Annotated in this window: 51 protein-coding genes and 4 tRNA genes (1 of these 55 running past the window's edge); 25 read left to right on the plus strand and 30 right to left on the minus strand. The window is 72.6% G+C overall.

From position 1 onward, the window contains the following. Positions 1-85: 85 nt before the first annotated feature. From ACIG47_RS02460 to purM, 4 genes are all read left to right on the plus strand, one after another. The gene (locus tag ACIG47_RS02460) at positions 86-4702 is read left to right on the plus strand and encodes an ExeM/NucH family extracellular endonuclease (RefSeq protein WP_397429461.1); all 4617 of its coding nucleotides are present in this window, start codon (positions 86-88) and stop codon (positions 4700-4702) included. 121 nt (positions 4703-4823) lie between these two features. After that, entirely contained in the window at positions 4824-5123 is a 300-nt protein-coding gene (locus ACIG47_RS02465) for a hypothetical protein (protein ID WP_397416544.1), read from the plus strand. 58 nt (positions 5124-5181) lie between these two features. Then, positions 5182-6729, plus strand: a complete 1548-nt coding sequence (gene purF, locus ACIG47_RS02470; protein WP_397416547.1) for an amidophosphoribosyltransferase — start codon at positions 5182-5184, stop codon at positions 6727-6729. A gap of 34 nt (positions 6730-6763) precedes the next feature. Then, positions 6764-7873, plus strand: a complete 1110-nt coding sequence (gene purM, locus ACIG47_RS02475) for a phosphoribosylformylglycinamidine cyclo-ligase (RefSeq protein ID WP_397429462.1) — start codon at positions 6764-6766, stop codon at positions 7871-7873. 60 nt (positions 7874-7933) lie between these two features. Here the strand turns inward: purM and ACIG47_RS02480 are convergent, their stop codons facing one another. After that, positions 7934-8146 carry a DUF3073 domain-containing protein gene (locus tag ACIG47_RS02480; protein WP_397416551.1) on the minus strand — a complete coding sequence of 71 codons (213 nt, stop codon included), beginning with the start codon at positions 8144-8146 and terminating at the stop codon, positions 7934-7936. Between the two features lie 585 nt (positions 8147-8731). Between ACIG47_RS02480 and ACIG47_RS02485 the strand changes: the two genes are divergently transcribed. Further along, complete coding sequence (locus tag ACIG47_RS02485) at positions 8732-8941, plus strand: BldC family transcriptional regulator (protein WP_108495333.1); 210 nt, start codon at positions 8732-8734, stop codon at positions 8939-8941. A 65-nt stretch (positions 8942-9006) separates the two neighbouring features. Here ACIG47_RS02485 and ACIG47_RS02490 read toward each other — a convergent pair whose 3' ends face one another. Further along, positions 9007-9333, minus strand: coding sequence for a DUF3618 domain-containing protein (locus ACIG47_RS02490; protein ID WP_397429463.1), 327 nt, complete (start codon positions 9331-9333; stop codon positions 9007-9009). Then, positions 9330-9770, minus strand: coding sequence for a phage holin family protein (locus tag ACIG47_RS02495; protein ID WP_397429464.1), 441 nt, complete (start codon positions 9768-9770; stop codon positions 9330-9332). Before ACIG47_RS02495 ends, ACIG47_RS02490 begins: the two co-directional genes overlap by 4 nt. Positions 9771-10042: 272 nt before the next feature. Between ACIG47_RS02495 and ACIG47_RS02500 the strand changes: the two genes are divergently transcribed. Then, on the plus strand, positions 10043-10399 hold the full coding sequence (locus ACIG47_RS02500; protein ID WP_397429465.1) for a hypothetical protein: 357 nt from the start codon (positions 10043-10045) through the stop codon (positions 10397-10399). A gap of 158 nt (positions 10400-10557) precedes the next feature. Here the strand turns inward: ACIG47_RS02500 and ACIG47_RS02505 are convergent. The 3 genes from ACIG47_RS02505 to ACIG47_RS02515 all read right to left on the minus strand — a co-directional run bounded on the left by ACIG47_RS02505 (position 10558) and on the right by ACIG47_RS02515 (position 10981). Beyond that, positions 10558-10630, minus strand: a tRNA-Phe gene (locus ACIG47_RS02505). A gap of 51 nt (positions 10631-10681) precedes the next feature. Continuing rightward, positions 10682-10755 (minus strand) — tRNA-Asp (locus ACIG47_RS02510). Between the two features lie 153 nt (positions 10756-10908). Next, a tRNA-Glu gene (locus ACIG47_RS02515) sits at positions 10909-10981 on the minus strand. Positions 10982-11093: 112 nt separating this feature from the next. Here ACIG47_RS02515 and ACIG47_RS02520 point away from each other — a divergent pair. Beyond that, entirely contained in the window at positions 11094-11438 is a 345-nt protein-coding gene (locus tag ACIG47_RS02520) for a metallopeptidase family protein (protein ID WP_397416594.1), read from the plus strand. A 73-nt stretch (positions 11439-11511) separates the two neighbouring features. Here ACIG47_RS02520 and ACIG47_RS02525 read toward each other — a convergent pair whose 3' ends face one another. Continuing rightward, positions 11512-12897: a D-alanyl-D-alanine carboxypeptidase family protein gene (locus ACIG47_RS02525; protein WP_397429466.1), complete on the minus strand. Its 1386-nt coding sequence runs from the start codon at positions 12895-12897 to the stop codon at positions 11512-11514. Between the two features lie 414 nt (positions 12898-13311). Here ACIG47_RS02525 and ACIG47_RS02530 point away from each other — a divergent pair, with 414 nt between their 5' ends. Next, a complete protein-coding gene (locus ACIG47_RS02530) occupies positions 13312-13923 on the plus strand; it encodes an antibiotic biosynthesis monooxygenase (RefSeq protein ID WP_397416563.1) in 612 nt (203 codons plus the stop codon). A 3-nt stretch (positions 13924-13926) separates the two neighbouring features. Here the strand turns inward: ACIG47_RS02530 and ACIG47_RS02535 are convergent, their stop codons facing one another. Further along, complete coding sequence (locus tag ACIG47_RS02535) at positions 13927-14784, minus strand: glycerophosphodiester phosphodiesterase (RefSeq protein WP_397429467.1); 858 nt, start codon at positions 14782-14784, stop codon at positions 13927-13929. A 189-nt stretch (positions 14785-14973) separates the two neighbouring features. Here ACIG47_RS02535 and ACIG47_RS02540 point away from each other — a divergent pair, with 189 nt between their 5' ends. Further along, the gene (locus ACIG47_RS02540; RefSeq protein WP_397429468.1) at positions 14974-15447 is read left to right on the plus strand and encodes a hypothetical protein; all 474 of its coding nucleotides are present in this window, start codon (positions 14974-14976) and stop codon (positions 15445-15447) included. Positions 15448-15471: 24 nt separating this feature from the next. Here ACIG47_RS02540 and ACIG47_RS02545 read toward each other — a convergent pair whose 3' ends face one another. Beyond that, positions 15472-16893 (minus strand): FAD-binding protein, encoded by a 1422-nt coding sequence (locus tag ACIG47_RS02545; protein ID WP_397429469.1) that lies wholly within the window; start codon positions 16891-16893, stop codon positions 15472-15474. A gap of 158 nt (positions 16894-17051) precedes the next feature. Next, positions 17052-17882, minus strand: coding sequence for an HAD family hydrolase (locus tag ACIG47_RS02550; protein WP_397429470.1), 831 nt, complete (start codon positions 17880-17882; stop codon positions 17052-17054). 160 nt (positions 17883-18042) lie between these two features. On the opposite strand from ACIG47_RS02550, the gene ACIG47_RS02555 reads away from it, so the two are divergent. Further along, complete coding sequence (locus ACIG47_RS02555) at positions 18043-18579, plus strand: MarR family winged helix-turn-helix transcriptional regulator (RefSeq protein ID WP_397429471.1); 537 nt, start codon at positions 18043-18045, stop codon at positions 18577-18579. A gap of 34 nt (positions 18580-18613) precedes the next feature. Here ACIG47_RS02555 and msrB read toward each other — a convergent pair whose 3' ends face one another. Further along, a complete protein-coding gene (gene msrB / locus ACIG47_RS02560) occupies positions 18614-19012 on the minus strand; it encodes a peptide-methionine (R)-S-oxide reductase MsrB (protein WP_397416577.1) in 399 nt (132 codons plus the stop codon). 115 nt (positions 19013-19127) lie between these two features. Then, positions 19128-20582 (minus strand): DEAD/DEAH box helicase, encoded by a 1455-nt coding sequence (locus ACIG47_RS02565; protein WP_397429472.1) that lies wholly within the window; start codon positions 20580-20582, stop codon positions 19128-19130. Positions 20583-20810: 228 nt separating this feature from the next. Between ACIG47_RS02565 and ACIG47_RS02570 the strand changes: the two genes are divergently transcribed. Beyond that, positions 20811-21578, plus strand: a complete 768-nt coding sequence (locus tag ACIG47_RS02570; protein ID WP_397429473.1) for a M50 family metallopeptidase — start codon at positions 20811-20813, stop codon at positions 21576-21578. 102 nt (positions 21579-21680) lie between these two features. Here ACIG47_RS02570 and ACIG47_RS02575 read toward each other — a convergent pair whose 3' ends face one another. Next, positions 21681-21965 (minus strand): iron-sulfur cluster biosynthesis family protein, encoded by a 285-nt coding sequence (locus ACIG47_RS02575; protein ID WP_397416583.1) that lies wholly within the window; start codon positions 21963-21965, stop codon positions 21681-21683. A 215-nt stretch (positions 21966-22180) separates the two neighbouring features. On the opposite strand from ACIG47_RS02575, the gene ACIG47_RS02580 reads away from it, so the two are divergent. Further along, positions 22181-22253: transfer RNA gene (locus tag ACIG47_RS02580), tRNA-Lys, on the plus strand. Between the two features lie 62 nt (positions 22254-22315). On the opposite strand, the gene ACIG47_RS02585 is transcribed toward ACIG47_RS02580, so the two are convergent. The 10 genes from ACIG47_RS02585 to acs all read right to left on the minus strand — a co-directional run bounded on the left by ACIG47_RS02585 (position 22316) and on the right by acs (position 35457). Further along, on the minus strand, positions 22316-23932 hold the full coding sequence (locus ACIG47_RS02585) for an MDR family MFS transporter (RefSeq protein WP_397429474.1): 1617 nt from the start codon (positions 23930-23932) through the stop codon (positions 22316-22318). Beyond that, the gene (locus ACIG47_RS02590) at positions 23929-24432 is read right to left on the minus strand and encodes a MarR family winged helix-turn-helix transcriptional regulator (RefSeq protein WP_397418044.1); all 504 of its coding nucleotides are present in this window, start codon (positions 24430-24432) and stop codon (positions 23929-23931) included. The genes ACIG47_RS02585 and ACIG47_RS02590 overlap by 4 nt, the downstream gene beginning before the upstream one ends. A 175-nt stretch (positions 24433-24607) precedes the next feature. Next, a complete protein-coding gene (locus tag ACIG47_RS02595; RefSeq protein WP_397418047.1) occupies positions 24608-26050 on the minus strand; it encodes a sugar porter family MFS transporter in 1443 nt (480 codons plus the stop codon). An 81-nt stretch (positions 26051-26131) separates the two neighbouring features. After that, complete coding sequence (locus ACIG47_RS02600; RefSeq protein ID WP_397418050.1) at positions 26132-27136, minus strand: anion permease; 1005 nt, start codon at positions 27134-27136, stop codon at positions 26132-26134. A 1-nt stretch (position 27137) separates the two neighbouring features. Continuing rightward, positions 27138-27755 (minus strand): DUF47 domain-containing protein, encoded by a 618-nt coding sequence (locus ACIG47_RS02605; RefSeq protein ID WP_397418053.1) that lies wholly within the window; start codon positions 27753-27755, stop codon positions 27138-27140. A gap of 317 nt (positions 27756-28072) precedes the next feature. Then, positions 28073-28672, minus strand: coding sequence for a hypothetical protein (locus ACIG47_RS02610; protein WP_397418056.1), 600 nt, complete (start codon positions 28670-28672; stop codon positions 28073-28075). Between the two features lie 93 nt (positions 28673-28765). Next, complete coding sequence (locus ACIG47_RS02615) at positions 28766-29719, minus strand: NUDIX domain-containing protein (RefSeq protein WP_397418185.1); 954 nt, start codon at positions 29717-29719, stop codon at positions 28766-28768. A gap of 65 nt (positions 29720-29784) precedes the next feature. Then, positions 29785-32265: an RNA degradosome polyphosphate kinase gene (locus tag ACIG47_RS02620; protein ID WP_397429475.1), complete on the minus strand. Its 2481-nt coding sequence runs from the start codon at positions 32263-32265 to the stop codon at positions 29785-29787. A gap of 114 nt (positions 32266-32379) precedes the next feature. Then, positions 32380-33330: a mycothiol synthase gene (gene mshD, locus ACIG47_RS02625; protein ID WP_397429476.1), complete on the minus strand. Its 951-nt coding sequence runs from the start codon at positions 33328-33330 to the stop codon at positions 32380-32382. A gap of 96 nt (positions 33331-33426) precedes the next feature. Next, complete coding sequence (acs, locus tag ACIG47_RS02630; RefSeq protein WP_397429477.1) at positions 33427-35457, minus strand: acetate--CoA ligase; 2031 nt, start codon at positions 35455-35457, stop codon at positions 33427-33429. Positions 35458-35637: 180 nt separating this feature from the next. Here acs and ACIG47_RS02635 point away from each other — a divergent pair, with 180 nt between their 5' ends. Continuing rightward, positions 35638-36729, plus strand: coding sequence for an NADH:flavin oxidoreductase/NADH oxidase (locus tag ACIG47_RS02635; protein ID WP_397429478.1), 1092 nt, complete (start codon positions 35638-35640; stop codon positions 36727-36729). Positions 36730-37183: 454 nt separating this feature from the next. Here ACIG47_RS02635 and ACIG47_RS02640 read toward each other — a convergent pair whose 3' ends face one another. Continuing rightward, a complete protein-coding gene (locus tag ACIG47_RS02640) occupies positions 37184-38020 on the minus strand; it encodes an HAD family hydrolase (protein WP_397418070.1) in 837 nt (278 codons plus the stop codon). A 287-nt stretch (positions 38021-38307) separates the two neighbouring features. On the opposite strand from ACIG47_RS02640, the gene ACIG47_RS02645 reads away from it, so the two are divergent. The 9 genes from ACIG47_RS02645 (at position 38308) to ACIG47_RS02685 (ending at position 44648) form a co-directional block, all read left to right on the plus strand. Then, positions 38308-39084 (plus strand): pilus assembly protein FlpE, encoded by a 777-nt coding sequence (locus ACIG47_RS02645; protein WP_397429479.1) that lies wholly within the window; start codon positions 38308-38310, stop codon positions 39082-39084. After that, positions 39081-40241 carry a TadA family conjugal transfer-associated ATPase gene (locus ACIG47_RS02650; RefSeq protein ID WP_397429480.1) on the plus strand — a complete coding sequence of 387 codons (1161 nt, stop codon included), beginning with the start codon at positions 39081-39083 and terminating at the stop codon, positions 40239-40241. Before ACIG47_RS02645 ends, ACIG47_RS02650 begins: the two co-directional genes overlap by 4 nt. After that, positions 40235-41383, plus strand: coding sequence for a type II secretion system F family protein (locus ACIG47_RS02655; protein WP_397429481.1), 1149 nt, complete (start codon positions 40235-40237; stop codon positions 41381-41383). Before ACIG47_RS02650 ends, ACIG47_RS02655 begins: the two co-directional genes overlap by 7 nt. A 156-nt stretch (positions 41384-41539) precedes the next feature. After that, the gene (locus ACIG47_RS02660; RefSeq protein ID WP_397429482.1) at positions 41540-41758 is read left to right on the plus strand and encodes a DUF4244 domain-containing protein; all 219 of its coding nucleotides are present in this window, start codon (positions 41540-41542) and stop codon (positions 41756-41758) included. A gap of 3 nt (positions 41759-41761) precedes the next feature. Next, on the plus strand, positions 41762-42106 hold the full coding sequence (locus ACIG47_RS02665) for a TadE family type IV pilus minor pilin (RefSeq protein ID WP_397418082.1): 345 nt from the start codon (positions 41762-41764) through the stop codon (positions 42104-42106). Further along, positions 42103-42504 carry an Rv3654c family TadE-like protein gene (locus tag ACIG47_RS02670; RefSeq protein ID WP_397429483.1) on the plus strand — a complete coding sequence of 134 codons (402 nt, stop codon included), beginning with the start codon at positions 42103-42105 and terminating at the stop codon, positions 42502-42504. The genes ACIG47_RS02665 and ACIG47_RS02670 overlap by 4 nt, the downstream gene beginning before the upstream one ends. A 54-nt stretch (positions 42505-42558) precedes the next feature. Next, positions 42559-43548, plus strand: a complete 990-nt coding sequence (locus tag ACIG47_RS02675) for an ABC transporter ATP-binding protein (RefSeq protein WP_397429484.1) — start codon at positions 42559-42561, stop codon at positions 43546-43548. Next, complete coding sequence (locus ACIG47_RS02680; protein ID WP_397429485.1) at positions 43545-44411, plus strand: ABC transporter permease; 867 nt, start codon at positions 43545-43547, stop codon at positions 44409-44411. The genes ACIG47_RS02675 and ACIG47_RS02680 overlap by 4 nt, the downstream gene beginning before the upstream one ends. Beyond that, positions 44412-44648, plus strand: coding sequence for a helix-turn-helix transcriptional regulator (locus tag ACIG47_RS02685; protein WP_397418092.1), 237 nt, complete (start codon positions 44412-44414; stop codon positions 44646-44648). Here ACIG47_RS02685 and ACIG47_RS02690 read toward each other — a convergent pair. After that, positions 44629-47274, minus strand: coding sequence for a DEAD/DEAH box helicase (locus ACIG47_RS02690; RefSeq protein ID WP_397429527.1), 2646 nt, complete (start codon positions 47272-47274; stop codon positions 44629-44631). The genes ACIG47_RS02685 and ACIG47_RS02690 overlap by 20 nt on opposite strands. A 240-nt stretch (positions 47275-47514) precedes the next feature. On the opposite strand from ACIG47_RS02690, the gene ACIG47_RS02695 reads away from it, so the two are divergent. Beyond that, complete coding sequence (locus ACIG47_RS02695) at positions 47515-49830, plus strand: hypothetical protein (protein WP_397429486.1); 2316 nt, start codon at positions 47515-47517, stop codon at positions 49828-49830. A gap of 86 nt (positions 49831-49916) precedes the next feature. On the opposite strand, the gene ACIG47_RS02700 is transcribed toward ACIG47_RS02695, so the two are convergent. Genes ACIG47_RS02700 through ACIG47_RS02720 form a run of 5 tightly spaced genes read right to left on the minus strand, consistent with a single transcriptional unit; the run spans position 49917 to position 54588 of the window. Continuing rightward, positions 49917-51479 (minus strand): UDP-N-acetylglucosamine 1-carboxyvinyltransferase, encoded by a 1563-nt coding sequence (locus tag ACIG47_RS02700; protein WP_397418098.1) that lies wholly within the window; start codon positions 51477-51479, stop codon positions 49917-49919. Between the two features lie 38 nt (positions 51480-51517). Continuing rightward, entirely contained in the window at positions 51518-52066 is a 549-nt protein-coding gene (locus ACIG47_RS02705) for a methylated-DNA--[protein]-cysteine S-methyltransferase (protein ID WP_397429487.1), read from the minus strand. Between the two features lie 53 nt (positions 52067-52119). Continuing rightward, positions 52120-52380: a DUF6457 domain-containing protein gene (locus ACIG47_RS02710; protein WP_397429488.1), complete on the minus strand. Its 261-nt coding sequence runs from the start codon at positions 52378-52380 to the stop codon at positions 52120-52122. Positions 52381-52408: 28 nt separating this feature from the next. Continuing rightward, positions 52409-53086 carry a molybdenum cofactor guanylyltransferase gene (locus ACIG47_RS02715; RefSeq protein WP_397429489.1) on the minus strand — a complete coding sequence of 226 codons (678 nt, stop codon included), beginning with the start codon at positions 53084-53086 and terminating at the stop codon, positions 52409-52411. After that, positions 53083-54588, minus strand: a complete 1506-nt coding sequence (locus tag ACIG47_RS02720; protein ID WP_397429490.1) for a molybdopterin molybdotransferase MoeA — start codon at positions 54586-54588, stop codon at positions 53083-53085. The genes ACIG47_RS02715 and ACIG47_RS02720 overlap by 4 nt, the downstream gene beginning before the upstream one ends. A gap of 263 nt (positions 54589-54851) precedes the next feature. Between ACIG47_RS02720 and ACIG47_RS02725 the strand changes: the two genes are divergently transcribed. Both ACIG47_RS02725 and ACIG47_RS02730 read left to right on the plus strand, forming a co-directional pair. Beyond that, a complete protein-coding gene (locus tag ACIG47_RS02725; RefSeq protein ID WP_397429491.1) occupies positions 54852-56210 on the plus strand; it encodes an MFS transporter in 1359 nt (452 codons plus the stop codon). 77 nt (positions 56211-56287) lie between these two features. After that, positions 56288-56314 carry the 5' end (the start) of a molybdopterin oxidoreductase family protein gene (locus tag ACIG47_RS02730; RefSeq protein WP_397429528.1) on the plus strand. 2352 nt of this gene lie beyond the right edge of the window, so 27 of the gene's 2379 nt are visible here — the first part of the coding sequence; its start codon is at positions 56288-56290; the stop codon falls past the right edge of the window.

The following is a 56314-nucleotide window of genomic DNA, read 5'->3' on the forward strand; positions in this document are numbered from 1 at the left end:
CGGCTGCGGCGACGCCGCCGCACAAGACGTCCTGCACCAGGGCACGCCATCCCGGCCTCGGCCGGCTATTGCAGAAGGAGTCAGCGTGAGACCCAGCACGCTCCGGTCCCCGCGACCGCACCCCCGGTCCAGCGGCAGGGCCGCGGTCGCAGCGGCGCTCGCAGCGGCGCTCGCCCTGCCGGCGTCGGCGGCCTTCGCCGCGCCCACCGGCGCCGAGGACGGCCCGGACTCCGGGCACGTCGTCATCAGCGAGGCATACCTTGTCGGCGGCAGCTCCGGCCAGCCGTACCGCAACAAGTTCGTGGAGCTCTACAACCCGACGGACGAGCCCGTCAGCGTCGACGGCTGGTCGGTCCAGTACAAGTCCGCGACCGGCGCCTCGTTCTCCGGCATCACCCCGCTGAGCGGCACCATCGCCGCCGGCGGCCACTACCTGGTACAGGGCGCCTCGAACGCTGCCAACGGCGACGCGCTCCCCACGCCGGACGCCGTCGGCGGCCTCAACCCGAGTGGCACGGCCGGCGTCATCGCGCTCGCGTCGCAGGCCACCGCGGTCGCGCCCGCCAAGGGCGCGGTGCCCGCGGAGGGTGCCGCGGGCGTCGTCGACCTGCTCGGTTACGGCACCGCCGACACGTTCGAGACCGCCCAGGCGCCTGCCGGCCAGGGCACCGGTGTGGTGGGCTCGCTGGAGCGCACGGGCGACGCGGGTGACAACTCGGCGGACTTCGTGTTCAGCACCGAGGTGACCCCCGCCAACAGCGAGGCCACCGAGCCCGAGCCGGAGCCGTCCGAGCCGACCGAGCCCGGCGAGGTGACCCCGATCGCCGAGATCCAGGGCACCGGAGCCGCCTCGCCGCTCGTGGGCCAGACGGTGACCACCCGTGGCGTCGTCACCGCCGTCTACGCGACCGGCGGGTTCAACGGCCTGTACCTGCAGACCGCGGGCACCGGCGGCGGCGAGGACCCGACGCCGGGTGCGTCGGACGCCGTCTTCGTGTTCTCCGCCGCGGCCGCCGCCGACCTCTCGGCGGGCGACCACGTGGAGGTCACCGGTACGGTCTCGGAGTTCAACGGCCTCACGGAGCTCACGCCGTCCGCGGGCAGCTGGACCGTGCTGGACGAGCCGGCGACGGTCGAGCCGACGGTCACCGCCTGGCCCGCCGACGAGGCCGGCCGCGAGGCGCTCGAGGGCATGCTGCTCGCGCCCGAGGGCGACTTCACGGTGACGGACAACTACGACACCAACTACTACGGCACGATCGGCCTCGCGTCGGGCGACAGCCCGCTGGTGCAGCCGACCACGGCGGGCCGGCCGGGTTCGGCGGAGTACGACGCGCAGGTCGCGGACAACGCGGCGCGCGGCGTGCTGCTCGACGACGGCTCGTCCCTCAACTACAACTCGACCGCCAACAAGTCGAAGCCCCTGCCCTACCTGACCGGCGGCGAGCCGCTGCGGGTGGGCGCCGGCGTCACGTTCACCACGCCGGTGATCCTCGACTACCGGTACGACGCGTGGGGCTTCCAGCCGCTGGCGCACCTGACGCCGGACGTCGCCTCGACCGTGCAGCCGGCCACGTTCGAGAACACGCGCGAGGACGCGCCCGCCGAGGTGGGCGGTGACCTGCAGGTCGCCACGTTCAACGTGCTGAACTACTTCACCACCACGGGCGACGAGCTTGCGGGCTGCACCTACTACACCGACCGGGACGGCGACCCCGTCACGGTCTCGGGCGGCTGCGACGCCCGCGGCGCGGCCGAGGAGGAGGACCTGCAGCGCCAGCAGACCAAGATCGTCGCGGCGATCTCGGCGCTGGACGCCGACGTGGTGGCCCTGCTGGAGATCGAGAACACGGCGGCGCTCGGTGGCGACCGCGATCAGGCGCTGTCGGACCTGGTGGACGCCCTGAACGCGGCCGAGGGCGCCGGCACGTGGGCCTACGCGGCCTCCCCGGCCGAGGTGCCCGAGGCCGAGGATGTCATCCGCAACGCCTTCATCTACCGCACCGCGACGGCGGAGCCGGTGGGCGACTCGACGATCCTGGTGGGCGACGAGGCGTTCGGCAACGCCCGCCAGCCGCTGGCCCAGACGTTCCAGCCCGCGGGTGGTGCCACCGACGCCGGGGACGACGTCGTCGTGATCGCCAACCACTTCAAGTCGAAGGGTTCGGCCGGCCCCTGGCCGGGCGACGCGGACCAGGGCGACGGCCAGGGCGCCTCGAACGAGTCCCGCACGCGCCAGGCGACCTCGCTCGCGGCGTTCGCGCAGGAGCAGGCCACCGCGGCCGGCACCGGCAAGGTGCTGCTGCTCGGCGACTTCAACGCCTACGAGCAGGAGGACCCGATCCAGGTCCTCACCGACGCCGGCTACACGGACCTCGGCCCGACCACCGGCGAGTACACGTACAACTTCGACGGCATGGTCGGCTCGCTCGACCACGTGCTGGCCTCCCCGGCCGCCGCCGAGGTCGTGACGGGCACCGACGTCTGGAACATCAACGCGTACGAGCCGGTCGCGAACGAGTACAGCCGGTACAACTACAACGCGACCATCCTCTACGACGAGACGCCGTTCCGGTCCTCCGACCACGACCCGGTCCTGGTGGGCCTGGACCTCGCGGGCACGACCACGGAGCCCGGGTCGGTCGACCTGGACCTCGTGGCCATCAACGACTTCCACGGCCGCATCGACGCGAACACCGTCGCCTTCGCGGGCACCGTGGAGCAGCTGCGGGCGCAGAACCCCGAGGGCACCGCGTTCGTCTCGGCGGGTGACAACATCGGCGCGTCGCTGTTCGCCTCCGCGCTGCAGCAGGACCAGCCCACGCTCGACGTGCTCAACGCGCTCGGCCTGAAGACCTCCGCGGTCGGCAACCACGAGTTCGACCAGGGCATGGCGGACCTCACCGGCCGCGTCACCGACGCCGCCGACTGGGACTACCTCGGGGCCAACGTCTACGACGAGGCCACGGGCGAACCCGCTCTTCCCGAGTACCAGGTGGTCCCGGTCAACGGGGTCGACGTCGGGTTCGTCGGCGTGGTCACGCAGGAGACCCCCACGCTCGTCACCCCGTCGGGCATCGAGGGCCTCGAGTTCGGCGACCCGGTGGAGGCGCTCAACCGCGTGACCGACGAGCTGCTGGACGGCGACACCGCCAACGGTGAGGCGGACGTGGTGGTCGCCCTCGCGCACGACGGCGCGAGCGCGGGCACCCCGGACGGTGCCACGCTGGAGGAGGAGATCGCCGCCGGCGGTCCGTTCGCCGACCTGGTGCAGCAGACCGACCCGCGCGTCGCGGCCATCTTCACCGGCCACACGCACAAGCAGTACGCGTGGGACGCCCCGGTCCCGGGTGCCGAGGGCGAGACCCGTCCGATCATCCAGACCGGCAACTACGGCGAGTTCCTGGGCCACGTCTCCCTCACGGTGGACACGGAGTCGTTCGACGTCACCGACTACACCGTCGAGAACGTCGCACGCACGACCACCCCCGCCGCCGAGCTGATCGCCACCTACCCGGCGGTCGCCGAGGTCGACTCGATCGTGGACGCGGCGCTGGCCGAGGCGGAGCAGATCGGCGCCCAGCCGATCGGCGAGGTCACCGCAGACGTCACCACGGCGTTCGCGGGCGGCTCGTACACCGACGGCGTCTACACCGGTGGCAACCGGGACGACCGCGCGTCGGAGTCCGCGCTCGGCAACCTCGTGGCCAACTCGCTGCGCGACTCGCTCGCGAGCGACGACCGCGGCGGCGCCGACATCGGCGTCGTCAACCCGGGTGGCCTGCGCAACGAGCTCTACTTCGGCGAGGACGGCGTGATCACCTACGCCGAGGCCAACGCCGTGCTGCCGTTCGTCAACAACCTGTGGACGATCACGCTGACCGGTGCACAGCTCGACACGCTGCTGGAGCAGCAGTGGCAGACGGACGTCAACGGGAACCGCCCGTCGCGCCCGTACCTCGCGCTCGGGCTGTCGGACAACGTCTCCTACACGACCACGACGGCGGACCCGAACGCCGCCCCCGGTGACAACGTCTCGTCGATCACCATCGACGGCGTGCCGGTCGACCCGGCGGCGGAGTACCGCATCGCGACGTTCTCGTTCCTGATCTCGGGCGGTGACAACTTCCGGGCCTTCACCGACGGCACGGACGGCCGCGACTCGGGCCTGGTCGACCGTGACGCCTGGATCGAGTACATCAAGGCCTCCTCGCCGATCACCCCGAGCTTCGCCCGCACCCGCGCGGTGACGCCCGCGCTGCCGGGCACGGTCGAGGCGGGTGCGGCGACCGACGTCAGCCTGTCGGGCCTGGACCTGACGTCGCTCGGCGCGCCGCGCAACACGACCACCGAGACCTTCCTGGTCCCGGAGGGCGGCGCGGCCGCGGACGGCGTCTCCCTGGGCACCGGCACGGTGACCGAGGGGGCGACGTCGGCGTCGGTCACGATCCCGGCCGGCACGGCCGCGGGGGAGTACCAGCTCCTGGTGCAGGCGGCTCCGTCGGGTACGACCGTGCGCCTGCCGGTGACCGTCGAGGCGGGGGCTCCCGAGGAGCCGGAGGCGCCTGCCTGGGTCCCGTGGAAGCTCTACTGGTGGGGTGACACCGTGTCCTACCGGGGCGAGGTGTACGAGGCGACCCGCCCGACCATCCTCCAGATCCCGGGTGTGGGCAAGCGCAGCCCCTGGAAGCTGATCAGCTGACCCACCCTTGCCGAGCCAGAACGTCGGCGAGGTGGAACCGGGCACGCCGCGGTTCCACCTCGCCGGCGTTCTGCCTCGCTGCGGTTCTCTCTCGGCAAGCGTGGGCGCGTAGTCTGGGGGCGTGAGTGAGTCCCAGGCATCCCAGGAGTCCGCCGACGACGTGGAGGTGCGCGCCGTCATCGACCCGGCCACCGTGCGCCGGGCGCCCCGGTACAAGGCCTTCTTCTGGACGGGCGCGCTGGTGGGGCTGGTCCTCGGGCTCGCGCTGTCGCTCTACCTCGTGAACTCGCCCTCGGGCGCGGCGATGATGAAGCCCGGCGTGTACGTCACGGTGCTGACGAGCTTCGTCACGATGACGACCACTCTCCTGGCCGGCCTGTTCGCCGTGATCGCGGACCGCCGGAGCCTGCGCGGCCGCTGACGCGGAGGTCACATCCGGGGCTGGTCGCCCGGTTCCGGTCGCATGGGATACTCGGAACATGCCTCTGCGCGGAGATGGCCGACTCAACCACGACCTCATGCCCGGCGAGAAGGGCCCCCAGGACGCATGTGGCGTCTTCGGGGTCTGGGCACCCGGCGAGGAGGTCGCCAAGCTCGCGTACTTCGGTCTGTACGCCCTCCAGCACCGCGGACAGGAGTCCGCGGGCATCGCCACCAGCAACGGTGAGCAGATCCTGGTCTACAAGGACATGGGGCTCGTGTCCCAGGTCTTCGACGAGACCGCTCTCAACGCACTGACCGGTCACATCGCCGTCGGGCACTGCCGGTACTCCACCACCGGTGGCGTCACCTGGGAGAACGCCCAGCCCACGCTGGGGCCGACGGCGTCCGGCACCGTGGCCCTGGGCCACAACGGCAACCTCACCAACTCCGCCGAGCTGGTGAACCTGGTGGCGGAGCGGTACGGCGCGCAGCGCCGTGGCGAGCTCGCCCGGGGCAACACCACGGACACGGCCCTGATCACCGCTCTGCTGGCCGGTGACGCCGACCGCACGCTGGAGGCGACGGCACTCGAGGTGCTGCCCCGCCTGCGCGGTGCGTTCTCCCTCGTGTTCATGGACGAGAACACCCTCTACGCCGCCCGTGACCCGCAGGGCGTCCGCCCGCTGGTGCTCGGTCGCCTCGACCGTGGCTGGGTGGTCGCGAGCGAGACGCCGGCCCTGGACATCGTGGGCGCCTCCTACGTGCGCGACGTCGAGCCCGGCGAGCTCATCTGCATCGACGCCGACGGCATGCGCTCGGCGCGCTTCGCCGAGGCCGAGCGGGCCGCGTGCGTCTTCGAGTACGTCTACCTGGCGCGGCCGGACAACACCCTCAACGGGCGGTCGGTCCACGCGGCGCGCGTCGAGATGGGGCGTCAGCTCGCACGCGAGCACCCCGTCGAGGCCGACCTCGTGATCCCGACGCCGGAGTCGGGCACGCCGGCAGCCGTCGGTTACGCGGCGGAGTCGGGTATCCCGTTCGGTCAGGGCCTCACGAAGAACGCGTACGTGGGCCGCACGTTCATCCAGCCGTCCGACACGCTGCGCCAGCTCGGCATCCGCCTGAAGCTCAACCCGCTGCGCGAGGTCATCAAGGGCAAGCGCCTGGTGGTCGTGGACGACTCGATCGTGCGCGGCAACACCCAGCGCGCGCTGATCCGCATGCTGCGGGAGGCGGGCGCCGCCGAGGTCCACGTGCGCATCTCGTCCCCACCGGTCAAGTGGCCCTGCTTCTACGGCATCGACTTCGCCTCCCGGGCCGAGCTGATCGCCAACGGGCTCGCCGTCGAGGAGATCGGGCAGTCCCTCGGCGCCGACAGCCTCGGCTACATCAGCACGGAGGGCATGATCGCGGCGACCGAGCAGCCCAGCTCGCAGCTCTGCGCCGCGTGCTTCACCGGCAAGTACCCGATCGAGCTGCCCCCGGACGACCAGCTCGGCAAGCACCTGCTGGAGCAGGCCGAGCTGCCGCTCGGCCCGCCCGAGGACGGGCTCCGGCAGCTCGCCGTGAGCACCGGTGGCGCGACCGCGCTCGACCACCCGTGACCACGACCACCACCCGAACGACGCAGGAGCACCAGTGACTTCCGAAGGCCTGACGTACGCCGCCGCCGGCGTGGACACCGAGGCGGGCGACAAGGCCGTCGAGCTCATGAAGGACGCCGTGCGCCGCACGCAGGGTCCGGCCGTGCTCGGCGGCGTGGGCGGCTTCGCCGGCCTCTACGACCTGTCGTCCTTCAAGGACTACCGCGCACCGCTGCTGGCGACGTCCACGGACGGTGTGGGCACCAAGGTGGCGATCGCGCAGGCGCTCGACAAGCACGACACGATCGGGTTCGACCTGGTGGGCATGGTGGTCGACGACATCGTCGTGATGGGCGCCAAGCCGCTGTTCATGACGGACTACATCGCCACCGGCAAGGTGGTACCGGAGCGGATCGCCGACATCGTGCGCGGCATCGCGCAGGCGTGCGAGGTGGCCGGTACCGCGCTCGTGGGCGGCGAGACGGCCGAGCACCCCGGCCTCCTGGCGCCGGACGAGTACGACGTCGCCGGAGCCGCCACGGGCATCGTCGAGGCCGACAGCGTGCTCGGCCCGGACCGCGTGCGTCCCGGTGACGTGCTGATCGCGATGGGGTCGAGCGGCCTGCACTCCAACGGGTACTCGCTGGTGCGAGCCGTGATCAAGCACGCGGGCTGGTCCCTGGACCGGCACGTGGACGAGCTCGGGCGCACCCTCGGCGAGGAGCTGCTGGAGCCCACCCGGGTCTACGCCTCCGACTGCCTGGCCCTGGCCGCGGACGACGCGGCGCAGGTGCACGCCTACACGCACGTCACGGGCGGCGGCCTCGCGGCCAACCTCGCGCGCGTGCTCCCCGCGGGGCTCGTGGCGACGGTGGACCGCGCGTCCTGGGACGTGCCGGCCGTGTTCCGCATGGTCCGCGAGCTCGGCGGAGTGCCGAACCGCGACCTGGAGAACACGCTCAACCTGGGCGTGGGCATGGTCGCGGTCGTGGACGCAGACGGCGTCGACGCGGCACTCGCCCGGCTCGCCGCGCTAGGTGTTCCCGCGTGGACGCTCGGAAGCGTGGAGACGCTCGACACCGCCGCCGAGCACGAGGACCTGGTCGCAGGGACCAAGGGCGTGTCCGGCGGTGCGGTCAGGCTGGTGAACGACTACCGCGGCTGAGGCGGTGGCGCTGCTCGGTCGATGACCGGGCGCGGGGCCGGCGCGAAGGCGCCGGCACCCTCAGCGCGTGTTGCCGTCTTGCTCTGCCCAGTCGGAATACCTGTTGTCGTACTCCTCGTCCTCCGGGGAGTCCCACCGCGACTCTGTCGCCACATCCGTGTGGGAGTCCCCGCTGAGCTCCTGCTCGAGGGCGTGATAATTGGTCTCCGGGCTGTAGTACTTCAGCGCGCGAGCAACCTTGGTCTGCTTTGCCTTCTGACGGCCGCGGCCCATGGCTCCGACCCCCTCAACGTAGGAGCGGGGCGGCACCGTGCATGGACGTGCGGCCCCGTAGCGTTTCGTCTGTCCAGGTTCCAACGTTACATGCTGGTACGGCGTTTCTTCCAGTCCGTGGACGTGATTCGTCCCATCCCCCGGTGTGACATTCGGATCGTCCAGGGCGCCCCGGTGCCCGCCTCGCGCTCGATGGTGTTGGTCATGTCTTTGTCGTTGACATGCTGTTCGATGACTGAACGCACCGGCTAGTTCCGGGCCGGTCATGTCTCTGCTCGGGCATCTCTTGTGCGCCGTGGGACATGCTGCCGTTCGCGCTTTGCCGACTGCGGGAGAGTGGCCGGATGTGTGCAGAAGATGCCCGTGACGCGAGGGCTCGGTGACGGCGGATCGCGTGGTCGGCGTGTCGCACGTGTCCCAGACTCGCCCGAAACGGGCGCGCGTGGCGCGCAGTGGGGAAAGTGAGGAAATAAACCCCGTCCCCAAGTCGCCTAAATCCCGTTTGCTGCTAACAATGGTGCAAGAGCGGGTGTCGTCAACCGCCTGGTACGGCCAGGCCGGCACCGTTCCGGAGGAGGTGCGGGGATGTCCATCCACGGAGAATCCGAGGTCCTGCTCACGCCTGCCGAGGTAGCGAGCTTGTTCCGTGTTGACCCCAAGACAGTAACGCGTTGGGCAAAAGCGGGAAAGCTCTCGTCGATCCGGACACTTGGCGGTCACCGCCGCTACAAGGAGTCCGAGGTTCGGGCGCTGCTCGGTGCGGCAGCGGACAGCTCGGGCGACTCCGACAACTAAGTCGGACGTCGTTGACGGATTGGTCGGCAGGTAGGACGAAGGCGCGCCGGGTGCTGCCCCCCAGCTCAGCCCCGCGCGCGCCTGAGCACGACTGTCACAGCGACCGCTGTACCGAGGGCCACCAGACCGATGGTGGCCCCGATCAGGATCTTGGCGTTGCGGGCCCGGCGCGGATCGTGCGCCGGGCCGTTCTTGTCGCCGAAGGAGCCGGACAGCATGGCTCCGGCGTCGTTCGCGGCCTGCTTGGCGTCGTGCGCGATGCGTGACGCCTGGTAACCAGGGTTCAGCCGGGTGGTCAGCTCGTCCACGGCCGCGGCGAGGTCCGCGCGGGTGCGGAGCACCTCGTCCTTGAGCTCGCTGCTGCTGGGCGGTGTGCTGTTCGAAGCGCTCATCGGCCCATCCCCTCCTTGATCGCCGTGATGTCGTCCTGCACGCGCTGGATGCTCTCGGGCTTGGTGGTGCCCTTCTTCAGGAGCTGGACGCCCACGAGGGCGAGCACGATCGTCACGAGCACCATGAAGCCGCCGATGGCGAGGGCGGACAGCCAGAGCGGCCAGACCGTCCCCAGGCCGTACACGGCCGCCAGGAGCAGCACTCCGACGGCGTAGGCCAGGATCAGGAGCCCGACGACGAGCAGCCCGATACCGATGCCGGACTTCATCGCCTTCTCGGTCAGCTCTGCCTTGGCGAGCGCGATCTCCGCGCGGACAAGGCGGGTCGCCTGCTCGGAGATCTGCTCCACGAGCTTTCCCAGGGAGGCCGGCCGCTCAGCTCCTGGCGTGCTGCCTGCGGCTCCCGTGTGGCTGTCGACCTTCGCGTCCTCGATCATCTGCCCTCCCGTGCCCCGGCATCGGTGTGCGCCGTTGAAGACAACTCAACAGGTCAAGTGCGGACGGGGCAATTCCTGGCGCGGCGCGCCTTCCCGGAAAAGCATGAAGGTAAACGCGCGCCAATCCCCCAAGTGCTGGAAGGAATTATCTCAGAACTGCCTGAGAACAGTGTTGACGTGGGGTCCGCACGGCAACTCCTCGCGGAGGGTCGCGTTTCAGGAGCGGTGCCCCGGACCCGTGCGCCGATACGGCTCCGGAGTAGGTTACGGCCATGTCGATCGATCAGGTCCAGGACTATTGCGACTGGTGCATGGGGCCGTTGTCGGCGGAGTCCCGGGCGCGGTCACGCTGGCTCGGTCTGTCGACCGAACATGCGTGGGCGTGCTCCACCTGCCTCCGGACGGGTGACTACCGAGTCCCTCCGGACGGTTGGGATGGTCCGGTAGGGGAGTGGCTGGCCGCCGACCAGTACGTACTTGGTCCGGACGATGTCGAAGCGGTCGTCAACGCGCTCCGCGAGATCCTCGACGGCCCGAACGCTGTACCCGACGCCGACTTCCAGCTGCGGATCGGGGTCTCACGCGCGGACGCCCGACAAACTCTCCGGCGCTTCTCGGGCTCGCCGTGAGCCATGGGGACGGCCGCTGCCGGGGCCCGCGTCGGGTGTGGGCGGCGACGGGCCGGACGGAGCCGTCCGCTCATCGAATCGCTCACCGGTCAGAGCGATCCGCGACAGGGAGAAAATGAAGAACCCCCGGATCCACGTGGTTCCGGGGGTTCTTGCTGTGGCTCCGACCGGCGTCGATCCGGTGACCTTTCGATTTTCAGTCGAACGCTCTACCAACTGAGCTACAGAGCCCTAGCGCGAACGCCCGGATAGTCGAGACCGACGATCCGGGCGCCTCTCGCGCGACCCTGACGGGACTTGAACCCGCGACCTCCGCCGTGACAGGGCGGCGCGCTAACCAACTGCGCTACAGGGCCTTGGTACTGCTGGACGCTTCCCGCATCCGGGGGGCTCGTTTCGAACCGTGAGGATCCTAACCCACCGCGGGGCCGAATCTGAAATCAGAATCCGACTCCGCCGTGATGACCTGCCTCACAGCGGTCGAGACGTGGCTCTGGCGAGCCCCTTCGTACCCCCAACGGGATTCGAACCCGTGCTACCGCCGTGAAAGGGCGGGGTCCTAGGCCGCTAGACGATGGGGGCTGGAACGCGGCAAGTCTACAGGCGCTCGGCGGTCTCGCCGCACCTCGTGGCAGGGTGCGTCCCGTCGTGTCCGCCGGGTGGCGCCGTCGGGGATGATGGGGGCGTGGTGGAGATGACGCGCGAGGACTTCGAGGCCGCTGTCAGCGACGGTCTGGACCTGGTCCCGGCCGACCTCGCGGCGCAGATGGACAACGTGGTGGTGCTGGTCGAGGACGACGCCCCCGCGGACGATCCCGAGCTGCTGGGCCTCTACGAGGGCGTACCGCTCACGGAGCGTGACCACATGTGGGCGGCGGGCGCGCTGCCCGACCGCATCACCATCTTCCGGAACCCGACCCTCGCGATCTGCGACACGCGCGAGGACGTCGTCGAGGAGGTGGCCGTGACCGTGGTCCACGAGATCGCGCACCACTTCGGGATCGACGACGCGCGCCTGCACGAGCTCGGCTGGGGCTGACCGCCCGGACGTGCACAGGAGCGCCTGCCCGGCCGGACGGCCGAGCAGGCGCTCCTGTGGTGCCCGCGCCGGGTCAGTACGTGGTGCCGTACTCCCAGTGCCAGGCCTCCGGCTTGCTGCCGCCCGCCTGGGCCCAGGCCGGGTGCTCCCACCCGTACCTGCCGGCGTTGGCGACCATCCAGGCGTGCTCGGCGCTGCCGAACGACTCGATGCCGCCCGACAGGTCGACGGCCTGGCCGAAGCCGTGGTTGGACGTACCCGGCACGGCGGCCAGGGCGCCCCGGCTCGCCGCGACCGCCACCTGTTCCGCGTAGGAACGGTAGCCGTCGGTGATGGCCAGGTTGCGGCCGAACGCCGCGCGGAACGCGCCGTTCAGGTCCTCGAGAGCCGCGGCGGCGTCGCACCGGAGCTGTTCGCCCGGGGCCCAGCTCAGCCCGCAGAGGACGTCCGCCGGGATCTGACCGTTGCCGTAGCTCTTCGCGGCCTCGGCCATCGCCTTCGCCTTCGCGGCGGCCTCGGCCGCCGCACGTTCCGCGGCCCGGGCCGCCTTGGCGGCACGGCGCTCCTCGGCCGCCTTCTTCGCGGCGGCGATCTCCTCGGGCGTGGGGCCCGCCTTGACCGACACGACGGCGTCGGCGTCGGTACGGGCGATGAGCCGCTGCAGCGACGTGGTCACCTTCTCGATCCGCGCGGCCGACGGGGCCGCCGCGGCCTGGGCCGCGGGAGCCTCGGCCTCCGCGGCATCCGCCTCGGCGGGAGCGGTCGTCTCGCCGAGCGAGGTGCCGACCGGCTCGCCGACGGCGTCGGCGAGCGGGGTGTCGAGGATCGGGAGGCCCGTGACGTCCTGGTCGGCCAGGGGCGCGGCACCGGTGGTCGTGCCGGCCAGGTTGGTGGGCTCGGTGGCGTCCGCCCCGGCGTCGGCTTCCGCCGTGCCGGACCTGGCCTCGTCCGCCGCGTCGTCAGGACGCTCCGCGGAGGCGTCCGCCGCCCGCTCGGCGAGCGACGTGCGCTCGGTGCTGCGTGAGGCGGCGACCGGGCGTGCCGTGGAGGCGGCGGGAGTCTCGCGGGCCTGGTCCACCATGGCCCGCAGGTCCTGGGCGGCGGTCCGGACCTGCTTGCGCTCCTTCGCCGAGAGGTCACCCTCGCGGGTCACGTAGGCGGCGTCCGTCAGGACGGCGTCCGCCTTGCTGGCGGCGGAGCGGACCTCGGGGTCGGCGGCTGCCGCGCTGGGCTGCACGGTCGGCTCCGCAGCGGGTGCGGCGGCGGGGGAGCCGCCGTCGTTCCCGGTGAAGCTGACCGCCGCGGTGGTGGTCAGAGCCACCGAGGTGAGCGCGGCGGCGATCGCGAAGGAGGAACGGCGGACGACGGGGTGCGCGGGGTGCGCCGCCACCGTCGTGTGCGCCCTGTGCGCGCCCGGGCGTCGTGTGCGACGGGGGACGAGCCGGTGATCGCGCGTCAAGGGCGCACCTGACGCTCGGGGACAGGGACAGGACGCGCCTGGGGCGCGACGGGGTTCTGCGTCTGGGGCACGCGGATTCCGTTCTCGCGGCCGGGCGCGGGCGGCACCGTGAGGGGCAGGGGGGTCCCTCGGACGGACGGCGTCGCGCGCACCGGCTGCTGTCAGGCCACGTCGCGCGTCCGGCGCGGTCATGGCGGTTGCCGCACGAAACCAGGCGCATGAGGCCCAGGGGGGGTGGTTCCGTGCGGCAACGATTCAATATTGAACGACCGTCCAAGAGTTATGTAACCCCCGAACCAGAGGCATGCCTCACAAAAACTGCGGGCAGATGGTGGTGCAGACGTGAAGGGCCGACAACCCGGGGTGTGCGCGCTCACATTGATGGGTTCCGAGCCATGCGTGACACTTCAGGGCATGGCCCATCACGAACAGGCCGCGAACGGATCCGTGCCCACCCCTGCCGGACAACCCGTGACCGTGTCCATCCATCGCGTCGTCCATCCCGATCACGTTCCCGAGGTCACCAGCTGGGTGCAGTCGGGCGTCAACCTCGCCAACCGCTGGGACGGGTTCCTCGGCTCGGGCTGGATCCGCGCCGCCGAGGGCTCTCGCGACTGGCACATGCTCTACCGCTTCGCCGATGCCGACCGGCTCGCCGCCTGGGAGCGGTCCGCCGAACGCCGGGACTGGCTGGCGCAGGGCACAGGGCTCGTCGAGGAGCTGCGCTACCAGCAGCGCACGGGCATCGAGGGCTGGTTCGACGACCCCAGCCGGACCGACGAGCCGGCCGACGTGGCCGCCGTCGTGGTACCGCCCCGGTGGAAGCAGGCGACGAGCATCTGGCTCGGGTTCTTCCCGGTGAACCTCTTGTTCACCGCGCTGTTCACCTACCTGGTACCCGGCTGGGACGGCGTGCCGCTGGTGCTCAGGGTGCTGATCTCGACCCTGGTCCTGACGCCGATCATGGCGTACTGGGTGCTGCCGTGGGTCACCCGCCGTCTGCACGGCTGGTTGCACGCCACGTAGCGGTCAGGCGCGCCCCAGCGCCGGGTGCCGGGCCGGTGCGGCTGCGACCCGGCGGCGGCGCAGCGGGATGCCGCCGCGCCCCGCCACCGGGGCGGCCGGCGCCTGCTTCCCGCGGCCTGCGAGCCAGCCGGCGAGACGCTCGGGGCGGTCCGTGATCACGGCGTCGACGCCCGCGCCGCCGTCGGCGGCGACGAGCGTCGTCCAGGCTGCCGGGTCGTTCGCCGTCCAGGCCATCACGCGCAGGCCGGCCGCGTGCAGGCGGGACACGAGTCGCGGGCTGCCCGCGACCGTCGCGACCGACGGGTTGCAGGTCACCACCCGCAGTCGTTCGCACAGGCGCAGCAGGCCGGGCGGGTCGAACGAGACGAGCAGGCCGCCGGGCAGGTGCGGGGCCACGTCGCGCACCGTCGCGACCGTGCCCGGCCAGAAGCTCTGCACGAGCACCCGCTCGTCGAACCCCCTGGCGGCCACGGTGGCTGCGACCTGCTCGACCTGCCCGGCGGCCCACGAGCCCTTGAGCTCCAGCAGCAGGTCCGTCTCCGGGTGCCGGGCCAGCACGCCCAGCACGTCGTCGAGCGTGGGCACGCGCTGCCCGGCGAACGCCGGCGCGAACCAGGCACCGGCGTCGAGCGCGAGCACCTCGGCCGAGGTCAGGGCAGCGACCTTGCCGGTGCCGTCCGTGGTCGCGTCGACGGTCTCGTCGTGGATCACCGCGCCGACACCGTCCGCGGTGGGTTGCAGGTCGATCTCGACGGCATCCACGCCGGCGCGGCACGCGGCCTCGATGGCGGCGAGCGTGTTCTGCGGCGCCACCGCGGAGTAGCCGCGGTGGGCGATGACGGCGGGGCGGGCGACGGTCATGCTGACCTCCGGTCTGCGGTTCTGTCTCCACGCTAGGCCCGCCGCAGGACGCCGTCACAGGCCCGCCGGGTGAGTTCCGGGAGTGTTCCAGGACCGTTCACCGGCCGGTCCCGGGACCGTCGTGTCGGTCACCCGGGCGATACCCACCGGATGCGCGGATTCCCAGCGCCGGGTGGTTTCATGTGCGGCATGGTCCGACCTGCCCGCGCCCTCGGGATCGCCGCCGTCACCGCGACGCTCCTCCTGCTCACCGCCTGCTCCGCCGACGACGGGGCGGACGCCGGAGCGAGCCCGTCGCCGTCGGGCGGCGCGAGCGCCACGGCGCCCGAGCCGACGGACCGCGACGCGCCCCTGGACGCGAACCAGGCGTGCGCCGCCATGTACGTGCACGGCGACCCGACGCTGGAGTCGCGCATCGGTACCGCCCTCGTCGGGGCGAGCGACGGCCTCGACGGCACGTCGGCGGACCAGATGCACGCCCTCGCGGTCGAGCTCGGGCGGCTCGGCACCCGTGTGCCCGACGAGTTCCAGGGGCCCGTCGAGAAGATCCGGGTCCCGTTCCTGCAGCTCCAGGAAGGGCTGGACCTCGGCACGGAACAGGAGATCGAGCTCGACGTGGCCTCGACGGTCGAGGGCCTCAAGGAGTACGAGGCTCTCTGCTGAGCCCTCTGCGCAGCCGCCTGTCGGTCAGCCGAAGATGCCCTGACCGGGCGTCAGCACACGCCGCGGGTCGTAGCGGTCCTTGGCCTGGCGTACGAGAGGCCAGCGGTCACCGTAGTGGGCGCGCCAGTCGGCGGTGCTCAGGTGCAGGGCGTTCACCGGGTACTGCGTGCCGCCCGCGGCGCGGACGCGGGCGTACAGCGCGTCGTTGGCCGCGATGAGCCGCTCGGCCTCGGCGTCGTCGGGCGGGCTGACCGCGCGCAGCAGCGCCAGGAGGAAGAACACGGGACCCTCGGGGACCATCACCTGGGGCCGGGTGATCAGGGTGCGGTCGGTCGGGTACAGCAGCGCGACGCCGCCGGCGTCCGCCGGGGTGAGGGTGGTCAGGAGCTCGGTGACGATCTCGTCCGTGGCGGAGTCGGGCACGAGCAGGTTCAGCCACGGGCCGGGCAGCCGGAGCGCCTCGATCTGCTCCACGGTCTCGTAGATGCGGTTCAGCCACTCGAAGTAGGGCACGTCCACGACGTCGATGCCCGACGGCGTGAGGCCCGCCAGCAGCGCGTCGTCGTCGGGCGGCTCGGTCGTGAACCAGGCGCCGGCCTCCAGGACGAAGGCGAAGTCGTCGTCGTCCGTGGGGACGAACTGACCCTCCAGGTAGTCGAAACGGCCGTCGGCCAGGACGGTGCGCTGCGCCGCCGTCAGGTCCGTGACCTGCGGGTACGTCAGCGTGTAGACCCGCGCCGAGGTGGGGGCGAGCCGGAGCCCGACGGTCGCGCGGACGATGACGGCGAACTGCCCCAGCCCGCCCAGCACAGCCTCGAAGAGGTCACGTTCCGCGTCGGCCGAGCAGGTGACGAGGCGTCCGTCGCCCGTGACGACGTCGAGCTCCAGGGTGTTGTCGACCAGCAGCCCGAAGTGCTGCGAGGCGCCCCCGATGCCGCCGACGCTGAGCGTGCCGCCCACGGACAGGCCGAGGTAGTCGGTGCTGACGGGCGGCGCGACGCCCTCGGCCAGAGCGGTGCGCACGAGGTCGAGCCACTGCACGCCGGCGTCGACCACCGCGTGGTCGGGAGTGATCTCGTGGATGGTGGCGAGCGTGCGGGAGTCGATCACGACGCCGCCGTCGGCCTGTGCCTGGCCGTACGTCGAGTGGCCCTGGCCGCGGACCGCGACCGTGAGCCCGTGCTCGTTCGCGAAGCGGACGACGGTCACGACGTCGTCCACGGAGCCCGGTCGCAGCACGGCGCGGGGCAGCCGGTGGGCGAGGTGGCCGTAGTCGGTGGCCGCCTCGGTGAGCGACGCCTCGTCCGTGACGAGCTCACCGTCGAGGTGGGGGACCTGGATGGCCCCGGTGTTCTCGGGGAGCGTGGTGAGCCAGCGGGAGGTGGCCGGGTCGAAAGCGACGACGGCGGCGCCTGCCAGGAAGGTTCGGCGGTCGAGCTGTGCCATGGGTACCCCTCAGCGTCGTGTCGGGCGACCACGGTACCGGTAGGGGTGCTGAGGATGGTGCTCTTTCCGTGGATGTGATGTTCCGGTGATCCGTCATATCGTGGGCCCTTTTCCGGCTTAACCGGACAAACGCCCCTGGGATCACCCGGTCTGGCGGGTCAGGAGGCCGCCCGGCCGAGCAGCGAGAGCAGCGCGGTGGCCGCGCCGTCCTGGTCGATCGTGCCCGTGACCCGGTCGGCGGCGGCGCGGACCCGGTCGGGGGCGTGACCCATGGCGACCGAGGTCGTCGCCCACGCCAGCATCTCCAGGTCGTTCTCGCCGTCGCCCAGCGCCGCGGTCGCGTCGTCCTGGACCCCGAGAGCGGCGCGGACCTTCTCCAGGGCGCTCGCCTTCGACAGGGCCGGCGGGGTCACGTCCACCCAGTCGGGCCGCGTCGCGATGGCGGTCAGGCCCAGCTCGCGCAGGGCGGGGACCAGCGTGTGGACCTCCGGTGCGTGCAGGGCCAGGCGCGGCGTCGACTCCGCCCACAGGTCGAGGAGCGCGGGGACCTGGTGCTGCTCACCGTTGAGCTCACCCTCGGGGAACGGGTGGTTCACGCGGTAGCCGATGCCGACGATCTCGGTGGCGATCAGGATGCCGGGCACCGCTGCCACGGCGTGGCGCACCACGGTCTCCGGCTCGATGGCGTGCAGGTCCGTGACCTCGTAGTCGGTGCCGACCAGGTGGGCGGTGACCGCGCCGTTCGATGCGACGATCCAGGCGTCCGGCAGCCCGAGCTGCACCGCGACGGGCAGCGCCCCGACCAGCGAGCGTCCGGTGGCCAGCACGAGATGCTGCCCGGCTGCCAGGACCTGGGCGACGGCGGAGCGTACGGCGGCCGAGACGGGGTGTCCTGTGCGCAGCAGCGTGCCGTCGATGTCGCACGCGATCAGCGTCGGGCCGGCGAGGTCGAGGTGCTGTGCGCTCGGCCGCGGCGTCGCTGACGTCATGGGACAGGAGGGTAGTGGCACGGAGCCGGTGGCGGGGAACGGGTGCTCGCCGTGGCGCACGGGAGTCTCGCCGGACCTTTCTCGCCCCGCCTCGTGCCCGGCGGGGGATTTTCCGCGCCCCGGGCTGGGATCCGGCCGCCGGAGGCGTCATCATGGGCGCATGCTCTCCAGTGCAGGCAGGTCCGGTACGGACACCGCCGACGACCAGGTCGAGGACGGCGGGCGCGTGCCCGCCGACGACGGGGCCGGCCTCGGGCCGTTCGAAGGCCTGGAGCGCGAGATCCGCCTGCTGATCCGCCGGGCGCAGTCGTCCGGCGCGTCGATCGCCCGGCGCGTGCATCCGGAGCTCGACGCCAGTGCCTACCCGCTCCTGGCGCACATCGCCGAACGGCCGGGCACCCGCGGCTCGGACCTCGCGTCGTTCTTCGGCGTGGGGCGGGCCACCGTGTCCCGGCAGCTCAGCCGTCTGGTCGAGCTGGGTCTCGTCGAACGCACCGTGGACCCGGAGGACAGCCGCGGCCAGCTCATCACGCTGACGCCCGACGGCGCGGCCCGGTTCGACCGGGCGCGCGCCAGCCGTGTCGCCATGCTGGAGGGTGCGCTGGCCACCTGGGAGCCGGAGGAGGTCGCGCAGCTGGCCAGGCTCCTCGGCCGCTACTCGACGGACATCGTGGCCTGGAAGCAGAACGGGCACTGAGCCGGCGCGTGCGCCGTCAGTGCCCGCTCCGCGGTCAGTGCTCCTCGAACGTGAGGCTGACGGAGTTCATGCAGTAGCGGTCGCCCGTCGGCGTCTGCGGCGCGTCGTCGAAGACGTGGCCGAGGTGGGAGCCGCAGGTCGCGCAGCGCACCTCGGTGCGCACCATGCCGTGGGAGCGGTCCTCGATCAGCTCGACCGAGTCGCCCGCGAGCGGGCTGTAGAACGACGGCCAGCCGCAGTGCGAGTCGAACTTGGTGTCGGAGCGGAACAGCTCGGCGTCGCAGGCACGACACCGGTAGATGCCGGTGCGCTTCTCGTCGAGCAGCTCGCCCGTCCACGCCCGCTCCGTACCCGCCTGGCGCAGCACCGCGTACTCCTGACGCGAGAGCTGCTCGCGCCACTCCTGGTCGGACTTCGAAATCTTGTAGGTCATCTCGACACCTCCGCACAGAGCAACTGCCCGCCGGCCGCGGGTGTTCCAGTTCTTACGAAAGCGTCAGACCCTCAGGTCACCAGGGTGACCTGAGGGTCTGACACGCCGAGCGGGATCAGTTCGCGGCGGAGGCGTTCGGGTTGCCGGCACCGCGGCCGCGGCCGCCCCGGCGCCGACGGCGGCGAGGCGCGCCGTCCGCCCGCGCGGCCTGATCGCCGCCGCTGCCCGACGCCGGACGCGCGACGCCGCGCTGCCCGCCGGGCTGACCGCCGCCCTGGGCACGTGCCTGGCCCTGACGGCCGCCGCCGCCCTGACCGGTGCCCGCGCCGCCCTGTCGTCCCGACCGGGACCGGCCGCCGCCCTGCTTGGGGGCGCCCTGCCGGCCCTGCTGCTGCGGGGCCGGCGGCACGTACTCCACGTACGGCGCGACCTCGCCCACCAGGCCGCTCACGGTCGCGTCGCCGGGGGCGACGTCCTGCGGGCGGGCCGTGATCTTCGCGCGGCGGGTCAGGTCCCGTACGTCGCCGCGCTCCTCGGGCAGCATGATGGTGACGACGTCGCCGCCGGAGCCGGCGCGCGCCGTCCGCCCGGAGCGGTGCAGGTACGCCTTGTGCTCGGCGGGCGGGTCCACGTGCACCACGAGCTCGACGTCGTCCACGTGGATGCCGCGGGCGGCGATGTCCGTCGCGACCAGCACCTTCACGGCGCCCGACGAGAACGCGGCGAGGTTGCGCTCGCGCGCGCCCTGGCCGAGGTTGCCGTGCAGGTCCACGGCGGGCACGCCCGCGACGGTGAGCTGCTTGGCGAGCTTCTTGGCCTGGTGCTTGGTCCGCGTGAACAGCACGCGCCGGCCCGTGCCCTGCGCGAGCTGGTGCACCACGTCCTTCTTCGCCTCCTTGTCGGCGACGGCGAGGATGTGGTGCGTCATCTGCGGCGGCGGGGCAGCGGCCTCGTCCACGGAGTGCGTGACGGGCTGGTGCAGGTAGCGCTTGACCAGCACGTCCACGCCGTTGTCGAGCGTGGCGGAGAACAGCAGGCGCTGCGTACGGGCGCCGGTCCGGTCGAGGATGCGCTTCACGCCCGGGAGGAAGCCGAGGTCGGCCATGTGGTCGGCCTCGTCCAGCACGGTGATCTCGACGTCGTCGAGCGTCAGGTGCCGCTGGCCGAGCAGGTCCTCCAGGCGGCCGGGGCAGGCGATGACGATGTCGACGCCGGCGTTCAGGGCGGTGACCTGGCGCGACTGCGCCACGCCGCCGAAGATCGTGGTGGTCTTCAGGCCGAGGGCCTGCGCCAGCGGCGCGACCGTCTCGTCGATCTGGTTGGCGAGCTCGCGCGTGGGCGCGAGGACGAGGGCGCGGGGGCGGCCCGCGACCCGGCGAGGCTGCCCCGCCGCGGCGGCGCGGGCGCTCGACGTCGCGAGGCGCGTCACGACCGGCAGCGCGAAGGCGAGGGTCTTGCCGGAGCCGGTGCGGCCGCGGCCGAGCACGTCCCGCCCGGCGAGGGAGTCCGGCAGCGATGCCGTCTGGATGGGGAAAGGCGTGGTGATGCCGCGGTCCGTCAGGACGCTCACGACGGGAGCGGGCAGACCGAGGTCGGCAAAGGTGGTCAAAGGAGCTGGGCCTCTCGGGCTCGGTGGCGGCGCGACTCGCGCCGGTGGTCCGCCGTGCTCACACCGGGCGGCGGGTTCTCACCCGGGCCGGGGCCACGACGGCAGGCGGCTGGAGCCGCCCACGGCCACCCACTATCTCACGCCCCTGTGACACCCGGCTGCGGCGAACGTCACGTTCGGTGTGGTTCTATGTGCCGCATGATTCCCGCAGCGACCAGCACGGCCGGACCGTTCGCCGCCATCGGCGACGTGCTCGGCACCATCTGGACCAACGCGGTCACCCCGGTGGAGCCGCCGTCGAACGCGACGGTGCTCGCCATGTGCGCGATCGCGCTGGTCGTCGTCCTGTTCCGGCCCCTGTGGCACGTGACGCGGCACGTCATCACCATCGCCCACGAGGCCTCCCACGGCCTCGGTGCGCTGCTCACCGGGCGCAAGCTCGAGGGCATCCGCCTGCACTCCGACACCTCGGGCCTCACCGTCTCGCGGGGCAAGCCCCGGGGGCCGGGCATGGTCATCACGGCGTTCGCCGGTTACGTGGGGCCGGGCATCATCGGGCTCGGGGCCGCGTGGCTGCTGCGGCAGGGGTACGCCGTCGGGCTCCTGTGGCTGCTGGTGGTGCTCCTCGCGCTGCTGCTCCTGCAGATCCGCAACTGGTTCGGCCTGTGGTCGATCCTGGTCAGCGGCACAGCCCTCGTGTTCGTGACGTGGTTCCTGGAGCCGCCGGTGCAGAGCGCCGTGGCGTACGCCGTGACCTGGTTCCTGCTCCTGGGCGCGGTGCGCCCGGTGTTCGAGCTGCAGGTGCAGCGTTCGCGCGGGCACGCCCGCACGTCGGACGCCGACATGCTCGCCCGCCTGACCGGGGTGCCCGGCCTGTTCTGGGTCACGATGTTCCTGCTCGTCACGCTGGGTGCCCTGGTGCTGGGCGGTTCCTGGATCCTGGGCGTGGCGCTCTGACCCGTCCGGCAGTACCGCACGCACGACGAGGCCCCGGGGCCGCCAGGTACGGCGGGCCCGGGGCCTCGTCGGTGTGCGTGGCGCCGCGCGGGCGCCGGTGTGTCACGCCGAGGGCGTGAGCACGAAGCCCGGGCCCTCGGCACGGGGGTCGGTGTCCAGGGTCAGCGCCTCGAGAGCGGGCGCCGCCTGGGCCTCGACGAACACGTTGGTGGAACCGGAAGCGTCGACGACCTGGTCGTCGGGCTGCGGTGCCGGAACCAGCGCGAGCTCGAAGTTGCCCGGCTGTCCGGACGCCTGCGCGATGCGCAGCCCGCCCTCGACCGGCACACCCGCCTGCTGGGCGAGATCCTGGACGGCCGTACGAGCGTTGTCAGTCACGGTGAGCACGATGAGCTCCTCACATTGGTTCTCCGCGGACCCGTCCACCGAACCAAGCCCACTCCGTCACCGCAAGCGTGAGACGCGTTTCACCCGATATCTCCCGCTGGGTGAGACAGCGCGTGACAGCGGCCGGAAGAAGCCGTACGGTGCCCCGCTCGGCGGACCTCGACGAGGCTGCCGGGCCTGACCGGTAGGCTTGCTGATCGCGCCGCAGTGTGCGCGGGCCTCTAGCTCAACTGGCAGAGCAGCGGACTTTTAATCCGCGGGTTCCGGGTTCGATCCCCGGGGGGCCCACCGGAAAGGCCGACGGCCGCGGGCGACCCGGAAGGTCGCCCGCGGCCGTCGCCGCGAACCCGTCAGACCTCGGCGGTCTCGAGGTCCTTGAGCTGGTCGATGCCCGACCGGTGCCCCAGCGGCACCTCCTTGATCAGGGCCACGCAGACCAGCGCCACCACGGCGAGCGGGACGGCGGTCAGGAAGATGTCCGCGATGCCGTTCGCGTAGGCCTTCTCGACCACCTCGACCAGCAGCGGCGGGAGCGTCGAGAGGTCGGGCAGCGTGTCGCCGCCGGACTGGAAGGCGGACGGGTCGATGCCCTGCTTCGCGAGCTGCGGCGCGATCTCCGTGATGCCGTCCTCCAGGCCCGTCTTCACGCGGTGCCCCAGGACCGCGCCGAGCGCCGAGACACCGATCGCGCCACCGAGCGACCGGAAGAACGTCACGGTCGACGTGCCGGAGCCGGAGTCCTTGATGTGCAGGGTGTTCTGCGTGGCCAGCACCATGTTCTGCATCAGCATGCCCACGCCCGCCCCCAGGACGAACAGGTAGATCGAGACCAGCACGAACGAGGTGTGGTAGTCCAGCGTCGACAGGAGCAGCAGACCGCCCGTCAGGAGCACGCCACCGGCGACCATGTACGGCTTGTACCGGCCGGTCTTCGAGATCAGCTGGCCGCTGACCGTGGACGACAGGAACAGGCCGACCACCATCGGGATGGTGTAGAGGCCGGACTCCGTGGGCGTCTTGCCGCGGGAGAGCTGCATGTACTGGCTCAGGAACACCGAGGAGCCGAACATCGCGACACCCACCGCGACCGAGCCGATGACGGCGAGCACGAGCGTGCGGTTCTTGAACAGGTACATCGGGATCAGCGGGTTGGTGACCCGCAGCTCGACGAGCACCGCGATCGTGAGGACCACCAGGGAACCGCCGACCATCGCGGCCGTCTGCCACGAGAGCCAGTCGAACTCCGTGCCCGCGAAGGTGATCCAGAGCAGCAGCGTCGCGATGCCCACCGAGATGAGCGTGGCTCCGATGACGTCGATCCGGGCCGAGCCCTTCGGCCGCCTGGGCAGCTTGAGCGTCATCTGCAGCACGATGATCGAGGCGACGGCGAACGGCAGGCCGACGAAGAAGTTCCAGCGCCAGCTGATCGCGTCAGTGAGGAAGCCGCCGAGGATCGGCCCGCCGACCATGCCGACACCCATGATGGAGCCCATGAGGCCCATGTAGCGGCCGCGCTGGCGGGGGCTGATGATGTCCGCGATCAGCACGGCGGACAGCGACTGGAGGCCGCCGGCGCCGATGCCCTGGAAGGCGCGGAAGGTGATGAGCTGGCCGGCGTCCTGCGCGAAGCCGGCGGCGGCCGCGGACAGCACCGAGATGATCAGGGCGATCTGGATGAGCGTCTTGCGGTTCGTGAGGTCGGCGAGCTTGCCCCAGATCGGGGTGGAGATCGTCGAGGTCAGCAGGGTGGCCGTGACCACCCAGGTGAACGCGGACTGCCCGCCGCCCAGGTCGGTGATGATCTTCGGCAGGGACGACGACACGACGGACATCGCCAGCACCGAGACGAACATGCCGAGGAGGATCCCCGACAGCGCGCGGAGGACCTCGTTGTGCGTCATGGCGGGCGGTTCGCCCTGGAGGTGTTCGGGCTGGTCCGCGAGGGTCTCTGTGCTGGGGCTTGTCATGCATACTCCTGCTGGTTCTGGGGCGAGCGCCGGTGTGCGGTGTCCGCACTGATGGTGTCGACGAGGCGGTTCAGCGTGCGGGTCGCCTCGTCGAGGTCTTCGGGCGACCAGGCGGCGAATGCCCGGTCGATGAGGATCGCGTACTGCTCACGGGCCTCGGCGGCGAGCTCGCGCCCGGCGTCGGTCAGCTCGATGGTGCGGACGCGGCGGTCGTCGGCGTCGACCGTGCGGACGACGAAGCCGCCGTCGGCCAGGGTGCTCACCTGGCGGCTCGCGACGGAGATGTCGACGCGCAGGTGCGCCGCGACGTCGGTCAGGGAGACCGGGCCGCACTTGGAGAGCAGGTGCAGCACGGCGATGCCCGCCCTGGGCCAGTCGAGCTCGTGGGCGATGCGTGCCGCGGCCTCCCGTTGGGCGCGCGCCAGACTCTGGAGTGCGGTGACCAGGGCGACGGCGGGAGCTTCGGTGCCGGACGGCGTCCGGCTGGACAGGGAAGTCATCGTGTCTCGCATTTGATTGCTTAAGGCAACGATATCTCGATGGTTGCCAGATGCAAGGGTTTTCCGGGAACCGATTCGACGACGGGCGTGTGACGTGCGCGACACCGGCCGGGTACGACGACGGCGCCGCCCCCTGGGCAGGGGACGGCGCCGGGTGCGACGGGGGCGTGCGCGGTCAGGTGGTGGAGCGGCTCTGCTCGCCCATGTCCTCCAGCTCCATGCCCGTGGTCTCGGGCACCTTGGTGAGCACGAAGAAGAAGCTCAGCGCCGCGAAGACCGCGTACATGAGGTACGGCACCGCCGCGCCGAAGGCCGACAGCAGCGGCGGGAACGTCATCGTGATGGCGAAGTTCGCGATCCACTGCATGGCCGCGGCCACGCCGAGCGCGGCCGCGCGGATGCGGTTCGGGAACATCTCGCCCAGCAGCACCCACACGAGCGGGCCCCACGAGGCACCGAAGAAGACGACGAACGCGTTGGCGCAGATCAGGGCGATCACACCCCACGGCCCGCTGAGCGAGATGTCGCTCCCGGACCCGGTGGCCTGCGTGAAGGCGATCGCCATGAGGCCGAGCGACACGGTCATGCCGGCCGAGCCGATGAGGAGCAGCGGGCGGCGGCCCACCTTGTCGATGAGCGCGATGGCGATGAACGTGACGGCCACGTTCGTGACCGACGTGATGGTCGAGACCAGGAACGCCTGGCTCTCGTCGAAGCCGACGGCCTGCCACAGCGTGGTCGAGTAGTAGAAGATCACGTTGATGCCCACGAACTGCTGGAACACCGACAGCAGGATGCCGACCCACACGATCGGCTTGAGGCCGAGCGTGCCGCCGCGCAGGGACGACTGGGCGGCGTTGGCCTCGTCGACGGCGATGCTGTGGTGGATCTGCGCGAGGCGGTCGTCGGCGTCCTCGTCCGGGCCCAGCACGCTCGCCAGGACAGCGCGCGCCTCGTCGTCGCGGCCCCTGGCCGCGAGGTACCGGGGCGACTCCGGGATGCGCAGCGCCAGGATGCCGTAGACGGCGGCGGGGACCACGGCCACCAGGAACATCCAGCGCCACGCCTCCCACCCGAGCCAGAGCACGTTGGCGGCGCCGTCGGCCGACTCCGCCAGGATCTGGTCCGAGAGCAGCGCCGCGAAGATGCCGACGGTGATCGCGAGCTGCTGGAGCGAGCCCAGCCGGCCGCGCATCGAGGCGGGCGCGATCTCCGCGATGTACGCGGGGGCGATGACGGACGCGATACCGATGCCCACGCCCGCCATGAAGCGCCAGACCGCCAGGTCCCACGCGGAGAACGCGATGGCGGAAAGGATCGACGACACGAAGAACAGGACGGCACCGAGCACCATGACGTGGGTGCGGCCCCAGCGGTCGGCCAGCCGGCCGCCCGCCCAGGCGCCCAGCGCACAGCCGAGCAGGGCGATGGCGACGACGAACCCGGTGATCGACGGATCGAGGTCGAACTGCCCCTCGATGGCGTTCACCGCGCCGTTGATGACGGAGCTGTCGAAGCCGAACAAGAAACCGCCCACCGCTGCGGCGAAGGCGAGGGCCGTGGCCTTGCGGTGGGCTGATCTGGCGCCGGCGTCCGGGGCCGATGGGGTGGTGCTCATGCGTTCGATGCTAAGTCGCACCTGGTCGTGGTCGCGCGCGGAGCGGTGTGGCGATCATCGCGGTGACGTGCGCGACACCGGTCAGGTGAGCAGCGGCCACAACGCCCAGGTCGCGAGCGCGGCCACCAGGGCGGCGGCCGGGATGGTGAGCACCCAGGCGACGGCGATGTTCTTCGCCACGCCCCAGCGCACCGCGGACAGCCGGCGGGTCGCGCCCACGCCCATGATCGCGGAGGTGATCGTGTGCGTGGTCGACACCGGGGCGTGCAGCGCGAACGCGTTGACGTACAGCACCAGGGCCGACACGGACTCGGCGACGAACCCGCGCGCCGGGTCGAGCTCGATGATCTTGCGGCCCAGCGTGCGCATGATGCGCCAGCCGCCGGAGTAGGTGCCGGCGGAGATCGCCGCGGCCGCGGACAGCTTGACCCAGAGGGGGATGCCCTCGTCGGCGTTCGCCCAGCCCACCGTCAGCAGCGCGAGGTAGATGACACCCATCGTCTTCTGCGCGTCCTGCAGGCCGTGGCCCAGCGCCATCGCGGCGGCGGACGCCGTCTGCGCGATCCGGAACCGGCGGTGCGCCTTGGCCGGTGCCGCGTTGCGGAAGATCCACAGCACGCCGACCATCACGGCGAAGGCGAGGCCGAAGCCCACCACCGGCGAGATGATCATCGGCAGCACCACCTTGTCCACGATCGCGGACCAGTAGACGCTCATGCCGCCCGCGAGCCCGGCGCCGACGAGCCCGCCGATCAGGGCGTGCGTGGACGACGAGGGCAGCCCGAACCACCACGTGATCAGGTTCCACACGATGGCGCCGAGCAGTGCGCACAGCACGACGGCGAGCTCGGCGTGCGTGCCGGCCCCCGCGAGGTTGACGATCGACGTGGCGATGGTCTCCGCGACCTCGGTGCCCAGCAGGGCTCCCGTGAAGTTCATGACCGCGGCCATCAGCAGCGCGACACGGGGCGTCAGCGCCCGGGTCGACACCGACGTCGCGATCGCGTTGGCGGCGTCGTGGAAGCCGTTCGTGAAGTCGAAGCTCAGGGCGAGCGCGACCACGAGGACGACGAGGGCGACCTCCAACTCAGGTCTCCTTGAGGGCGATGGTCTCGACCATGTTCGCGACCTTCTCGAAGCTGTCGGCGGCGTTCTCCAGGACCTCGACGATCTCCTTCAGCTTCATGAGCTGGACGGGGTCGCTCGCGAGATCGTCGAAGAGCTGCGCGATGAGCTTGCGGTGCAGCTTGTCCGCCTGGTTCTCGAGGCGGTTGACCTCGACCCAGTAGTCGGCGAGCTTGTCCATCGAGCGCAGGCGGGGCATGGCCTCCGCCGTCAGCTCGGCGCACCGCTGGAGCACCTGGACCTGCTCGGAGACGCGGTCGGGCAGGGCGTCGACCTTGTACAGGACGATGAGGTCGGCGGCCTCGTCCATCTCGTCCATGCAGTCGTCCAGCGCGGACGCCAGGCCGGAGATGTCCTCCCGGTCGAACGGCGTCACGAAGGTCTGGTTGAGGCGCCGCATGATCGAGTGGGTGGCGTCGTCGGCGAGGTGCTCGACGTCGTGCATCTCGTCGGCGAGCTTCTCCCGGCCCGCCTTGTCCGCCCCCAGCAGCTCTGCCAGGAGCGAGGCCCCCCGGACCAGGTGCTGGGCCGAGGCGGCAAGAAGGTCGAAGTACGTGGTGTCGCGCGGAGTAAGGCGCACGAGGGCTCCCGTTCTGAGGGCTCTGGAACAGGCTCAGCGTATGGCTGTTGCCGACTATCGCCAATTTGCAAGGTCGCGCTTTGGTCACTCGTGACACATGGCACAGGCTGCGGGCGGCAACCGGCCGCGGTCGAGGACCGCTGGTCCGGAGGGGAAGGAGAGCGACGCCGAACCGGGAGCGCCTCTCGGCGCGGGGCCGCTCGTAGCGGCTTGAGGTGGAGCCCGGGGCTACCGCAGCCCGGCGTCGCCTGCACCATCCTAGTCCCGTGCGCGGATCTGCCAAGGGGGTCGGACGTCACACCACCCGCGAGGGGGTCCTACTCGAGGGACCCCGTCCGCCACAGGTCACCGGCGTGCTCCAGCTCCTCCGCGGTGCGCAGCAGGGAGCTCGCGCTCCGGGTCATCCGGGTGGCGCCGGTGGGGTCGGCGACCTCGCGGGAGTCGGCGTCGAAGGCCGCGCCGGTGGACAGGATGCGGCAGAACGCACCGGCGCGTTCGAGCGCGACGGCGAGGTCGCCGGTGAACACACCGGACAGGACGGCGTCGGCGAGGATCTGCAGGTCGCGTGGTTCCGGCGGGCTCGGGACGCCCGCGACCGCCTCCTGGACCGGGGCGGCCTCCACACCGAGCCGATACCTGAGCATGACGGTCTGCAGGTCGCGGCGCACCCACTCGCGCAGCACGTACAGGCGCCAGAGCGACCCGGGCAGGGAGACGGGGGCGGCGTCGGCCCAGAGGCCCGCGACCGTGTCCAGGCCCTCGTTCTCGACCAGGTGGATGAGCCGCTCGACGACCTGCGGGTCCTCGGTGGTCCGGGCGCGGTCCACGAGGGCGCGCGCGGTGGCGTGCGCGACCTCGTCACGCAGCGCGGGATCCACCTCCCCGGGGAGCGCCTCGGCGTCCCGCGGGTCCAGCATGGCCGGCCTTCTCGGCGGTCGTTGGTCGCTGCTCATGGTGTCCGATAGTGCGCCGAAATGGAACGTGTGTCCACCACCACCGTCACACCACCGTCACCACACCGGGGGGCTCACCTTCTCGGTGGCCACCACCCGGGCCCCGTCCGGCGTGTCGGCGACGTGCGCCACGAGCACCTCGCCCGGTTCGAGGAACGGGTCGGCCGACGGCAGGTCGTCGGCGACGGTGCGGGACGCGTGCTGGCCGAGCACGTCGAGCACCGTCGGCAGCACGGGACGGTGGGTGCAGATCACGGACGACTCCGTGGTCTCCGCCAGCAGGTCGCGCACCGTCGCCGCGACGCGGGACGGCGATCGCTCGTGCTGCGCCTCGGTGAGGTACTCGCTGTAGCTCGGCCGCAGCCCGGAGGCCCGCACGTACGGGTCGATGGTCGTGGCGCACCGCTCCCAGCGGGAGCTGATCACCTGCTCGACGCCGTAGGCGGCGAGCACCGGGACCAGCGCCGCGGCCTGGGCGTGCCCGACCGGGGTGAGCGGCCGGTCCCGTTCCGAGCCGTGCCACGAGGTGCGCGGCACGGCGCGCCCGTGCCGCGCGATGACGAGGGCACGGGTGCTCAGCACCCCCTCGGCGTCGGCCTTCGTCAGAGCGTCCAGCGGGCCGCGGTCCGACGCCCGGGTGAGGCGCTGCGCCGCATCGGCCACGCTCAGCCACTCGCTGCGGTCCACCTCGGTGCGGTCGACCGGGGCGACCGGGGCGCGCGCGGTGAGGGCGGCGCCGTCGTGCCCCTTCCGGGCGCGGCGGGACGCCCAGTAGTGCACGCGCTTCACGCGCCCGTCCGGCGTGAGGTACTGGAGCCCGGGCAGCGGGCGGCCGAGCACGATCTCCCGGCCGGTCTCCTCGCCGACCTCCCGGAGGGCGGCGCCCTGGAACGACTCGCCGGTCTCCAGCTTGCCCTTGGGCCACGACCAGTCGTCATAGCGGGGGCGGTGCACGAGCTGCACCTGGAGCTCTCCGCCGCGCCGCCGCCACACCAGCCCGCCCGCCGTCATCACGACGGGCGTGTGCGACCTGGCCGTCGTCGTCGGTTCGGTGCCCACGCTGGACCGGAGCCCGGTCACCGGACGGGCTCGAGCCGGCGGCGCTGCCGCTGGATCAGGACCGCCTGCAGGTCGCGCAGGGCGTTGCCGTCCGGACCGGTCGACGGGCGCTCCCACTGGCCGTCCGGCCGCAGGTGCCACGACGCCGTGGTGTCGGCCATGGACTCGTCCAGGAGGCCGAGCAGCTCGCCGATGTGCCCCGGGTCCGTGATCCGGATGAGCGTCTCGACGCGGCGGTCGAGGTTGCGGTGCATGAGGTCCGCCGAGCCGATGAACACCTCGGGGCCGGACGCCGCACCCTCGCCGAGGGCCGGGCCCGCGGAGTTCGCGAACGCGAAGATGCGCGAGTGCTCCAGGAACCGGCCCAGGATCGACCGCACCCGGATGTTCTCGCTGAGCCCGGGCACGCCCACCTTCACGGCGCAGATGCCGCGCACCACGAGGTCCACCTGCACCCCGGCCTGGGAGGCGCGGTACAGGGCGTCGACCACCGTCTCGTCGACCACCGAGTTGATCTTCATCTTGACCCACGCCTCGTGGCCGGCGCGGGCGGCGGCGGCCTCGCGCTCGATGCGCTCCACCAGGCCCGACCGTACGGCGCGGGGGGCCACCAGCAGCCGGTGGAAGGTCGACTTGGGGGCGTACCCGGAGAGCTGGTTGAACAGCCGGGTCAGGTCCTGGCCCACGTCCGGGTCGCAGGTCAGCAGGCCGTGGTCCGTGTACAGGCGCGCCGTCTTGGGGTGGTAGTTGCCCGTGCCGACGTGGCAGTAGCGCAGCAGCGACCCGTCGGGCTCCTGGCGCACCACGAGCGACAGCTTGCAGTGGGTCTTGAGGCCCACGATGCCGTAGACCACGTGGACGCCCGCCTCCTCGAGCTTGCGCGCCCAGGAGATGTTGGCCTCCTCGTCGAACCGGGCCTTGATCTCCACGAGGGCCAGCACCTGCTTGCCTGCCTCGGCGGCGTCGATCAGCGCGTCCACGATCGGGGAGTCGCCCGACGTCCGGTACAGGGTCTGCTTGATCGCCAGCACGTCCGGGTCCGCGGCGGCCTGCTCCAGGAACGTCTGCACGCTGGTGGAGAAGCTGTCGTACGGGTGGTGCAGCAGGATGTCGCGGCGGCGGATGGCCGCGAACACGTCGGTCGGCTTGGCGCTCTCGACCTCGGCGAGATGGCGGTGCGTCGACGGGACGAACGGCGGGTAGTGCAGGGACGTCAGGTCGAGGTCCGCGATGAGGTTGAGGCCCGTGAGGTCGAGCAGGGCGGGCAGCTCGTAGACCTCCTCCTCCTTGACGCCCAGCTCGCGGACGATGAGGTCGCGGATGCGCGGGCTGATGTCCTTCGCGATCTCCAGGCGCACCGGCGGGCCGAACCGGCGCCGCAGCAGCTCCTTCTCCATGGCCTGGAGGAGGTTCTCGGCGTCGTCCTCCTCCACGTCCACGTCCTCGTTGCGGGTGACCCGGAACGTGTGGTTCTCGCGGACCTCCATCCCGGGGAACAGGTAGTCGAGGTGCTGGGAGATCACCTCTTCGAGCGGCACGAACGAGAGGGGGCCGCGCTGCGGGTCGGCCTTCTTGGTGCCGGGGCGGCGGGGCTTGCCCGACGCGTCCACCGCGATGAAGCGGGGCAGCAGCGGCGGCACCTTCACGCGGGCGAAGTGCTCCTTGCCCGTGGCCGGGTTCGCCACCACCACGGCGAGGTTCAGGCTGAGGCCGGAGATGTAGGGGAACGGGTGGGCCGGGTCCACCGCCAGCGGGGTGAGCACCGGGAAGATCTGCTTGCGGAAGAACTTGTGGAGGCGCTCCTGCTCCTTGGTGTCCAGCTCGCCCCAGTGCACGAGGGTGATGCCCTCACCCGCCAGCGCCGGCTGCACCTCGTCCTCGAACACCCGGGCGTGCCGCTCCATGAGCGCGTGCGCCTCCTCGGAGATGCGCGACAGGACGCGGCGCGGGCTGAGGCCCGACGCGCTGGTGACCGCGATGCCGGTCGCGATGCGGCGCTTCAGGCCCGCCACCCGCACCATGAAGAACTCGTCCAGGTTGGACGCGAAGATCGCCAGGAACCGGACGCGCTCCAGCAGGGGGATGCGCGGGTCCTCCGCGAGCTCCAGCACCCGCTGGTTGAACGCCAGCCAGCTCAGCTCCCGGTCGGCGAACCGGTCGACCGGCAGGGGCTCGCCGAGCTGCGGCTCCAGCAGGGAGGTGCCCTCCGGGCTCTCCGCGATGTGCTCCGCGATGTGCGCGGCCAGGCTCGGCTCGACCGAGCGCGGGTCCAGGATGTCCTCCACCGAGGCGCCGTCGGCCGGGCTGCGGCCCGGAACCGGGGCGGAGGAGCGCTGCGACCGGGCCGGGATCGCGGCGGCGACGCCACCGGCGGACTTCCCGTCCGAGGTCACGTCCGGCGCGGCAGAGCCCTTGGCGGACGTGACGTTGCCCGGCGCGTGGTCCGCGGGCGTGCCGTTCACGGGTTCGGCGGGTGTCGTGGGCGGGCTCTGCTTCATGAACCGACCGTTCTTGTCCCGGGTTCTGGTGGTGGCGTTCCCCGTGCTGTCCTTCATAGGGCACATGGTGTCACCGTTCGGTACACAGTGGGTGTCCCTCGTCCAGAGATCTCGTCACGCACGGGCATACTGCACGTGTACGGCGGCCCGGGCGAAGCCCGCCCGCTCGTACGTGGCGAGGGCCGGTGCGTTGTCGCCCTCCACGTAGAGCACGGCGCGCGTCGAGCCGGTCCGGGCGAGGTGCGCCAGCCCGACGGAGGTCATCAGCCGGCCGAGCCCCTCGCCCTGGTGGTCCGGGTCCACGCCCAGCACGTAGATCTCGCCGTCCCGCGCGCCGTCCGGCTCCTGCTTGGTCCACAGGAAGGCGGCCGGGTCGGCGGCCGGGTCGTCCAGGGGGACCAGCAGGAAGAACCCCTCCGGGTCGAACCACGGCTCCGCCTGGCGGGCGCGGAGATCGTCGAGGGTCATCCGACCCTGCTCCGGGTGGGTCGCGAAGGCGCGGGCGTTGACGCGGAGCCAGGGCTCGTCGTCCAGCCCCGGGCGGAACGTGCGCAGCTCGTAGCCGGCGGGTGCCTCGGGGAGGCCGGACGAGGCCGGGTCCGCGGGGTCGAGGGGGCGGGCGAGGAAGAGGAGCTCGCGCACCGGGCGCAGGCCGAGCGCCCGGGCGAACGCACGGGCCGGTTCGAGGTCGCCGTGCGCCCAGACCCGGAGCTGCTTGCCGTGCTGACCGGGCTCACCGGACCGGGAGGGGAGCGTGGCGTCGCGTTCCGCCGTCCGCAGGAGCACGCGGCCGCGGCCGTTCCGCCGGTGCTCCGGGTGCACCACGAGCTCGGCGCTCGCGGTCTGGCCCGACCGGTCGATCTGCACGTAGCCGATGGTGCTGCCGGCCGTGGTGTGCGCCACGACGTGGGTGATCCACTCCGCGTCGGTACCGAGGTTGAGCAGGGGCTGCTCGGACAGCGGGGCGACGCCGTCGTGCGCCTCCGCGGCGGCGGCCAGGTCCCGGACGGCCTGCTGGGCCTCCGCGTCGAGCGGGCCGATGTCGATGGGTGCGGCGATACGCATGCCCTCATCCTCCTGCATGAGCCGGGGTGGAACGGCAGCGGGGTGGGACGACGTCACCGCCGTCCCACCCCGTCGCCGTCCACCCGGCAGGTGCGGTCAGTCCTCCGTGGAGGCCGACGGCGCCGCCAGGCCCGCCGTGATGAGGTCCATCACGGACGAGTCGGCCAGCGTGGTCGCGTCGCCGACGGCGCGGTCCTCGGCGACGTCGCGCAGCAGGCGGCGCATGATCTTGCCGGACCGGGTCTTGGGCAGCTCCGGCACCACGAGGATCTTCTTCGGCTTGGCGATCGGGCCGATCTCCTTGCCGACGTGGTCGCGCAGCTCCTTCTGCACCTCGGCGGCGCCCTCGGGCGTGGCCGCCCGGCCGGCGTGGTCGCCGCGCAGGATCACGAACGCGACGACGGCCTGGCCGGTGGTGTCGTCGGCGGCGCCCACGACGGCGGCCTCCGCCACGATCTCGTGCGACACCAGGGCCGACTCGATCTCCGTGGTGGACAGACGGTGCCCGGACACGTTCATCACGTCGTCCACGCGGCCCAGCAGCCAGATGTCGCCGTCCTCGTCCTTCTTGGCGCCGTCACCCGCGAAGTAGAGGCCCTCGAACCGCGACCAGTACGTCTCCTTGTAGCGGTCCAGGTCGCCCCAGATGCCACGGAGCATCGACGGCCACGGCTCGGACAGCACGAGGTAGCCGCCCCCGCCGTCGGGCACCGGCTTGGCCTCGTCGTCGACGACGGTCGCCGCGATGCCCGGCAGCGCCACCTGCGCCGAACCCGGCTTGGCCGCGGTGACGCCGGGGAGCGGGCTGATCATGATCGCGCCCGTCTCGGTCTGCCACCACGTGTCCACGATCGGGGTGCGGTCGCCGCCGATGACGCGGCGGTACCACATCCACGCCTCCGGGTTGATGGGCTCGCCCACCGAGCCGAGCACGCGCAGGGAGGACAGGTCGAACCCGCCGGGGATGTCGTCGCCCCACTTCATGCACGTGCGGATCGCGGTCGGGGCCGTGTACAGGATCGAGACCTTGTACTTCTCGATGAGCTCCCACCAGCGGCCCCGGTGCGGGGTGTCGGGCGTGCCCTCGTACAGCACCTGCGTGGCGCCGTTCACGAGCGGGCCGTAGACCACGTAGGAGTGGCCGGTGACCCAGCCGACGTCGGCGGTGCACCAGTAGACGTCCGTCTCCGGCTTGAGGTCGAACACGTTCTTGTGCGTGTACGCGGCCTGCGTGAGGTAGCCGCCGGTGGTGTGCAGGATGCCCTTCGGCTTCCCGGTGGTGCCGCTGGTGTACAGGATGAACAGCGGGTGCTCCGCCTCGACCGGCACGGGCTCGTGCTGGTCGGACGCGGCCTCCAGCGCCTCGTGCCACCAGACGTCGCGGCCCTCCACCCAGGCCACGTCCTGCTCGGTGCGGCGCACGACGAGCACCTTGCGGACCGTGGTGGCCGCCTCGCCCTCCTTGGGCGCCAGCGCCTCGTCGACGGCGGGCTTCAGGGCCGACGGCGCACCGCGGCGGAACCCGCCGTCGGCGGTGATCACGAGCGTGGCCTCGGCGTCGGCGATCCGGCTGCGCAGGGCGTCGGACGAGAAGCCGCCGAAGACCACGGAGTGGGGCGCACCGATGCGGGCACAGGCCAGCATCGCGACCACGGACTCGACGAGCATCGGCAGGTAGATCACCACGCGGTCACCCGTCGCCACGCCCAGCTCGGTCAGGGCGTTCGCGGCGCGCGACACCTCCCGCTGCAGGTCGGCGTAGGTGACGGTGCGGGTGTCGCCCGGCTCGCCCTCGAAGTGGATGGCGACCCGGTCGCCGTGGCCGGCCGCCACGTGCCGGTCCACCGCGTTGTAGGCGGCGTTCAGCGTGCCGTCGGCGAACCAGCGCGCCACCGGCGCGCCGCTCCAGTCCAGCGTCTCGGTGAACGGCGTGGTCCACGTCACGAGCTCGTTCGCCTGCTCGGCCCAGAAGCCCAGGCGGTCGGCCGCGGCCTTCTCGTACAGATCGGCCTTCGCGTTGGCCTGGGCCGCGAACTCCTCGCTCGGCGGGAAGCTCCGGGTCTCGTGCAGCAGGTTCTCGAGGCTGGGGCTGGCTGCCGAGCCCGACGTCGGGTTGGTGTCTGTCACGGTGACCTCCGGTGCGCGTCTTCGCGTTCGTTCGGGCAGGTGCTTGGGGCTGCCTTGACGTTCTCTCTGGTCGGTGAGTGTAGTCCCGGACGGTGACACCCCTCACAACCCGGTGTCACGTCCTGAGACGTGCGGCGTGCGCCGCGGAATCACGTGGCGACCGGGTGCGTTGGGCCCGGCGTGAGCCTCTTGTTCGAACCCGTCGCCCTCCGCGGCCTGTCCGTGCCCAACCGCGCCTGGCTGGCGCCGATGTGCGAGTACTCGGCCGAGGACGGCCTCCCGAACGACTGGCACCTCGTGCACCTCGGCTCCCGGGCCGCCGGTGGCTTCGGGCTCGTCCTGACCGAGGCCACCGCCGTCGTACCCGAGGGGCGGATCTCGCCGCAGGACACCGGCATCTGGAACGACGAGCAGACCGCCGCGTGGCGGCGCATCGTCGACTTCGTGCACGCGCGCGGCGCCCGCATCGGCATCCAGCTCGCCCACGCGGGACGCAAGGCGTCGACCTTCCGTCCCTGGTCGCCGGTGCAGGGCAGCGTCCCCGTGCCCGACGGCGGCTGGCCCACCGTCGGTCCGTCGGCCTCGCCCTACCCGGGCTACGCCGTCCCCGCCGAGATGACGCCCACGCAGGTCGCGGACGTGCCCGAGCTGTTCGCCGCCGCGGCGCGCCGGGCCCGGGAGGCCGGGTTCGACGCCGTCGAGGTGCACGCCGCGCACGGCTACCTGCTGCACCAGTTCCTGTCGCCCCTCGCGAACACCCGGACGGACGAGTACGGCGGGTCGGTCGACGGGCGCTCGCGACTGGTCGAGGAGACGGTGACGGCGGTGCGGGCGGCCTGGCCGGACGAGCTGCCGGTGCTGGTCCGGGTGTCCGCGACCGACTGGCGGGACGACGGCCTCACGGTGGACGACGTCGCCGCCGTCGCCGGACGGCTCGGTCGGCTCGGTGCCGACCTGGTCGACGTGTCGACCGGCGGTGTCGCGCCGGCGTCGATCTCTGTCGGGCCGGGGTACCAGGTGCCCTACGCGCGTCGGGTGCGCGAGGTGTCCGGGCTTCCGGTGAGCGCCGTGGGCCTGATCAGCGAGCCGGCTCAGGCCGAGCAGATCCTCGTGGAGGGCTCGGCGGATGCCGTGATGCTCGGCCGGGAGGCGTTGCGCGATCCGTACTGGCCGCTGCGGGCGGCGCACGCGCTGGGGGAGAAGATCGGCACGGTTCCCGTGGACTCCGGGGTGGGCACCCAGCCGCAGTACTCGCGTGCTCAGTGGCGATGAGGTCGTGAATCCCCGGACGGCCGCAAGGGGCTGAACGTCGGGAGAAATCGTCGGGGCGGTGATTCTTTTCCGGCTGACCCGCATTCCGCGAAACGATTCGCCGTGCGGCCGGGCTCCTCGCAATTTCCGTTCGCGATCCGGAAGTGCGAGGGCCCGGCCACTGCGGTGGCGAGATCTCGGTCCACGAGCACGGAGTCCGGGAGCATCCTCAAGCCGGATACCGCTCTCACCAGCCGGACGGGGTGACTGCGCTCTCGCGGTCCCTTCCGCCCTGAATACTTGCTGTGAACACAATCACACTGCCTTGTGCGCACAAATGCAACCTGGGCGGAGTGATCTTCACAATTGCCAATTCCTGTCATGTCGCCAATTGGCTGCGAAAATCTTCGGCCTTACCTTTGCTTGACCTGGTCCTGTCGCGCGCCGGACCTGGGAGCCCTGTCGTCCGGTCCGGTCACGCGAGCCGGCGGCGGGCCCGGCGCCGGCTCGCGCGCCAGACCAGCCACGCGGTGAGGCCCACCGCCGCCACGGCGACCACCGCGATCAGCGGAGCAGGCTCGATGCGGGGACGCAGCGCCACCGGCCGGGTGAACGCCAGCACGCCCCAGCCCGACTGCAAGGCCCGCCGCCTCAGCACCCGGTCCGGGTTGACCACGTAGCCGTGCCCCACCGCGGCCAGCATCGGGGCGTCCGTGATGGAGTCGGAGTAGGCGAAGCAGCCCGCGAGGTCGTAGCCCTCACGCACGGCGAGCCGGCGCACTCCCACGGCCTTGTTGTCGCCGTAGTTGTAGAAGTCGATCTCGCCCGTGAACCGGCCGTCCTCGACGGTCATCTGCGTGGACAGCACGTGATCGGCACCGAGCACCGCGGCGATCGGCTCCACCAGCACGGCGGCCGAGGCCGAGACCACCACGACGTCCCGGCCGGCGGCGTGGTGCTCGGCGATGAGCTCGACGGCTTCCGCGTAGACGTACGGGTCGATGAGCTCGTGCACCGTCTCGGTCACGATCTGCCGGACCTTCTCCACGTCCCAGCCCGTCACGAGCGACGACAGGTGCGCGCGCATGCGCTCGGTCTGGTCGGCGTCCGCGTTCCCGATCATGAAGACGAAGTGGGCGTAGGCGCTGCGCAGCACGTCGGCGCGCGACAGGAGCCCGCCGGCGAGGAACGGCTTGGAGAAGGCCGCCGACGAGCTGGTCGCGATGATCGTCTTGTCGAGGTCGAAGAACGCGGCGGTGCGCGCCGTGCGCGCCGCCGGCCGGGATGCGGTCTGGGGAACCTGCTCGGTCACCCGCCGAGCCTAGCGGCGTGATCCGGTCGGGGGTGCCTCACGACGGAGTGTCCGCGAACCGGTTGGAACTCGTGCCGCACTGCGGCAGACCCTCGTGACGGCGCGTCAGGCCGAGGACGTCTCCCACAGGCGGCCTTTTCCGCAGTCTGTGCACAACCTGCCGGCGGCGGCCGATACGCCGACCGCCCGCCCGTCAGTCTCGTACCGGAGCCCGGCGAGCACGCCGGGCCGAGGGCCGGGGCGGTGCCCGGTGAGGGCCCGGCGGCGACCGGGCGAAGGAGGCGGCGATGGACAGGTCAGGCGGCGAGGTGCCGGAACCGGGACGGATGATCGGCGTGATCGGGGCGTGCGGCGGCGCCGGTACGTCCGTGGTGGCCGCGTGCGTGGCCCACGGCCTGCGCCGGGGCGGCGAGCGCGCCACGCTCGTCGATCTCGACACCCACGGCCCGGGGACGGACCTGCTGCTGGGGTCGGACGGCGCCCGCGGTGCCCGCTGGCCGGACCTGGCCGAGGCCCGCGGCGACGTCGACGGGACGGGCGTCGTGGCGGCACTGCCGCGCTGGGGTGCCGTACCGGTGCTGAGCGGCAGGCCGTACGGACCACCGCCGGACGACGACGTGGTGCTCGGCGTCTGCCGCGGGCTCGTGCGGGCCGGTGAGTCCCTGGTGCTCGACCTGCCGCGTCCCGCTGCCTGGGGGAGCGCGACCCGTCGCGGGCCGGGCGCGGTGCCCGGCACCGACGAGCCGGCCCTGCGAACTCTCCTGGGTGCCTGTGCCACCGCCCTGCTCGTCGTGCCGCTGACACTGCGTGCGGTGGTCGGCGCCCAGCGGGTCCGTGACGCCCTGCGCGGAGCCGGCGTGGCGGACGTCCGGGTCGTGGTGCGCGGTGCCGCGCCCGGCGCGGTGCACGAGGTGGACGTCGCGGCCGGGCTGGGCCTGCCGGTCGCCGGGTGCATGCCCCGCGACGGCGGGCTCGCCGGCGCGGTCGAACGGGGCGACGGCCCGGCGACGTCCCACCGGGCTCCGCTCGGCCGGTTCGCCACGAACCTCGCGGACGCGCTGTGAGGCCGCCGGCCGCCTCGGTGTCGCTGCTCGATGACGTCCGCGCACGCCTGGCCACCGGGCACACCGGCGCCGGGACCGCGGTCCGTGACGCCGTCCGGGACTCCGGCCGCGTGCTCGGCTCCGACGCGCTGCGCGACCTCGAACGCGCGGCCCGGGCCGAGCTCACCGGGGCCGGGCCCTTGCAGGCCCTGCTCGACGCACCCGACGTGACCGACGTGCTCGTCAACGGGCCGCACGACGTGTGGGTCGACCGCGGGGCCGGCCTCGGCCGGGTCCCGCTGGACCTGGGATCCGCGGCCGCGGTGCGGGCGCTCGCGGTGCGGCTCGCAGCCCTGGGCGGACAGCGGCTCGATGACGCCTGCCCCACCGTGGACGCCCGCCTGCCCGACGGGACGCGGCTGCACGCCGTCCTCGAACCGCTCGCCGAGTCCGGCGCCGTGATCTCCCTCCGGGTGCTCCGCACGCGAGTGCTCACGCTCGACGAGCTCGTCGCCGGCGGTGCCCTGCCCGCCGACTGGCCGGGTCTGCTGCGCTCGCTCGTGCGGCGCCGGGCGAACGTGCTGGTCAGCGGAGGGACCGGAACGGGCAAGACCACACTGCTCGCGGCTCTGCTCTCGCTCGTGCCAGCCACCGAGCGCGTGGTGACCGTCGAGGAGGCGCGTGAGCTGCGGCCCGACCACCCGCACGTCGTGCACCTCGCGGCCCGCCGCGCCAACGTCGAGGGCGCGGGAGCGGTGGACCTCGCCGACCTCGTCCGGAACGCGCTGCGCATGAGACCCGACCGGATAGTGCTCGGCGAGTGCCGCGGCGCCGAGGTCCGTGAGGTGCTCATGGCGATGAACACCGGGCACGACGGCGGCTTCGCGACCCTGCACGCCAACTCGGTGGCGGTGGTGCCCGCCCGGCTGGAGGCGCTCGCGGGCCTGGCCGGGATGACCCGCGAGGCGGTGGCGGCCCAGGCCGCCGGGGCGCTCGACGTGGTGCTGCACCTGAGGAGGTCGCGCGGGGTGCGCCACCTGGCGGAGATCGGACTGGTGGGGCGCTCGGCCGGTGGTGAGCTCGAGGTGCGGACGGCCGCGTGGCGGGCCGGGGACGGCCGGGTCACCACGGATCCGCACGCCTGGCACGAGCTCGTGCGGAGGTACGGGCCGTGGTGACGTTCGTGGAGCCGCTGCTCGTGGGGCTGGCCGCCGCCGCGGGGCTCTGGCTCGTCCTGGCGCGCGGCGGCCGCCGCCTGCGGGATGTGCTGGACCCCGGGGAAGCAGGTCCGGTCCCGGCTGCCGCTCCCCGCGCCGGTTCCCACGGCGGCTCGCCGGGCACGGCAGGCGGCGCCACCCGGCGCCGGCGTGGGCAGCGGTCGCGGACGGACACGAGCCCAGGGGGCGATCTCCGGGTCGTCGTGATGCAGGTCGTCGCGCTGCTCCGGGCCGGAACCCCGCCCGGGGCGGCATGGTCGCGCGCGTCCGGAGTGGGTGTGGACCTCGCCGGGGTGCCCGACGCCGCCGGGCTCGCCCGGGTGCTCGGCGCGCGGCACGCCGAGGCGGTGGTCGCGGCGACGCGGCTCGCGCTGGACGTCGGCGCCCCGCTCGGTCAGGTCCTGGAACAGGTGGCCGGGACGCTCGTGGCGGAGGCCGAGGCGACGGCGGAGCGGGATACCGCGCTGGCCGGTCCGCGGACGACGGGTCGGTTGCTGATGTGGCTGCCGGTCGTGGGCGGGCTGCTGGGCTGGGCGCTCGGCGCTGACCCGGTCGCGACGGCCACGGACGGCGGTATCGGGACGGCGGCCGTGGCCGTGGGCCTGGTGCTGCTCGGCGCGGGCCGGCTCTGGACGGACCGGCTGGTGGCGGTCGCCCGCGGGGCGGCCCGGCCCGGCGTGGACCTCCAGGTGGTGCTGGCGCTGGTGGCCGCCGCCCTCCGAGCCGGGGCCGGGGTGCCACGAGCTCTGGAGGCGACGGGCGTCGCGGTGGGCGGTCCGGACGGGGCCGTGCTCGGCCGGGCCGCGCGTGCGCTGGTGCTCGGCGCCGGCTGGGACCGGGCATGGGCAGCCGCTCCCGCGGCACTGGCCCCGCTGGTCCGGGCTCTGCGCGGAGCCTGGCTCGACGGTGCCGCGCCCGGCGACGCGCTGCGTGCCGCGGGTGAGGAGGTGCGCCACGAGCGGCGGACCAGCGCGCGGAACGCCGCAGCCCGGCTCGGGGTGCGGCTCGTGCTCCCGCTGGGCGCCTGCTACCTGCCTTCGTTCGTGCTGGTGGGTCTGGTCCCGGTGCTGATGGCGCTGGGTATCGACCTGCTCACGGGCTAGCCGGGCGGTGACGACCTCGGCGTGCTGACCGCGCGCCGGTGCCGTCCGCCGCACGGCGGACGGGGTCCGTGGCGACGGACCGACGAGGAACCCCCGCGCCGTCGGCGCACGGGGTGCGGATGCCCGGACACGGGCGGACAAGGAGGAGACATGACGATGACGACGACGAGAGCGGTGGCGGTGGCGGGTCCCGAACCGGAGGAGCGGGCGGGGGCCGGCGAGCAGGACTCGGAGAGGGGGCTGGCCACCGCCGAGTACGCGATCGCGACGGTGGCCGCCGCGACCTTCGCCGGCATCCTCCTCGCGGTGGTCAAGGGCGGCGGCGTCAAGGGGATGCTCACGTCCCTGATCCAGTCGGCGCTCTCGCTGGGCTGACCGATGGCGCAGCGTGAGTCGGAGCGAGGCACGGTCACGGCGGAGCTGGCCGTCGGGCTGCCGGTCGTGGTGCTGGTCCTCGTCGCTGTGCTCACCCTCGCGGCCGCGTCCACGGCGCAGATGCGCGCCCTGGACGCGGCCCGCGCGGGGGCACGAGCGGTGGCGATCGGGGAGCAGGAGCCGGCGGTGCGCGCGGCAGTGGCGCGGGTCGGAGGTACCGAGGCGGAGATGGCGTTCGCCCACGAGGGCGCCTGGGTGCGGGTGACGGTGACCCGGCCGGTGGCGGGCGGCTGGTTCACCGGGCCGCTCCGGGCCACGGGGTCGGCGACGGCGTGGGTGGAACCGTGAGGTCCGGCCGGGGCGAGCGGGAACGAGGCGCCGGCACGGTCCTGGTCCTCGGCGTCGTCGCCGTGATCCTGGTGCTCGCCCTCGGGATCGGGGCGCTCGGCGCCGCCCAGAATGCCCGCGGAGCCGCGCAGGCTGCCGCGGACCTCGGCGCCCTCGCCGGTGCGACCGCGCTCCGTGACGGTTTCGATCCGTGCGGTACCGCGGGCGCAGCGGTGCGGCGCAACGGCGCGGAGACCGCGTCGTGCGACGTGCTCGGCGGGGGCGTGGTGCGCGTGGCCGCCACGCGTGCAGTGGCCGGGCCGGGCGGGGATCTCGGCCGGTTGGGACAGGCCCGGGCGACGGCGCGTGCGGGTCCGCGGGTGGACGGCGCCGACCCGTCCGCACCGGAAAGGGGATGACACGGGCTCGGTACGGTTCGTAGTATCTCTGCTATGGATGGTACGAAGGATGCGATGAGCGCGCGGAAGGCACCTCCACCGTCGGGCGAGGTGGCGCTCGACGTACGTGACCTGCGGATGCGCTACGGGACCAAGGACGTCCTCACGGGTGTCTCGTTCACGGCGCACCGGGGCGAGGTCGTCGCACTGCTCGGGCCCAACGGCGCGGGCAAGACCACCACGATCGAGATCCTCGAGGGCTTCCGGATGCGGTCGGCCGGCGAGGTCTCGGTGCTCGGGCAGGATCCGGCGCACGGGGACGAGGCGTGGCGCGCCCGGCTGGGCGTCGTGCTCCAGTCGTGGCGCGACCACGGCCGGTGGGCGGTCCAGGACCTGCTCGGATATCTGGCCCGGTTCTACCGGCCGTACGCGACCCCCGAGGTCTCGCGGCCGTGGGACGTGGACGAGCTGATCAGGACCGTGGGCCTGGCGGAGCACGCGCGCGCCAAGGTGCAGACCCTGTCGGGCGGGCAGCGCCGGCGCCTGGACGTGGCGATCGGGATCGTCGGCCGCCCGGAGCTCGTGTTCCTCGACGAGCCGACCGCGGGCTTCGACCCGCACGCGCGGCGGGAGTTCCACGACCTGGTGCACCGCCTCGCCGACTTCGAGAACACCACGATCCTGCTGACCACGCACGACCTGGACGAGGCCGAGAAGCTGGCCGACCGGATCCTGGTGCTCGACCACGGGACGATCGTCGCCGACGGGTCGGCGGACCAGCTCGCCCGGGAGCTGGCCACCCAGGCCGAGGTCCGCTGGACGTCCGGCGGGCAGCGGCAGGTCCACGCCGTGGCGGAGGGTGACCCCACGGGATTCGTCCGCCAGCTCCTGGCGGGCGACCCCGGCGTCACCGACCTGGAGGTCCGGCGGGCCAGCCTGGAGGACACCTACCTGTCGCTGGTGCAGCGGGCCGAGACCAACCAGGCCGAAGCGAACCAGGCCATGACCAGCCAGTCCGCGGCCGGCCAAGATGCCGCCAACCAGTCCGAGGAGGTGCAGTCATGACCACGGCCACACGGTCCGACGCGCGGTGGGGTGCCGTGCGGGCAGGGCTCTCCCGCGGCTGGCTCGAGACGAAGTACTCGGTGCGGGACCCGGGCGACCTCGTCTGGAACCTGGCGTTCCCCCTCATCTACGCGGTGGTGCTGCTGTTCATGCGTGGGAGCACCGTGCCCGGGACGGACTTCTCGCTGGGGGCCAGCGTGCTGCCGGGGCTGGTCGGCATGAGCATCGCGTTCGGTGGGCTGACCGGCCCGGCCAGCACGATCGCCGTCGACCGGGAGGACGGGACGCTGCTGCGCGCGAAGGCCACGCCCGACGGCATGATCGGCTACCTCGTCGGCAAGATCGTGATGTTCGCCCTGACCACCCTGGTGACCCTGGTCGTCCTCGTCATCCCAGGGGCCACGGTGGCGGGCGACCTGCGGCTGGATGCCCGGACCTGGCTGCTCCTCGTGCTCGTCTTCCTGATGGGGATGGTGGCCACGGTCCCGATCAGCGTCGCGCTCGGATCGCTGTTCAAGAGGGCGTCGCAGACCGGGCTGCTGTTCCTGGGCTCGATGCTGCTCGTCGTGCCGTCGGGGATCTTCTACCCGATCACGGCGCTGCCCGAGTGGCTGCAGTGGGTGGGGCAGGTGTTCCCGTACTACTGGCTCGGGCTGGGTGCGCGGTCGGCGATGCTTCCGGACGAGATGGCGGTCTCGGAGATCGGCGGGTCGTGGCGCACGCTGGAGATGTTCGCGGTGCTCGGTGCCTGGGCGGTCGTGGGTATGGTGCTGGCGCCGATCGTGCTCCGCAGGATGGCCCGCGGGGCGTCGGGTTCCACGGTGGCTGCGGCGCGGGAGCGCTATGTGACCAAGGGGTACTGAGTGGTGGCAGAGCAGTCCGACGTCGTGCACAACCGCATCGCGATGCTGCGCGCCGAGCGCGGCATCTCGCGACGTGAGCTCGCGGAGGCTCTCGGTGTGCACTACCAGACCGTCGGCTACCTGGAGCGCGGCGAGTACAGCCCGTCGCTGTACCTCGCACTGCGCATCGCGGAGTACTTCGACGTGGCCGTCGAGGTGGTGTTCTCGACCAGCCCGTTCAAGCGGCTGGGCGAGTGACCGACGGGGCGGCGCCCTGGGGGTCGTGCGAGAGCACGGCGTCCAGGAGCCGCACGGCGGCGTCCTTGTCGAGCGGCGCGTTGTAGGAACCGCACTTGGGGGACTGCACGCACGCCGGGCAGCCGTCGGCGCAGGGGCAGGCCGCGATCGCGTCCCGCGTGGCGCGCAGCCACGTGGCGCCGAGCTCGTAGGCGCGCTCGGCGAAGCCGGCACCGCCGGGGTAGGCGTCGTAGACGAACACCGTCGCCTCCCCGGTGTCCGCGTGCAGCTCGGTCGACACCCCGCCCAGGTCCCAGCGGTCGCACGTGGCGAGCAGCGGCAGCAGCCCGATGGCGGCGTGCTCGGCGGCGTGCAGTGCGCCCGGCGTCTGCTCGGGGGAGATGTCGGCGGCGCGCAAGACGAACTCGGGTACGGACCACCACACCGCCGTCGTGCCGAGGGTGTGCTCGGGCAGCTCGAGCTGCTCGGTGCCCAGCACCTGCATGTCCGGCACCCGCCGCCGCTGGTAGCTCACCACCTGGGACGTCACCTCGACGGGGCCCAGCCCCCACGTGACCGGGCCCCACTCCCGGGTGACCAGGTCGTGGCCGGTGTCGTCGGAGGCGTCCGGCCGGGCACCGGGTTCGGCCGACGGTCCGTCCTCCGTGCCCGCGGGCCCGGTGTCGTCCCAGCCCTCGATGGCGACGGACATCACCGAGCGTGACCACGTCCCGTAGTCCAGCCGCCTTCGCTGCACGACGGCGGTGTGGTCGGTCAGGTCCAGGTGCGTCACGACGTAGCTGGTGCCCTGGTGCACGTAGACCGCGCCGTCGTGCACCTGCCCGTCGGCCGATGCCGCGTCGACCGTGCCGAGCATCCGGCCCGTGCCGTGCTCGACCACGCGCACCGGGGTGCCGCCCGCCCCGCGCAGGTCGGTCAGGCCGGCGGCAGCCTGGTGGTGGGTCCAGTACCAGCCGGAGGTCCGACGCCGGAGCGCGCCCCGGGCCACGAGCACGTCGAGAACGCCCCGGACATGCCCAGGCGCGCCGAACGCCGCGAGGTCCTCCGTCCGCAGCGGCGCCTCCTGGGCCGCCGCGCACAGGTGCGGCGCGAGGACGTGCGGGTTCGCCGGGTCGAACACCGTGGCCTCCAGCGGGGCGTCGAACACGGCCTCCGGATGGGTCACGAGATAGGTGTCGAGCGGGTCCTCGCGTGCGACGAACGCGACCAGGCCGTCCGCCCCGGCTCGTCCGGCTCGGCCTGCCTGCTGCCACAGGGACATCCGCGTGCCCGGCCAGCCGGCGATGAGCACGGCGTCCAGGCCGGAGATGTCCACGCCCAGCTCGAGCGCGTTCGTGGTCGCCAGGCCGAGCAGGTCACCGGTGCGGAGCGCCTGCTCCAGCTCACGGCGCTCTTCCGGTAGGTACCCACCGCGATAGGCGGCGATCCGACGGGCGACCCCGGGGTCCGCGTGCCGGAGGTGGTCGCGTGCCTGCTGGGCCACCGACTCCGCGCCGCGCCGGGAGCGCGTGAACGCGAGGCTGCGGGCGCCGGTCGCGGCGAGGTCGGCGAGCAGGTCGGCGACCTCGGCGGTCGCGGAGCGCCGCGGGTGCTCCGGCGGGGCCTCGGCGGCGACGGCGTCGGCCTCCGGGTCAGGCTCCGCCTTGAGCGCCGGTTCCGCGGCGGGGGCGGCGCCCGGCCCGCCGCCGGGACCAGGATGAGGCAGCGCCCACGGGTCCGTCGCTGCGAGGTCGGCACCTTGCCTCGAGAACGGCACATCGACGGACCGATCTCGCGGCGACTGACCGACCTCGGCGTCGTCGGCCGGAGCAACCGGTGGCCGCCAGCTCGCGATCTCCGGGGGCTGCCACAGCACGACGGTGCGGCGTCCCGAGGGCGAGGTGTCCTCGGTGACGGCGGTGACGTCGTCGGGCGTCACGCCGATGAGGCGGGCCGCACTGACAGCGGGCTGTGCCGTCGTGGCCGAGGCGACGACGAACGTCGGGGAGCCCTCCCCGTACCGCGCCGCGAGCCGCGCGAGGCGGCGCAGCACGAGGGAGACGTGCGCGCCGAACACGCCGCGGTAGGCGTGCCCCTCGTCGACGACGACGTACCGCAGTCCCTTCAACAGCCGTGACCAGCGGCGATGGTTCGGCAGCAGGGCGTAGTGCAGGAAGTCGGGGTTGGTGAGGACGACGTCGGCGTGGTCCTGCACCCAGGAGCGCTCCTCGCGCGAGGTGTCGCCGTCGCACGTCGCGACGCGGACCTCACGGGTGCCGGCCGCGTCGAGGACGCGTTGGAGGGCGCTGAGCTGGTCGGCGGCCAGGGCCTTGGTGGGGCTGAGGTAGATCGTCGTCGGACGGACCCGCGCCGACTCGATGTTCCCGGGATCGAGCGTCGCGGCAGCGGCCGCGGTCCGGACCGCGGACAGCGTGGGCAGCCAGAACGCGAGCGACTTACCGGACCCGGTCGACGTCGCCAGCGCGGTGTGCCGGCCGCGGTGGACGAGGTCGGCGGCGACCGCCTGGTGCGTCCACGGCCGGTCGACGCCGAGCTTCCGGTAGCCCTGCACCACCGTGGCGTCCGCCCAGCCGGGCCAGTCGGCGTGCTCCGCCGTCCGCTCGGGGAGGACACGCGACGCCGTCATCTGCTCGGCGCGCGCGCCGCCGGCGAGCAGCACGTCGAGCAGGGGGTGGGTGGATACCTCGGGCACGGTGGACAGTCTCGCACCCGATGGAGTTCTCAAGGTGTGGTCAGGCGTGCGGTACCTACCAGTACCAACTGGTTCAAGCCGGACGAGTTCACCCGCGAAATGGCTCAGGTGCGCTGTCCGGCGCGGATAGGTTCACGCAGCACAGCAGGTCACGCGGCTAGCGCAGGAGGACAGATGAGACGCTCCCTGATTTCCGGAGCAACAGCGGTCGGGATGGTGTTGGGAGCGTTCGTCACACCAGCCGTGGCCGCGGAGTCGAGGTCCGCCGCTGAGTGCAGCATCACGGTCTGGGGCGAGGCGGAGGCGGCAGCGCTCGCCGAGGCGTGCGACGAGGACGTCGAGGTGCTGGGCGGGGCCAAGGACGGCACAAGACTCTTCGCCGAACCGGGCGGGACGATGCGTGCCGAGGTCTCGAGTACCGATCCCTTCATGTCGACGCGTGCGACGGCCCGCACCGCGCTCAGCCCCGGAGCGCCGGCCGCCTATGGCTGGACCGGTACGCAGTGGCTGGGTTACTGCGACCCGGGCGAGTACGCGGACGGCTGCGACGTCGAAGGTGTCCAACGGCTTGCCTGGCAGTTCGACGGACTCACGATCCTGCAGGACCTGGCACCGGGGGACGTCACGTCGGCCGAGCTGGTCGTGCGCGGTCAGAACGCGTGGCTCGACGACGTGAGCTGCACCCCGAGCCGACTCGACCTCTATGACATCCCGCCGATCTCCGCCGGTACGGGTTGGGCGGCCACAGCGACGTGGACGCAGGACCGGCGGGTCGGGGACATCGAGTTCTACTGGCCGGCGTGCGAGCAGACTCCCGCGTACACGGGCTACTTCGACTTCGACGCCACGCAGCTCGCCGTCAACGCCGTGCGCGACAACCGGTCGACGGTGACGGCAGGGCTGCGGGCGGCGGACGAGACCTGCATGACGTGCGGGTGGAACTCGTTCAAGCCCGACGCGACCCTGATCGTCCGGTTCAGCCGGGCGCCGCTGGCACCCACCGGCCTGGAGGTCGGGGTACAGGGCTCGACGCAGGCGTGCACCACCGAGCGTGCGTTGCGGACCCTGTCACCGTATCTGTCCGCGGACATCCGCGACCCCGACCCGGCCAACAGCACGGACCCGGGTGAGACGGCTCGTGTCACGGCGACGTTCAGCGTCGCCCGGGCCGACGCACCCGGCGTCGTGCTGTGGCAGGGGCCCGCGTCGGGCTCGTACGACAACCGGCACACCGTCGCCATCCCCTCCGGGATCCTTGAGGGTGGCACCCGTTACGTCTGGTCCGTCTTCGGGACGGACGACGGAGGACTGGTCGGGCCTGCGGCGTCGTGCACCTTCACCGTCGACATCACCGCTCCGGCCGCCCCCGTGGTCACGCCTGTCGTGGGCGGCCAGGCCGTCTACGTCGAAGGCGCGGTTCGCGGTGGGATCGGCGTCCGCGGCTCGTTCCGGCTGACGACGACGTCCGACGACGTCGCCGCGTATCGGTACGGCGTCAACACGCAGACCATGCTGACCGAGGTCAAGGCCGGCCTGAACGCCGCTCTGAGCGTCACGCCCACCCGGTCCGGGCTGAACTATGTGTCGGTCGAGGCGATCGACCGGGCGGGTAACCGCAGCAGGGCGACGGTCTACGAGTTCTACGTCTCCTACGCCGCACCCGTCCCGTCGCCCCCGGCGATCACGGTGAGCGGGCCGACGTCGTACACGTTCGGCAGCAAGCCCAGTGCCTCGGTGACGCTCAGCGCCGACGCCGTGACCCCCTACGGGACGGTGACCGTCACCTCCGGGTCGGCGACGCTGGGGAGCGCCGTCTTCGACGAGCGGACGGAGCAGGTCGCGCTCAACGGTTCTGCCCTGGGTGCGGGCACCCGGACCCTGACCTTCACGTACCGTGCGTTCCCCGGCGCGCCGGCGTGGAGCACCCAGCGGACCGTGACGGTCAAGCCGCTGTCGTTCTCCGTCCCGCGGTCGCCCTCGATCTCGGGTACCGCACAGGTCGGCAAGGTCCTCACGGCGAACCGGTGGACCTGGACCCCGACGCCCACCACGGTGCGGTACCAGTGGCGGGTCAACGGCGTGGCCGTCGCGGGGGCGACGTCGTCCACGTGGAAGGTGCCTGCCTCTGCCCAGGGCAAGAAGGTCACGGTGGCGGTCACCGGGTCGAGGTTCGGGTATGCGACCCGGACCGTGGTGAGCCCCGCGACCGCGGCGGTGAAGGCAGGCACCTTCGTGGTGCCGGCGCTGAAGATCACGGGCACGGCGAAGGTCGGCTACACGCTCAAGGCGGTACGCGGCACCTGGACGCCTCAGCCCAGCGTCGTGAAGTACCAGTGGAAGGTGGGCGGTGTCGTGGTCAAGGGCGCGACCGGCTCGTCGTTCAAGGTCCCGGTGTCCGCCAAGGGCAAGCGGATCGTCGTCGTCGTGACGGGCTCGCGGGCCGGGTACACCACCCGGACCGTCTCCGCCCTGACCCCGGTGGTGCCCTGACCCGGTGGAGAACAGGGCCGCAGAGCGCATCGGCCGGAGCGACCCGAGGGGACGCTCCGGCCGACGGCCGGGTGGAGGGACGCCGCTCAGTCCCGGAACGTCTCGATCCGCGCCCCGAGCTCGATGAGCCGCTCGGCGAGCTGCTCGTAGCCGCGGGCGATGATGTCCACGTCGCGCAGCACCGACGTGCCCGTGGAGGCGAGCATGCCGAGCAGGATGACCACGGCCGGGCGGAGCGCGGGCGGGCAGCTCACCTCGGCGCCGCGCCAGCGCGTCGGGCCCGTGATCTGCAGGCGGTGCGGGTCCATGAGGCGCACGTCGGCGCCGAGGCGAGTCAGGTCCGTGAGGTGGATGGCCCGGTTCTCGTAGACCCAGTCGTGCAGGAGGGTGGTGCCCGTCGCACGTGCCGCGATGACGGCGAAGAACGGCAGGTTGTCGATGTTCAGGCCCGGGAACGGCATCGCGTGGATCTTGTCGATCGGGGCGCGCAGCTCGCTCGGGTGCACCGTGACGTCGACGAGGCGGGTGCGGCCGTTGTTCGACAGGTACTCGGGGCTGAGGGTGTACCGCTGCCCCATCTCGGCGAGGGTGGCGAGCTCGATCTCCATGAACTCGATCGGTACCCGTGTGACGGTGATCTCGGACCCCGTGACGATGCCGGCGGTCAGCAGGCTCATCGCCTCGACCGGGTCCTCCGAGACGGTGTACTCGACGTCCGTCTCGAACCGGGAGCGTCCGTGCACGCGCAGGGTGGTGGTGCCGATGCCCTCGATGCGGACACCCAGCAGCTCCAGGTAGAAGCAGAGGTCCTGGACCATGTAGTTGGGGCTGGCGTTGCGGATGGTCGTCACGGCGTCGCGGCCGGCCGCCGCCATCAGGGCGTTCTCGGTGACGGTGTCGCCACGCTCGGTGAGCACGATGGACAGGTCGCCGGTGCCCGGGGTGACCGTGGCCTGGTAGTGCCCGGCGGTCGCGACGACATCGAGGCCGAACGGGCGCAGGGCGATCATGTGCGGCTCGACGGTACGGGTGCCCAGGTCGCAGCCGCCCGCGTAGGGCAGCTCGAAGTTCGGCTCGCGGCCGAGGAGCGGGCCGAAGAACATGATGATCGACCGGGTGCGCACGGCGGCGTCGACGTCGATGGACGCCAGGTCGAGGGACTCGGGGCGGACGATCTCGAGGTCGCGGCCGTTCGGTGCCCACGTGGCGCTGACGCCGATGGAGCGCAGCACGTCGAGGATGCGGTCCACCTCGACGATCCGGGCCACGTTGCGCAGCACGGTGCGGCCGTGGTTCAGCAGCGACGCGCACAGCAGCGCGACGGCGCCGTTCTTGGACGAGTTCACCGCGATCGTGCCGGAGAGCTGGTGCCCGCCCTCGATCTGCAGGTGGGTGCGGCGGTGCGCACCGACGGTGATGAGCTCGGAGTCGAGGGCGGCGCTGATGCGGCCGATCATCTCAAGACTGAGATTCTGCGCCCCCTGCTCGATGCGGTGCACCGCGCTCTGGCTCGTGCTCAGCCGGTCGGCGAGCTGGGTCTGGGTGAGTCCACGGTGCTGGCGCGCGCTGCGGACCAGGGCTCCTACCTGCGCGGCGTCTACCGCGGGGATCGATCCGGTCAGCGGTCGTTCGGTGCTGGCGATAGTCACGGCGACGACTCTAACTCACATATGAGATACGTGCGCACTCACAGGTCGAAGAGCGTCGGCTGCTCCAGGTAGACACCTTCCGTCTCGAGCATCCGCACCTTGGTACGCGGCCCGCCCCGGGCCGAGAACCCGCCGACACGCCGCCCGGCAGCGAGCACGCGGTGGCACGGCACGATGGGCGGGAACGGGTTGCGTCCCATCGCCTGCCCGACGGCCTGGGCGGCCCCCGGCGCACCCAGCTCGGTCGCCACCTCGCCGTACGTGCGGGTCTCGCCCGGCGGTATGGCCCGTACGATCTCGTACACCCGGCGGTCGAAGTCGGGGACGGCGCTCATGTCCAGGGGTATCTCGGCCAGGGTGCCGACACCGTCGGCCAGCAGGCGGGTGAGCGCGGCCGCCGCACCCTCCACCGGGGACGGCGGGGCCTCGACGGCGCTCGGGTACCAGCCGTGCACGGCACGCCGGACCTGCTCGGGGCCGCCGTGCGGCAGGGCCGAGCCGACGATCTCACTACGCTCGTTCCAGACGAGCGCGCACTCCCCGATCGCCGTCGGGACCACCGCGAACTCGAGCCTGTCCTGGGCCATGGACCACACCCTAGGCGGAGCCACCGACAGTCACGGTCACCGCAGGGGCCTGGTCAGCCCTCCGTCCAGCGCTCCGCCAGGGCGCTCGCCTTCTCCGCGGCGTCCGGCCCGCCACTGCCCGTCGCGCCCAGGCTGCCCGCCGCCGCCAGCCCGTCGGCGTAGCCCACGGCGTAGGTGGTCACCGGCGCGGCCGGCCGGGCGACGGCGTGCGCGGCGTCGCGCGCCAGGTCGAGCACCGCGCCGACGTCGACCGTGCCGGGCGGGAGCCCGAGCTCCTTCTCCAGCGCCGTTACCCAGCTGTCGAGCTCTGCCATCTCGTGTCCCTTCGCAGGTGGTGCGCCGTCAGCGGTCGGGCCGGACGCCCAGCCGGGCCGCGTCGGCGGGGGTGTCGATGTCGTCGCTCCAGCCTGCCGGGTCCGTGACCTCGGTGCAGCGCAGCGCGCCGACCAGCCGTCGCATCGAGGCGCCGTGCGCATCGGTCCCGTCCAGCGCGGCGTCGAGGGCGGCCCGGCGGTACAGCCCCACCAGCCATTGGGCCCGCCCGTCACGGACCAGGTGGGCGCCGTCGCCCGGTTCACGTGAAACGGCGTGCTCCAGGGCCGTCACGGCGTGCACCGCGTAGGGAACGTCCACCGCGAGGACCAGCACCCACGGTGCGCCGGGTGCCGGCAGGGCGCGCAACCCTGCGGCCAGGCCTGCCACGGGTCCGCCGAACGGCGGTTCCTCACGTGTCAGGCGGGCTGCCGGCATCGGCCCGGGCGGCACCGCCGGCACAGCCCCGTGGCGGGGTGTAGCGGGCCGTGCTTTCCCGAGCCCGTCCGCCAGCTCCGGCGGACCCACCACCACGACCTCGCGGGCCGCCGCGCTCGCGGTGAGCGCGCGATCGAGGAGCGGCGCGCCGTCGACCACGAGGTCGGCCTTGGACGCCCCGTCCAGCCGGGTGGCGCGGCCCCCGGCGAGGATCACGGCGTCGTACACGAGAGCGTGTGTCCCGGCGACGCCGGCGGCCGGCCGGGTCATCGCAGCATCAGCACCTCGACAGGGTCCCCGGCGCGCACCTTCTCGACGTCGGGCGGCACCAGGGCCAGGCCGTCGGCGCAGGCGAGGGCGGACAGCGAGTGGCGGGATCCGAGCGGCACGACGCCAGGGGCGTCCAAGAGCGTGGGGTCCGCGCCCGCGTCGGGCGGCGGCGAGGTGAGGTGCCCTGCCGGACCGGGCAGCGCGGCCGACGCGGTCCCGGGCGGTCGCACCACGCGGACCGGGACGACGAGGAGTCGGCCGGGCGAACCCGGCCAGTCCGCTGCCGCGGGGAGTACTGCCGTGGAGGGCAGGTTGCTCCGCGTAGACATTGTCGACGCAGAGTGACCGACCTCCGCGGGGCGCCCTCGGAGGCGGTCGACGGCCGGCCGCACGAAGAGCTCGAACGACGCGTACGCGCCGACCGGGTTGCCGGGCAGCGCGAGCCACGGGACCCCGCGCCAGCGCGCCAGAGCCTGCGGCCGGCCGGGGGACATGGCGACGGCGGCGACGTCGACGTCCGTGGCGTCCGCGCCCCACGCGCCAGACCCCAGGACCTCCCTGACGACGTCGGCAGCTCCCGCCGACACGCCCCCGGCGGTCACGACCAGGTCGGCGGGGTGCCCGGGCTCCCGCGGACCTGCGTCCGGCCCGATACCGCCCGCGTCCGGCCCGTCGCCGCCCCCGTCCGGCCCGATACCGCCCGCGTCCGGCCCGACGCCGCCCGCTCCGGCCCCGACCGCCCCGCCGACCGCCTGGCCGACCGCCTCGTCGAGTGCCGCGCGGAGCGCCGCCGGATCGTCCGGGACCGGCCCGATCCGCACCACGTCGGCGCCGGCTGCGCGCGCGGCGGCGGCGAGCATCGGCCCGTTGGAGTCGGTGATCTGGCCGGGCCCGGGCACCGAGCCGACCGGCACCAGCTCGGCCCCCGTCGAGATCACGGCGACCAGGGGGCGCCGTCGGGCAGGGACGCGAACCGTGCCCGACGCCGCCAGCGCACCCACGAGCGCCGCCGTCACCTCGGTCCCGGCGCGGGCGAGGAGCTCGCCCCGCCGCACGTCCTCGCCGGCGGCCCGGACGTGCGGGCGGGGCCGGCGGGTGAGCGTGACCGAATCCTCCGTGCGGGGCGCCCCGGCGACGAACCGGCCGGTGGACGTGTGCTCCACGGGGACGACGGCGTCGGCCCCGGGCGGGAGCGGCGCGCCGGTCATGATCCGCACCGCCTGCCCCGGCCCCACCGGGTCCGGATCGCCCGGCCCCGCGGCGACGTCGCCGGTCACGCGGAGGGTGACCGGGGAACCGTCGGGCGGCAGGTCCGTCAGGCGCACGGCGTAGCCGTCCATCGCGGCGCTGTCGAAGGGCGGCACGGACACCGCGGCGTACAGGTCCTCCGCGACGACCTCCCCGAGCGCGTCGGCGACGTCGACCGACCGGGCCGGCAGCGGCGCGACCAGGCCGAGCACCCGCTCGATGTGCTCTGTGACGCCGCGCAGCCGCTGCTCCATGGGTCCGACCCTAGGCCAGGCGGGCGCACCGGTGATCTGCGGAGCTGCACCGGGCCACGGCGAGCGACGCGCCCTCACACCGGGCACCGGCACGCTGTGCGTTCTTCCTTACGGTCGATTAACTGCTCTTTGTCGGGCGATGAAACACCGTCTCCCTAGTTTCTTCAGCGTCGGTCCGACGTCGGGCCGGCCCCGGGTGCGGCACCCTGCCGGCCCGGGTGCGCCCGGCGTCGTCGGGCATACGCCCATGCAGGGAGGACACCGTGTCCACTCCGACCACACGCGACGAGCAGACGGTCGCCGACGAGCACGCCGGCCCCGCCGACACCGCCCCCAGGTCCATGATCCAGCGCCGCACCGGACGCTGGATCGACCACTGGGACCCCGAGGACAAGACCCTGTGGGAGGACGGCGGGCGCCGCACCGCGCGCCGCAACCTCGTGCTCTCCATCTTCGCCGAGTTCCTGGGCTTCGGTGCCTGGGCCCTGTGGTCGATCGTCGTGCCGCAGCTGCCGGCCGCCGGCTTCGACCTCACGGTCGACCAGATGTTCTGGCTCATCTCGGTGCCGAGCCTCGTCGGCGCGACCCTCCGCATCCCCTACACCTTCGCCGTGCCGGTGTTCGGCGGGCGCAACTGGACCATCGTCTCGGCACTGCTCCTGCTGCTGCCCACCGGGGCGCTGATCCTCACCGTCTCCGACCCGACCACGCCGTTCCCGCTGCTGCTGGCGGCTGCGGCGCTCGCGGGACTGGGCGGCGGCAACTTCGCCTCGTCGATGGCGAACATCTCGTTCTTCTTCCCCGAGAAGGAGAAGGGTGCGGCCCTCGGCTGGAACGCCGCCGGCGGCAACATCGGCACGGCGGCCGTGCAGCTCGCGGTGCCGCTCGTCATCGTGACCGGTGCCGGCGTCGCGCTCGACCGCGCGGGCCTGATCTTCATCCCGTTCATCCTGCTCGCCGCGTTCCTCGCCTGGCGCTGGATGGACAACCTCTCCACCGCCAAGGCCGACCCGCGCTCGTTCGGCGTGGCCGTCCACGACAAGCACACGTGGATCATCAGCTTCATCTACATCGGCACCTTCGGTTCGTTCATCGGCTACGCGGGTGCCTTCCCGACGCTGCTGGCCAGCGAGTTCCCGCAGGTGGCCCTGCCGCTCGCGTTCCTGGGTGCGCTCGTGGGATCGGTCGCGCGGCCGCTCGGCGGGATCATCGCCGACCGGGTGGGCGGCATGATCGTCACGATCGGCGCCTTCGCCGTCATGGCCCTCGGCGCCATGGGAGCGATCTGGGCCCTCGGGGCCGGCAGCTTCCCGGTCTTCTTCGGCTCGTTCCTCGGCCTGTTCGTGGCCACGGGCGTGGGCAACGGCTCCGTCTACCGGATGATCCCCGCGGTCTTCCGGGTGAGCGGCGCCACGGCCAAGGCCGCCGCCGGGTGCATCGGCATCGCCGGGGCCATCGGCGCGTTCGGCGGGTTCCTCATCCCGCGCGGGTTCGCGCTCTCCACCACGGTGACCGGGTCGCTCGTGCCCGCGCTGTGGCTGTTCGTCGGCGTGTACGCCGTCATGGCCTTCGTCTGCTGGTTCGTCTACGGGCGGGGCGCCATGGCCGAGGCGCGGGTCTGACGGTGCTCGCCGCTCCCGTGGCCGGGACCCCGGCCGGTGTCGACTCGCACTGCCCGTACTGCGCGCTCCAGTGCGGGATGTCGCTGACGCCGCGCCCGGCTGGG

This window comes from Promicromonospora sp. NPDC052451 (genome assembly GCF_044547525.1).
Classification (GTDB): Bacteria; Actinomycetota; Actinomycetes; order Actinomycetales; family Cellulomonadaceae; genus Promicromonospora.

What these genes read in the sequence shown, in the direction of transcription:
- ACIG47_RS02590 (WP_397418044.1), bottom strand. Translation starts at nt 24,432, where the DNA reads ATGACTTCCCTGTCCAGCCGGACGCCGTCCGGCACCGAAGCTCCCGCC.
- ACIG47_RS02490 (WP_397429463.1), bottom strand. Translation starts at nt 9,333, where the DNA reads ATGAGCGCTTCGAACAGCACACCGCCCAGCAGCAGCGAGCTCAAGGAC.
- ACIG47_RS02720 (WP_397429490.1), bottom strand. Translation starts at nt 54,588, where the DNA reads ATGGAGCAGCGGCTGCGCGGCGTCACAGAGCACATCGAGCGGGTGCTC.
- ACIG47_RS02695 (WP_397429486.1), top strand. Translation starts at nt 47,515, where the DNA reads ATGAGACGCTCCCTGATTTCCGGAGCAACAGCGGTCGGGATGGTGTTG.
- ACIG47_RS02500 (WP_397429465.1), top strand. Translation starts at nt 10,043, where the DNA reads ATGTCGATCGATCAGGTCCAGGACTATTGCGACTGGTGCATGGGGCCG.
- ACIG47_RS02550 (WP_397429470.1), bottom strand. Translation starts at nt 17,882, where the DNA reads ATGACGTCAGCGACGCCGCGGCCGAGCGCACAGCACCTCGACCTCGCC.
- ACIG47_RS02710 (WP_397429488.1), bottom strand. Translation starts at nt 52,380, where the DNA reads ATGGCAGAGCTCGACAGCTGGGTAACGGCGCTGGAGAAGGAGCTCGGG.
- ACIG47_RS02570 (WP_397429473.1), top strand. Translation starts at nt 20,811, where the DNA reads ATGTGCCGCATGATTCCCGCAGCGACCAGCACGGCCGGACCGTTCGCC.
- ACIG47_RS02485 (WP_108495333.1), top strand. Translation starts at nt 8,732, where the DNA reads ATGTCCATCCACGGAGAATCCGAGGTCCTGCTCACGCCTGCCGAGGTA.
- ACIG47_RS02595 (WP_397418047.1), bottom strand. Translation starts at nt 26,050, where the DNA reads ATGAGCACCACCCCATCGGCCCCGGACGCCGGCGCCAGATCAGCCCAC.
- ACIG47_RS02660 (WP_397429482.1), top strand. Translation starts at nt 41,540, where the DNA reads ATGACGACGACGAGAGCGGTGGCGGTGGCGGGTCCCGAACCGGAGGAG.
- ACIG47_RS02715 (WP_397429489.1), bottom strand. Translation starts at nt 53,086, where the DNA reads ATGACCCGGCCGGCCGCCGGCGTCGCCGGGACACACGCTCTCGTGTAC.
- ACIG47_RS02615 (WP_397418185.1), bottom strand. Translation starts at nt 29,719, where the DNA reads ATGACGGCGGGCGGGCTGGTGTGGCGGCGGCGCGGCGGAGAGCTCCAG.
- ACIG47_RS02545 (WP_397429469.1), bottom strand. Translation starts at nt 16,893, where the DNA reads ATGGCACAGCTCGACCGCCGAACCTTCCTGGCAGGCGCCGCCGTCGTC.
- ACIG47_RS02620 (WP_397429475.1), bottom strand. Translation starts at nt 32,265, where the DNA reads ATGAAGCAGAGCCCGCCCACGACACCCGCCGAACCCGTGAACGGCACG.
- ACIG47_RS02610 (WP_397418056.1), bottom strand. Translation starts at nt 28,672, where the DNA reads ATGCTGGACCCGCGGGACGCCGAGGCGCTCCCCGGGGAGGTGGATCCC.
- ACIG47_RS02495 (WP_397429464.1), bottom strand. Translation starts at nt 9,770, where the DNA reads ATGATCGAGGACGCGAAGGTCGACAGCCACACGGGAGCCGCAGGCAGC.
- ACIG47_RS02535 (WP_397429467.1), bottom strand. Translation starts at nt 14,784, where the DNA reads ATGACCGTCGCCCGCCCCGCCGTCATCGCCCACCGCGGCTACTCCGCG.
- ACIG47_RS02530 (WP_397416563.1), top strand. Translation starts at nt 13,312, where the DNA reads ATGGCCCATCACGAACAGGCCGCGAACGGATCCGTGCCCACCCCTGCC.
- ACIG47_RS02585 (WP_397429474.1), bottom strand. Translation starts at nt 23,932, where the DNA reads ATGACAAGCCCCAGCACAGAGACCCTCGCGGACCAGCCCGAACACCTC.
- ACIG47_RS02680 (WP_397429485.1), top strand. Translation starts at nt 43,545, where the DNA reads ATGACCACGGCCACACGGTCCGACGCGCGGTGGGGTGCCGTGCGGGCA.
- ACIG47_RS02645 (WP_397429479.1), top strand. Translation starts at nt 38,308, where the DNA reads ATGGACAGGTCAGGCGGCGAGGTGCCGGAACCGGGACGGATGATCGGC.
- ACIG47_RS02675 (WP_397429484.1), top strand. Translation starts at nt 42,559, where the DNA reads ATGAGCGCGCGGAAGGCACCTCCACCGTCGGGCGAGGTGGCGCTCGAC.
- ACIG47_RS02540 (WP_397429468.1), top strand. Translation starts at nt 14,974, where the DNA reads ATGGTCCGACCTGCCCGCGCCCTCGGGATCGCCGCCGTCACCGCGACG.
- ACIG47_RS02665 (WP_397418082.1), top strand. Translation starts at nt 41,762, where the DNA reads ATGGCGCAGCGTGAGTCGGAGCGAGGCACGGTCACGGCGGAGCTGGCC.
- ACIG47_RS02690 (WP_397429527.1), bottom strand. Translation starts at nt 47,274, where the DNA reads ATGACGGCGTCGCGTGTCCTCCCCGAGCGGACGGCGGAGCACGCCGAC.
- ACIG47_RS02705 (WP_397429487.1), bottom strand. Translation starts at nt 52,066, where the DNA reads ATGGCCCAGGACAGGCTCGAGTTCGCGGTGGTCCCGACGGCGATCGGG.
- purF (WP_397416547.1), top strand. Translation starts at nt 5,182, where the DNA reads ATGCCTCTGCGCGGAGATGGCCGACTCAACCACGACCTCATGCCCGGC.
- ACIG47_RS02480 (WP_397416551.1), bottom strand. Translation starts at nt 8,146, where the DNA reads ATGGGCCGCGGCCGTCAGAAGGCAAAGCAGACCAAGGTTGCTCGCGCG.
- mshD (WP_397429476.1), bottom strand. Translation starts at nt 33,330, where the DNA reads ATGCGTATCGCCGCACCCATCGACATCGGCCCGCTCGACGCGGAGGCC.
- ACIG47_RS02555 (WP_397429471.1), top strand. Translation starts at nt 18,043, where the DNA reads ATGCTCTCCAGTGCAGGCAGGTCCGGTACGGACACCGCCGACGACCAG.
- ACIG47_RS02520 (WP_397416594.1), top strand. Translation starts at nt 11,094, where the DNA reads ATGACGCGCGAGGACTTCGAGGCCGCTGTCAGCGACGGTCTGGACCTG.
- msrB (WP_397416577.1), bottom strand. Translation starts at nt 19,012, where the DNA reads ATGACCTACAAGATTTCGAAGTCCGACCAGGAGTGGCGCGAGCAGCTC.